General features: G+C 69.4%; 57 protein-coding genes and 1 other RNA gene (1 of these 58 only partly in view). 32 read left to right on the top strand and 26 right to left on the bottom strand.

The genetic code is table 11. The annotated features are described in order from the left end of the window. Positions 1-822 carry the 5' portion of an adenylosuccinate synthase gene (locus Q7T09_RS16775; RefSeq protein ID WP_304701261.1) on the bottom strand. It extends 465 nt beyond the left edge of the window, so the window shows 822 of its 1287 coding nt (coding positions 1-822); the start codon lies at positions 820-822; its stop codon lies beyond the left edge, outside the window. Between the two features lie 217 nt (positions 823-1039). Between Q7T09_RS16775 and Q7T09_RS16770 the strand changes: the two genes are divergently transcribed. The 3 genes from Q7T09_RS16770 to Q7T09_RS16760 all read left to right on the top strand — a co-directional run bounded on the left by Q7T09_RS16770 (position 1040) and on the right by Q7T09_RS16760 (position 4581). Next, a complete protein-coding gene (locus tag Q7T09_RS16770) occupies positions 1040-1459 on the top strand; it encodes a VOC family protein (protein ID WP_304701259.1) in 420 nt (139 codons plus the stop codon). Continuing rightward, a complete protein-coding gene (locus tag Q7T09_RS16765; RefSeq protein ID WP_304701257.1) occupies positions 1456-2433 on the top strand; it encodes a threonine/serine dehydratase in 978 nt (325 codons plus the stop codon). Before Q7T09_RS16770 ends, Q7T09_RS16765 begins: the two co-directional genes overlap by 4 nt. 135 nt (positions 2434-2568) lie before the next feature. Next, positions 2569-4581 carry an ATP-binding protein gene (locus Q7T09_RS16760; protein ID WP_304701255.1) on the top strand — a complete coding sequence of 671 codons (2013 nt, stop codon included), beginning with the start codon at positions 2569-2571 and terminating at the stop codon, positions 4579-4581. A 2-nt stretch (positions 4582-4583) separates the two neighbouring features. On the opposite strand, the gene Q7T09_RS16755 is transcribed toward Q7T09_RS16760, so the two are convergent. Genes Q7T09_RS16755 through Q7T09_RS16745 form a run of 3 tightly spaced genes read right to left on the bottom strand, consistent with a single transcriptional unit; the run spans position 4584 to position 10269 of the window. Beyond that, complete coding sequence (locus Q7T09_RS16755; RefSeq protein ID WP_304701253.1) at positions 4584-7724, bottom strand: efflux RND transporter permease subunit; 3141 nt, start codon at positions 7722-7724, stop codon at positions 4584-4586. Continuing rightward, positions 7721-8836: an efflux RND transporter periplasmic adaptor subunit gene (locus Q7T09_RS16750; RefSeq protein ID WP_304701251.1), complete on the bottom strand. Its 1116-nt coding sequence runs from the start codon at positions 8834-8836 to the stop codon at positions 7721-7723. Before Q7T09_RS16750 ends, Q7T09_RS16755 begins: the two co-directional genes overlap by 4 nt. 2 nt (positions 8837-8838) lie before the next feature. Then, on the bottom strand, positions 8839-10269 hold the full coding sequence (locus Q7T09_RS16745; RefSeq protein ID WP_304701249.1) for a TolC family protein: 1431 nt from the start codon (positions 10267-10269) through the stop codon (positions 8839-8841). A gap of 291 nt (positions 10270-10560) precedes the next feature. On the opposite strand from Q7T09_RS16745, the gene Q7T09_RS16740 reads away from it, so the two are divergent. Continuing rightward, on the top strand, positions 10561-12216 hold the full coding sequence (locus Q7T09_RS16740; protein ID WP_304701247.1) for a M28 family metallopeptidase: 1656 nt from the start codon (positions 10561-10563) through the stop codon (positions 12214-12216). 12 nt (positions 12217-12228) lie between these two features. Further along, complete coding sequence (locus Q7T09_RS16735) at positions 12229-13032, top strand: DUF72 domain-containing protein (RefSeq protein WP_304701245.1); 804 nt, start codon at positions 12229-12231, stop codon at positions 13030-13032. Positions 13033-13122: 90 nt separating this feature from the next. On the opposite strand, the gene Q7T09_RS16730 is transcribed toward Q7T09_RS16735, so the two are convergent. After that, a complete protein-coding gene (locus Q7T09_RS16730; protein WP_304701244.1) occupies positions 13123-13431 on the bottom strand; it encodes an energy transducer TonB in 309 nt (102 codons plus the stop codon). A gap of 238 nt (positions 13432-13669) precedes the next feature. Here Q7T09_RS16730 and Q7T09_RS16725 point away from each other — a divergent pair, with 238 nt between their 5' ends. The 7 genes from Q7T09_RS16725 to Q7T09_RS16695 all read left to right on the top strand — a co-directional run bounded on the left by Q7T09_RS16725 (position 13670) and on the right by Q7T09_RS16695 (position 20297). After that, the gene (locus tag Q7T09_RS16725) at positions 13670-15622 is read left to right on the top strand and encodes a methyl-accepting chemotaxis protein (RefSeq protein WP_304701242.1); all 1953 of its coding nucleotides are present in this window, start codon (positions 13670-13672) and stop codon (positions 15620-15622) included. A 119-nt stretch (positions 15623-15741) separates the two neighbouring features. Then, on the top strand, positions 15742-16653 hold the full coding sequence (locus Q7T09_RS16720; protein WP_304701240.1) for an SDR family oxidoreductase: 912 nt from the start codon (positions 15742-15744) through the stop codon (positions 16651-16653). A 98-nt stretch (positions 16654-16751) separates the two neighbouring features. Beyond that, on the top strand, positions 16752-17120 hold the full coding sequence (locus Q7T09_RS16715) for a hypothetical protein (RefSeq protein WP_304701239.1): 369 nt from the start codon (positions 16752-16754) through the stop codon (positions 17118-17120). A 26-nt stretch (positions 17121-17146) separates the two neighbouring features. Then, a complete protein-coding gene (locus tag Q7T09_RS16710; RefSeq protein ID WP_304701238.1) occupies positions 17147-17560 on the top strand; it encodes a hypothetical protein in 414 nt (137 codons plus the stop codon). Between the two features lie 79 nt (positions 17561-17639). Further along, on the top strand, positions 17640-18263 hold the full coding sequence (locus Q7T09_RS16705; protein WP_304701237.1) for a TetR/AcrR family transcriptional regulator: 624 nt from the start codon (positions 17640-17642) through the stop codon (positions 18261-18263). Positions 18264-18267: 4 nt separating this feature from the next. Beyond that, positions 18268-19314, top strand: coding sequence for an alpha/beta hydrolase (locus tag Q7T09_RS16700; RefSeq protein ID WP_304701235.1), 1047 nt, complete (start codon positions 18268-18270; stop codon positions 19312-19314). Continuing rightward, a complete protein-coding gene (locus Q7T09_RS16695; protein WP_304701233.1) occupies positions 19314-20297 on the top strand; it encodes an NADPH:quinone oxidoreductase family protein in 984 nt (327 codons plus the stop codon). The genes Q7T09_RS16700 and Q7T09_RS16695 overlap by 1 nt, the downstream gene beginning before the upstream one ends. Here the strand turns inward: Q7T09_RS16695 and Q7T09_RS16690 are convergent. Beyond that, positions 20294-21526 (bottom strand): hypothetical protein, encoded by a 1233-nt coding sequence (locus tag Q7T09_RS16690; protein WP_304701232.1) that lies wholly within the window; start codon positions 21524-21526, stop codon positions 20294-20296. The genes Q7T09_RS16695 and Q7T09_RS16690 overlap by 4 nt on opposite strands. Before the next feature lie 117 nt (positions 21527-21643). Between Q7T09_RS16690 and map the strand changes: the two genes are divergently transcribed. After that, entirely contained in the window at positions 21644-22390 is a 747-nt protein-coding gene (gene map / locus Q7T09_RS16685; protein ID WP_304701231.1) for a type I methionyl aminopeptidase, read from the top strand. A gap of 27 nt (positions 22391-22417) precedes the next feature. Here the strand turns inward: map and Q7T09_RS16680 are convergent, their stop codons facing one another. Further along, positions 22418-23095: a hypothetical protein gene (locus Q7T09_RS16680; RefSeq protein WP_304701230.1), complete on the bottom strand. Its 678-nt coding sequence runs from the start codon at positions 23093-23095 to the stop codon at positions 22418-22420. Positions 23096-23191: 96 nt separating this feature from the next. Here Q7T09_RS16680 and rpmH point away from each other — a divergent pair, with 96 nt between their 5' ends. From rpmH to Q7T09_RS16650, 6 genes are all read left to right on the top strand, one after another. After that, entirely contained in the window at positions 23192-23326 is a 135-nt protein-coding gene (rpmH, locus tag Q7T09_RS16675) for a 50S ribosomal protein L34 (protein ID WP_215343146.1), read from the top strand. A 23-nt stretch (positions 23327-23349) separates the two neighbouring features. Next, a complete protein-coding gene (gene rnpA / locus Q7T09_RS16670; RefSeq protein ID WP_304701228.1) occupies positions 23350-23742 on the top strand; it encodes a ribonuclease P protein component in 393 nt (130 codons plus the stop codon). 11 nt (positions 23743-23753) lie between these two features. Further along, the gene (gene yidC, locus Q7T09_RS16665; protein WP_304701227.1) at positions 23754-25550 is read left to right on the top strand and encodes a membrane protein insertase YidC; all 1797 of its coding nucleotides are present in this window, start codon (positions 23754-23756) and stop codon (positions 25548-25550) included. Next, entirely contained in the window at positions 25547-26224 is a 678-nt protein-coding gene (yihA, locus tag Q7T09_RS16660) for a ribosome biogenesis GTP-binding protein YihA/YsxC (protein WP_304701226.1), read from the top strand. The genes yidC and yihA overlap by 4 nt, the downstream gene beginning before the upstream one ends. A 62-nt stretch (positions 26225-26286) precedes the next feature. Continuing rightward, positions 26287-27429, top strand: coding sequence for an acyl-CoA dehydrogenase family protein (locus Q7T09_RS16655; protein WP_304701225.1), 1143 nt, complete (start codon positions 26287-26289; stop codon positions 27427-27429). A gap of 78 nt (positions 27430-27507) precedes the next feature. After that, a complete protein-coding gene (locus Q7T09_RS16650; RefSeq protein WP_304701224.1) occupies positions 27508-28263 on the top strand; it encodes a Crp/Fnr family transcriptional regulator in 756 nt (251 codons plus the stop codon). Positions 28264-28273: 10 nt separating this feature from the next. Here Q7T09_RS16650 and Q7T09_RS16645 read toward each other — a convergent pair whose 3' ends face one another. Next, on the bottom strand, positions 28274-29545 hold the full coding sequence (locus tag Q7T09_RS16645; RefSeq protein WP_304701222.1) for an amidohydrolase family protein: 1272 nt from the start codon (positions 29543-29545) through the stop codon (positions 28274-28276). Positions 29546-29678: 133 nt separating this feature from the next. Here Q7T09_RS16645 and argB point away from each other — a divergent pair, with 133 nt between their 5' ends. From argB to dapE, 4 genes are read left to right on the top strand one after another with little or no spacing between them, the layout of a single operon-like run. Then, positions 29679-30593, top strand: coding sequence for an acetylglutamate kinase (gene argB, locus Q7T09_RS16640; RefSeq protein ID WP_304701220.1), 915 nt, complete (start codon positions 29679-29681; stop codon positions 30591-30593). Continuing rightward, complete coding sequence (locus tag Q7T09_RS16635) at positions 30590-31252, top strand: pyrimidine 5'-nucleotidase (RefSeq protein WP_304701219.1); 663 nt, start codon at positions 30590-30592, stop codon at positions 31250-31252. Before argB ends, Q7T09_RS16635 begins: the two co-directional genes overlap by 4 nt. After that, positions 31252-32082 carry a 2,3,4,5-tetrahydropyridine-2,6-dicarboxylate N-succinyltransferase gene (gene dapD, locus Q7T09_RS16630; RefSeq protein WP_304701218.1) on the top strand — a complete coding sequence of 277 codons (831 nt, stop codon included), beginning with the start codon at positions 31252-31254 and terminating at the stop codon, positions 32080-32082. Before Q7T09_RS16635 ends, dapD begins: the two co-directional genes overlap by 1 nt. 3 nt (positions 32083-32085) lie before the next feature. Then, positions 32086-33231, top strand: a complete 1146-nt coding sequence (gene dapE / locus Q7T09_RS16625) for a succinyl-diaminopimelate desuccinylase (RefSeq protein WP_304701217.1) — start codon at positions 32086-32088, stop codon at positions 33229-33231. 129 nt (positions 33232-33360) lie between these two features. Here dapE and truA read toward each other — a convergent pair whose 3' ends face one another. Together truA and fmt are read right to left on the bottom strand one after the other, a co-directional pair. Continuing rightward, entirely contained in the window at positions 33361-34098 is a 738-nt protein-coding gene (gene truA, locus Q7T09_RS16620) for a tRNA pseudouridine(38-40) synthase TruA (RefSeq protein ID WP_304701216.1), read from the bottom strand. Further along, positions 34098-35024 (bottom strand): methionyl-tRNA formyltransferase, encoded by a 927-nt coding sequence (gene fmt / locus Q7T09_RS16615; protein ID WP_304701215.1) that lies wholly within the window; start codon positions 35022-35024, stop codon positions 34098-34100. The genes truA and fmt overlap by 1 nt, the downstream gene beginning before the upstream one ends. 86 nt (positions 35025-35110) lie before the next feature. On the opposite strand from fmt, the gene Q7T09_RS16610 reads away from it, so the two are divergent. Further along, complete coding sequence (locus tag Q7T09_RS16610) at positions 35111-35446, top strand: hypothetical protein (protein ID WP_304701213.1); 336 nt, start codon at positions 35111-35113, stop codon at positions 35444-35446. A gap of 8 nt (positions 35447-35454) precedes the next feature. On the opposite strand, the gene Q7T09_RS16605 is transcribed toward Q7T09_RS16610, so the two are convergent. The 4 genes from Q7T09_RS16605 to mtnN all read right to left on the bottom strand — a co-directional run bounded on the left by Q7T09_RS16605 (position 35455) and on the right by mtnN (position 39139). Next, positions 35455-36336: a hypothetical protein gene (locus Q7T09_RS16605; RefSeq protein WP_304701211.1), complete on the bottom strand. Its 882-nt coding sequence runs from the start codon at positions 36334-36336 to the stop codon at positions 35455-35457. Positions 36337-36600: 264 nt separating this feature from the next. Further along, entirely contained in the window at positions 36601-37110 is a 510-nt protein-coding gene (gene def / locus Q7T09_RS16600) for a peptide deformylase (RefSeq protein WP_304701209.1), read from the bottom strand. Between the two features lie 15 nt (positions 37111-37125). Next, positions 37126-38394, bottom strand: a complete 1269-nt coding sequence (rmuC, locus tag Q7T09_RS16595) for a DNA recombination protein RmuC (protein WP_304701207.1) — start codon at positions 38392-38394, stop codon at positions 37126-37128. 10 nt (positions 38395-38404) lie between these two features. After that, entirely contained in the window at positions 38405-39139 is a 735-nt protein-coding gene (mtnN, locus tag Q7T09_RS16590) for a 5'-methylthioadenosine/S-adenosylhomocysteine nucleosidase (RefSeq protein WP_304701206.1), read from the bottom strand. 57 nt (positions 39140-39196) lie between these two features. Between mtnN and Q7T09_RS16585 the strand changes: the two genes are divergently transcribed. Next, positions 39197-39727: a GNAT family N-acetyltransferase gene (locus tag Q7T09_RS16585; protein ID WP_304701204.1), complete on the top strand. Its 531-nt coding sequence runs from the start codon at positions 39197-39199 to the stop codon at positions 39725-39727. Here the strand turns inward: Q7T09_RS16585 and Q7T09_RS16580 are convergent. Beyond that, positions 39717-40019, bottom strand: coding sequence for a DUF6506 family protein (locus tag Q7T09_RS16580; RefSeq protein ID WP_304701202.1), 303 nt, complete (start codon positions 40017-40019; stop codon positions 39717-39719). The genes Q7T09_RS16585 and Q7T09_RS16580 overlap by 11 nt on opposite strands. A gap of 89 nt (positions 40020-40108) precedes the next feature. Between Q7T09_RS16580 and Q7T09_RS16575 the strand changes: the two genes are divergently transcribed. Continuing rightward, positions 40109-40987 carry a LysR family transcriptional regulator gene (locus Q7T09_RS16575; protein WP_304701201.1) on the top strand — a complete coding sequence of 293 codons (879 nt, stop codon included), beginning with the start codon at positions 40109-40111 and terminating at the stop codon, positions 40985-40987. Here Q7T09_RS16575 and recR read toward each other — a convergent pair. From recR to ffs, 4 genes are all read right to left on the bottom strand, one after another. Continuing rightward, a complete protein-coding gene (recR, locus tag Q7T09_RS16570; RefSeq protein ID WP_304701200.1) occupies positions 40984-41586 on the bottom strand; it encodes a recombination mediator RecR in 603 nt (200 codons plus the stop codon). The two genes, Q7T09_RS16575 and recR, sit on opposite strands and share 4 nt — an antisense overlap. Position 41587: 1 nt before the next feature. Next, the gene (locus Q7T09_RS16565; RefSeq protein WP_304701198.1) at positions 41588-41914 is read right to left on the bottom strand and encodes a YbaB/EbfC family nucleoid-associated protein; all 327 of its coding nucleotides are present in this window, start codon (positions 41912-41914) and stop codon (positions 41588-41590) included. A gap of 15 nt (positions 41915-41929) precedes the next feature. Then, positions 41930-43729: a DNA polymerase III subunit gamma/tau gene (locus Q7T09_RS16560; protein ID WP_304701196.1), complete on the bottom strand. Its 1800-nt coding sequence runs from the start codon at positions 43727-43729 to the stop codon at positions 41930-41932. A gap of 39 nt (positions 43730-43768) precedes the next feature. Beyond that, positions 43769-43867: signal recognition particle sRNA small type (gene ffs, locus Q7T09_RS16555), an RNA gene on the bottom strand. A gap of 60 nt (positions 43868-43927) precedes the next feature. On the opposite strand from ffs, the gene nudC reads away from it, so the two are divergent. The 4 genes from nudC (at position 43928) to Q7T09_RS16535 (ending at position 46402) form a co-directional block, all read left to right on the top strand. Then, entirely contained in the window at positions 43928-44851 is a 924-nt protein-coding gene (gene nudC, locus Q7T09_RS16550; RefSeq protein ID WP_304701194.1) for an NAD(+) diphosphatase, read from the top strand. Positions 44852-45081: 230 nt separating this feature from the next. Then, the gene (locus tag Q7T09_RS16545) at positions 45082-45699 is read left to right on the top strand and encodes a glutathione S-transferase family protein (RefSeq protein WP_304701192.1); all 618 of its coding nucleotides are present in this window, start codon (positions 45082-45084) and stop codon (positions 45697-45699) included. Positions 45700-45734: 35 nt separating this feature from the next. Continuing rightward, the gene (locus tag Q7T09_RS16540) at positions 45735-46031 is read left to right on the top strand and encodes a type II toxin-antitoxin system HigB family toxin (RefSeq protein WP_304701190.1); all 297 of its coding nucleotides are present in this window, start codon (positions 45735-45737) and stop codon (positions 46029-46031) included. Continuing rightward, positions 46031-46402, top strand: a complete 372-nt coding sequence (locus tag Q7T09_RS16535; RefSeq protein WP_304701188.1) for a type II toxin-antitoxin system HigA family antitoxin — start codon at positions 46031-46033, stop codon at positions 46400-46402. Before Q7T09_RS16540 ends, Q7T09_RS16535 begins: the two co-directional genes overlap by 1 nt. A gap of 5 nt (positions 46403-46407) precedes the next feature. Here the strand turns inward: Q7T09_RS16535 and Q7T09_RS16530 are convergent, their stop codons facing one another. Genes Q7T09_RS16530 through Q7T09_RS16520 form a run of 3 tightly spaced genes read right to left on the bottom strand, consistent with a single transcriptional unit; the run spans position 46408 to position 48301 of the window. Next, the gene (locus tag Q7T09_RS16530; RefSeq protein WP_304701186.1) at positions 46408-46713 is read right to left on the bottom strand and encodes a hypothetical protein; all 306 of its coding nucleotides are present in this window, start codon (positions 46711-46713) and stop codon (positions 46408-46410) included. Continuing rightward, a complete protein-coding gene (locus Q7T09_RS16525; protein WP_304701184.1) occupies positions 46713-47558 on the bottom strand; it encodes a prephenate dehydratase in 846 nt (281 codons plus the stop codon). Before Q7T09_RS16525 ends, Q7T09_RS16530 begins: the two co-directional genes overlap by 1 nt. Next, positions 47555-48301: a 3-deoxy-manno-octulosonate cytidylyltransferase gene (locus Q7T09_RS16520; protein ID WP_304701182.1), complete on the bottom strand. Its 747-nt coding sequence runs from the start codon at positions 48299-48301 to the stop codon at positions 47555-47557. Before Q7T09_RS16520 ends, Q7T09_RS16525 begins: the two co-directional genes overlap by 4 nt. Before the next feature lie 221 nt (positions 48302-48522). On the opposite strand from Q7T09_RS16520, the gene Q7T09_RS16515 reads away from it, so the two are divergent. Next, complete coding sequence (locus Q7T09_RS16515; RefSeq protein WP_304701180.1) at positions 48523-49173, top strand: cytochrome c family protein; 651 nt, start codon at positions 48523-48525, stop codon at positions 49171-49173. 112 nt (positions 49174-49285) lie between these two features. On the opposite strand, the gene Q7T09_RS16510 is transcribed toward Q7T09_RS16515, so the two are convergent. Both Q7T09_RS16510 and Q7T09_RS16505 read right to left on the bottom strand, forming a co-directional pair. Next, positions 49286-50119 carry a C40 family peptidase gene (locus Q7T09_RS16510; protein WP_304701178.1) on the bottom strand — a complete coding sequence of 278 codons (834 nt, stop codon included), beginning with the start codon at positions 50117-50119 and terminating at the stop codon, positions 49286-49288. After that, positions 50116-51501, bottom strand: coding sequence for a M17 family metallopeptidase (locus tag Q7T09_RS16505; RefSeq protein WP_304701177.1), 1386 nt, complete (start codon positions 51499-51501; stop codon positions 50116-50118). Before Q7T09_RS16505 ends, Q7T09_RS16510 begins: the two co-directional genes overlap by 4 nt. A gap of 102 nt (positions 51502-51603) precedes the next feature. On the opposite strand from Q7T09_RS16505, the gene Q7T09_RS16500 reads away from it, so the two are divergent. Next, the gene (locus Q7T09_RS16500) at positions 51604-52419 is read left to right on the top strand and encodes a tetratricopeptide repeat protein (RefSeq protein WP_304701176.1); all 816 of its coding nucleotides are present in this window, start codon (positions 51604-51606) and stop codon (positions 52417-52419) included. Between the two features lie 3 nt (positions 52420-52422). Here the strand turns inward: Q7T09_RS16500 and Q7T09_RS16495 are convergent, their stop codons facing one another. Both Q7T09_RS16495 and Q7T09_RS16490 read right to left on the bottom strand, forming a co-directional pair. After that, complete coding sequence (locus tag Q7T09_RS16495) at positions 52423-53529, bottom strand: acyltransferase (protein WP_304701174.1); 1107 nt, start codon at positions 53527-53529, stop codon at positions 52423-52425. Between the two features lie 110 nt (positions 53530-53639). Beyond that, on the bottom strand, positions 53640-54297 hold a 658-nt coding region (locus tag Q7T09_RS16490; protein WP_304701172.1), incomplete at its 5' end, for a type II secretion system F family protein.

Raw genomic sequence — 54297 nt, 5'->3', positions numbered from 1 at the left:
CCCCTCCCCGACCCGGGTCGTATAGGCCTTCACGATCCCCAGGACATAGCCGGGCCCCTTGGGCCCGAGACCCGATCCCGCGGCGGCCTGGCCGGCGACGGTGTTGGAGGAGGTGACATAGGGATAGGTGCCGTGATCGACATCGAGGAGCGCGCCCTGGGCGCCCTCGAACAGCACCCGCTTACCCGACTTCACGATCTGGTCCAGCAACCGCCAGGCCGGCTGAGCGAAGGGAAGGATCTTCGGGGCGATCTCCTCCAGGGCCGCGAGCAGTTCCGCGCCGTCATATTCCGGCAGGCCAAGGCCCCGGCGCAGGGGCGTATGGTGCGCCAGGAGGCGGTCGATCTTGGCTTCGAGAGCATCGCGGTCGGCCAGGTCACCGACGCGGATGGCGCGGCGGCCGACCTTGTCTTCATAGGCCGGGCCAATGCCTCGGCCCGTGGTGCCGATCTTGTTGACGGCCGCGGCCTCCCGGGCCTGGTCCAGATCGCGGTGGAGGGGTAGGATCAGGGAGGCGTTGTCGGCCAGGACCAGCAGGTCCGGGGTGATCTGCACGCCCTGGCCGCCGAGCTTGGCGATCTCCTCCAGCAGGTGCCAGGGGTCCACCACCACGCCGTTGCCGATCACCGACAGCTTGCCCTGGACCACGCCCGAGGGCAGCAGGGAGAGCTTGTAGACCTGGTTGCCCACCACCAGGGTGTGGCCGGCGTTGTGGCCCCCCTGGAAACGCACGACGACGTCGGCGCGATTGGACAGCCAGTCCACCAGCTTGCCCTTGCCCTCGTCGCCCCACTGGGCTCCGATAACTGTCACATTGCCCATGGAATACGATCTCCCAGCCCGCCGAGGGGATCCAACCACGCCCTTCGACAGGCAACTCGGCGGGTGGACTTGACCGATTTTAGGAACCGCGATCGGGCCTCTGGGGCACCGGGGTCGTGTTCGTCGGGTGTAGAGCATCCAGGCGCCCCCGCCGTCAAGGCGCGCCTGCGGAAATCGGCGCTTCGCCAGGCCGCGCCCTTGGGTCTATGAGGCGAACATGACCCTGCCCCGCTTCCACCTCGCCTTCCCCGTCCGCGATCTCGAAGAGGCACGCGCCTTTTACGGCGGCCTGCTCGGCTGTCCAGAAGGCCGCTCCAGCCCCGACTGGATCGACTTCGACTTCTACGGCCACCAGATCGTCGCTCACCTTTCGCCGGGCGAGGTGGGGCACAGGTCCACCAGCGCCGTGGACGGCGAGGACGTTCCCGTGCGCCACTTCGGCGCCATCCTCACCTTGCCCCAGTGGGAGGAGATGGCCGACAAGCTGAAGGCCGCCGACACCCGTTTCGTCATCGAGCCGCAGATCCGCTTCAAGGGGCAACCTGGCGAACAGGCGACCCTGTTCTTCCTCGATCCCTCCGGCAATGCGCTGGAGTTCAAGGCCTTCGCCGACGACGCCATGGTGTTCGCCAAATGACCGTGACCCTGGCCGACATCCAGGCCGCCGCCGCGCGCATCCACGGCCATGCGGTGGAGACGCCGCTGATCGAAAGCCCGGCGTTGAACGACCGCCTGGGCCGCCGGGTGCTGATAAAGCCCGAGACCCTGCAGCGGGTCGGCGCCTTCAAGTTCCGGGGGGCCTACAATAGGCTGGCCCAGCTGGACGCCGCGCAACGGAAGGCCGGGGTTGTCGCCTTCTCCTCGGGCAACCACGCCCAGGGGGTGGCTCTGGCGGCCAGGCTGCTGGGCGTTCCCGCCCTGATCGTGATGCCCGCCGACGCACCTTCGGTGAAGGTCGAGGCCACGCGCGGCTATGGCGCCGAAGTCCGCCTCTATGACCGGCTGACCGAGGACCGCGTGGCGATCGCCGCCGAGATCGCCACGCAGCGCGGCGCCTTGGTCGTTCCGGCCTTCGATGATCTGGACATCATCGCAGGCCAGGGCACGGTCGGGCTGGAGCTGGTGAACCAGGCCAAGGCCCTCGGGGTCGGCTTCGACGTGGTGGTGTCGCCGGTGGGTGGCGGCGGCCTGATGGCGGGGATCTCCACGGCGGTGAAGGCGCTTTCGCCTAGCACGGCCCTGGTGGGCGTGGAGCCGAAGGGTTTCGACGACACCCTGCGCTCCCTGCAGGCGGGCGCGCGACAGACCCTGAGGCCCACCACCCGCTCGCTCTGCGACGCCCTGGAGTCTCCGGCGCCCGGAGAGCTGACCTTTCCGATCCTGCAGCAGAATGTCGCCGACATCGCCGTGGTCAGCGACGCCGAGGTCGCCGCAGCCATGCGCTACGCCTTCTCCAGCCTGAAGCTGGTGGTGGAGCCCGGCGGCGCGGTGGGCCTGGCCGCCCTGCTGAGCGGCAAGATCAAGGCCTGGGGCGACGGAATCACCGGCCTGGTGCTGTCGGGAGGCAATGTGGACCCGGCGCTGTTCGCCGACATCCTGGCCGACGGCTGAACCTCCGGGCCTGCCCCCAAGACGATGCGGCGGTTTGCCTCGCAGCGTAAAGCTGCGCCTTAACCCGGCGTTGAGAGCCCATGGCCAAGGTCGCCGTTCAGCGCGCACATCAGATGCGCTCGGACGGGGACCTTCGTGGCCGAACGCGATTCAAGAGGCTCAGGCGGAGCGGGATGGTCCCTGGCCAGCCGCCTGAACGACCTCCCGGCCACGTGGAAACTCACCTTAGCCTTCGCCGTGGTCCTGTCGGCCATCGCCACCATGGGGGTGGTTCTGGGGATCAACCTGCGCGTGGTCCAGCAGGCGGACGCCGCCGACAATCATGCGCACCGGGTGGCGGTCATAGCCAGCAGCGCGCGTTTCGCCCTGGCCCGCCAGGAAGCCTCCCTTCGCGGCTACATCATTTCCGGCGACCCCTTCTACGCCCGGCGGATCGCCGAAGTGCACCGACCGCACTTCCAAGCCCGAATGGCTGACCTGGACCGGCTGGCCGCTGGGGACCCTGCGCTGGAGGCGTGGATAGACGAGGCGCAGTCGGCCCACGACCTCTGGACCGACCGAGCGGTCGATCGCGCGATGGCGCTGGCCCACGTGCCGGCCACCAGGGCCATCGCCGCCCGGATGGTGGGTCCGGAAAGCCCGGCCGATGACCTCATCGCGCCCGCCGAGCAGGCCCTGGAAGCCATCCAGGCGCAGAGCCGGAGGGCGGTCGAGGCAAGCGCTGCCCGCAAGGCCGAAGCCATGCGGGCGATGGGCTCGGCCCTGGCGCTGGGCGTGCTGTTCGCCGCCTTGAGCGCGGCGGTGATGGGGCTGGCGCTTCGCCGCAGCATGGCCAATCCCATCGTGCGGCTGACCTCGGTGATGAACCGCCTGGCGGGGGGCGATCATTCGGTCGCAATTCCCGCCATAGAACGCCGCGACGAGGTCGGTCTGATGGCCAAGGCCGTCGTCACCTTCCGGGACGCCGCCTTGCAGAAGGAGATCCTGGAGGCCGAGGCCGAGGTGCGTCGGGAGGAGACTCAGGCCCTGGCCCTGCAGGCCCAGGCCGCCAGTCACGCCAAGTCGGAATTCCTGGCGACCATGGCCCACGAACTCCGCACACCGCTGAACGGCGTGCTTGGGCTCGTGGACATCATGGGCCGGACCAAGCTCACCTCAGCGCAGAGGGAACACCTGGCCACCATTGGCGCCTCGGGCCGGGCCCTGGTCAGCGTCGTCAACGACGTGCTCGATATTTCCCGGATCGAGGCTGGCAGTCTTGAGATCCTGCCCGAACCCTTCGACATGGATCGCCTGACCGACGACTTGGCGGCGATCTATGGAGCGCTGGCCGCCGACAAGGGCCTGGCCTTCACCCTGACCCTGGATCCCGCCGCCCGGGGATGGCGGTTCGGGGACGCCGCGCGCCTGCGCCAGATCGCCGGCAATCTGCTCTCCAACGCGCTGAAGTTCACCGTGGCCGGCGAGGTGCGTGTTTCCTTCGCCCTTCACGGCCAGGATATCATCCTGCAGGTCACAGACACAGGGATCGGCGTCGCCCCGCACCAGCAGGCGGCCATGTTCGACCGCTTCGTCCAGGCCGACGGCTCCTCGACCCGGCGCTTCGGCGGCGCGGGCCTGGGCCTGGCGATCTGCAGGGAGCTGTCGGAGCTTATGGGTGGAACCATAGGGTTCATCACCGAGCTGGGCGTGGGCTCCACATTCACCCTTCAGGTCCCCATGCCCGCCTGCGCCGCACCGGCCGAGCCGCAGGCCGCCGCGCCGATGGACGACAAGCTGCGCATCCTCGTGGTGGACGACAACGCCACCAACCGGCTGGTGCTCTGCGCCCTGCTGGAACAGCTGGGCCTGGCGGCCGAGTGCGTCGTCAATGGGGTCGAGGCCGTGGCCGCCTGGGAAGCCAAGGCCTGGGACGCCATACTGATGGACATCCACATGCCCGAGATGGACGGGGTGACCGCCACCGCGAGCATCCGCAGGCGCGAGGTCGAGCTGGGGCGTGACAAGACCCCGATCATCGCGGTCACCGCCAGCGTGCAACCCGAGCAGACCCGCGGATACCTCTCAGCAGGCATGGACGACTGCGTGCCCAAGCCCGTCGAAACCCGGGTCCTGGTCACCGCGCTGCAGGGCGTCCTGGCCGCCTAGACCTAGAGCCGATCCTCAGGCGCGGCGACCGCCGGCGCCTCGCGCGGCGTGATGAACCTGGCCAGGCGCGGGCGCAGCCACATCTCGAAGTCGTCCACCAGTTCGTAAACCACCGGCACCAGCACCAGGGACAGCAGGGTCGAGGTGATCAGGCCGCCGATCACCGCTACGGCCATGGGCTGACGGAACTCCGCGCCCTTCTCCAGGGCGAAGGCGGTGGGCAGCATGCCGGCCGCCATGGCCATGGTGGTCATGACGATGGGCCGGGCCCGCTCGCGGCAGGCCTCAAGGATGGCGTCGCGCTGGGGCATGCCCTCGCGCTCCCGCTCGATGGCGTACTCCACCAGCAGGATGGAGTTCTTCGCCGCCAGGCCCATCAGCATCAGGAAACCGATCAGCGAGGGGATCGAGAGCGAGAGGTTGAAGATCAACAGGCCGAGGAAGGCGCCAGCGAAGGACAGCGGCAAGGCCGTGAGGATCACCGCCGGCTTGAAGAAGCTGCGGAACAGCAGCACCAGCACGCCGTAGATCATCGCCACCCCAGCGAAGAGGGCCAGGCCGAAGGAGCCGAACAGCTCTTGCTGCGCCTCCAGCTGCCCGGTCTCGGCCGGGGTCACGCCCGCGGGCAGGTTCTTCATGATCGGCAGGGCCTGGACACGCTTGTAGGCGTCCCCCAGCTCCGCCCCGTTCAGCTCGGCCTGGATGGTCAGCTGGCGCTTGCGGTTCAGGCGGTCAATCTTGGCGGGACCGGCCTGGAAGCTGACATCGGCCACGGCGTCCAGGGTCGTGGTGCCGCCCGAGACGGTGGGCACACGCAGGGACTTGATCCGCTCCAGGTCGGCCCGCGCATCGGCGGGCATGCGGATGCGGATGGGAATGCGGCGTTCGCCGGCGGTCAGCTTGGCGACATTGGCGTCGATGTCGCCGACCGTGGCCACACGAGCCACCTGGGCGATAGTGTCCACCGAAACGCCAAGGCGCGCGGCCTCGTCACCCCGCGGGCGCACGATCAACTCGGGCCCGACCGGCGGCGCCGAGGCGTGTGGGTCGGCGATGATGTCGATGGTCCGCATCTGCTTTTCAAGCTCTGCGGAAGCCGCGGTCAGGGCGGCCGGATCGTTGGAGGCGAGGATCGCCTGCAGGCCCGCCGATCCCTGGAAGTCCATGAAGGTGATGCGGGCGTCGGGCACCTCGCGCAGGGCCTGGCGGGTCTGGGCCTTCAGCTCGTCGCCGCTGATGCTCCGCTGCTCATCCAGCAGGACGGTGACGGTGCCGTTGCGCAGGTCGCTGCCGCCGCCTGATCCGCCGAAGCCGGGGCCCCCGCCGCTGGCGGTGGAGCCCACCTGGGCGAAGACGGCGCGGACGCCGGGGCGGCCTTCGAACACCCGGCTGACGCGCAGGGCGACATCCTCCATGGCCTCGACGGTGGCGCCGGGCGGACCCTGCAGGTCGACATAGATGTAGTCGGGGTCGCCCGCCGGCTGGAAGCCCTGCGGCAGCATGGGAACCAGGAACAGCGAGCCCACGAACACCACGCCCCCCAGGATGCAGGCGACGATCCGGTGGTCTAGGGACCATTCCAGGGCGTTGCGGTAGAAACCCTCGAAGGGCTTGCGCTCCACCGGGTGGCTGGTTGGCTTCAGCAGGTAGGCCGCCATCAGCGGCGTCAGCAGGCGGGCCACCACCAGGGAGAACAGCACCGCCACGCAGACCGTGAGCCCGAACTCCCGGAAGAACTGGCCGGCCATGCCCTTCATGAAGCTGACCGGCATGAACACCACGACGATGGCCATGGTGGTGGCCACCACCGCCAGGCCGATGGCGTCGGCGCCCTGCAGGGCGGCCTGGAAGGGCCGCATGCCCTGGGCCACCCGTTTCTCGATGTTCTCGATCTCGACGATGGCGTCATCGACGAGAATCCCCACCACCAGGGTCAGGGCCAGCAGGGTGACGACGTTCAGGGAGAACCCGAACAGGTTCATGAAGAAGAAGGTGGGGATCAGCGAGACCGGCATGGCGAAGGCGGTGATCATGGTCGAGCGCCAGTCGCGCAGGAACACGAACACCACGATGGCCGCCAGCAGCATGCCCTCCAGCAGCACGTGCTGGGTGGCGCGGAAGCTGGCGCGAGTCTCGTCCACCGACGAGAAGATGCGGGTGAAGGTCACCCCCTCGTGAGTCTGCTCCAGCTTGGCGATCGCCTTGATCACGGCGTCGTCGACTCCGACGTCGCTGGAGTCCCGGGTCTTCATCACCTGGAAGCCCACCACCGGCGCGCCGTTCAGCCGCGCAAAGCCGCGCACCTCGCTGGAGCCGTCGCCGATCTGGGCCACGTCGGTGAGCCTCACATAGCGCCCGCCGCCGGTCGGGATGGTCATGGCGCGCAGGGCGTCGAGGGTGTTGACCGCGCCGAGCACCCGCAGGGTCTGCTCGCGACCGCCCACAGCGACCCGGCCGCCGGGGGCGTCGATGTCGAAGGCGCGCAGGGCGTTGTTGATCTGCGGCGCGGTCAGGCCCCGGGCCGCCATGCGGTCGGGGTCGATGAGGATGTTGATCTCCCGGTTCACGCCGCCGACGCGGGAGATCTGGGAGACCCCCTTCTCGGTCTGCAGTTCGCGGGCGATGGTGTCGTCGATGAACCAGGACAGCTCGGCGTCCGACATGGCCGGGGCGGCCACGGCGTAGGTCAGGATCGGCTGGCTATCCAACTCCACCCGCGTGACCGTCGGCTCATCGATCTCGCGCGGCAGGACCGCGCGGGTCTGGTCCATGCGCGAGCGGACCTCGTCGGTCTTCTTCTGCAGGTCCTCGCCAAGCTCGAACTCCACATTGGTGGTGGAGACCCCCAGGGTCACCGTGGAATAGATGTTCTTGACGTTGGAGATGCCGGCGATGGCGTCCTCCACCGGCCTGGTGATCTGGGTCTCGATCTCGCCCGGCGCCGCGCCCGACTGGGTCACGGTGATGTTGACCATCGGGAACTGGACGTTGGGGAACTGCTTCACCGGCAGCCCGCCGTAGGAAATCATCCCCGCCAGGATCAGGGCGATGAACAGCACCACCACCGGCACGGGGTTGCGGATCGCCCAGGACGAGATCTGGAAGTTGCCTCCGTCGTCGTGAACTTGCGGCGACGGGGTCATTTCTTGGCGCTCGCGGGCTTGGGCGTGGGCACGGGACCTTCGGTCGGTCGGACCATGTCACCGTCCAGCAGGAAGGCGGCGGCGTTCAGCACCACGCGGGAGCCGGCCGGCGGCCCCTTGACCAGGGAGACCAGGCCCGAGCCTCGCGACCCGGTCTGCACCGTGACGCGCTTCACGCGGTTGTCCGCGCCCACCACCATCACGCTGGCGCCGTCGGCGTCGTAGCGCACGGCGGTCTCCGGCACAGCCAGGCTCTGGCCCACGGCGTCGGCGAACAAGGCCCGACCGTAGCCGCCCGACCGGATGTCAGAGCGAACCGGCAGGCGGATACGCACCGTGCCGAGCTTGGACTGGGCGTTCACCTGCGGCGAGACCAGACGCACCACACCCTCGGCGCTGGTCCCGGTGGAGAGCACGACGCTGGCGCGCTGTCCGGGACGCACGCGGGACAGATCTTCTTCGGAAAGTTCGGCCAGCAGTTCGATCTCGCCGCCCTGGGCGATCCGGAACCACGGGGTCGCGCCCCCGGCCGAGAGTTCGCCCGGACGGACGTTCCGCTCCAGCACCAGGCCGGAGACCGGGGCGGTGACCGCGAGCTTGCCGGCGCGGGTGCGGGCGTCCTTATAGGCGGCGGCCTGGGCGTTGGCGGTGGCGCGGGTGGCGCGGGCCTGGAAGCGCCGCTGGTCAAGCTGTTCCTGAGAGAGCACGCCCTGGCCGTCGAGGCCCTTCACGCGCGCGGCCTGGGCCTCGGCCTGCTCGGCCTGGATGGCGCTCTGGGCGGCCAGCGCCCCCTGCTGTTCCACCTGGGACGCGATCAGGGCGCCGTCGAGTTGAACCAGGGTCTGGCCGGCGCGGACGTACTGCCCGGCGTCCACCAGAACCCTGGCCACCCGGTAGCCGGTGATCTCGGGCAGGACGGCCGCTTCCTCGCGCGGCGTCAGGACCCCCGAGGCGGTGAGCGAGCCGATGATCTGCCGCGGCTCGACCTTCACCACGCGGACGGCGCGCGCGCGCTGGGTGTCGCTCTCCTTGACCGCGGGCTTCTTGCCGCAACCGGCAAGGGCGAAGGTCGCGACCAGGGCGAGGGTGAGGGCGGTGGCGGATCTCGTCACGTCTAGCGTGCCTCTTGCTGGGCGAGCACGGGGGTGGCGGGCCAGCCGCCTCCGAGCGCCTTGTAGGTCTGGACGGCGCGGCGCAGGGCTTGAACCTGCGCGCTGGTCAGCGCCGATCGGGTGCTGCGCCAGGACTGTTCAGCCCCAAGCGCGGCGGTCAGGTCGTCAATGCCGGCCGCGTAACGGACGCGGCTGGCCTCATAGGCTCGCGCCGCTCGGACCTCGCCGTCGGCCAGCAGGCCGACGCGGCGGCGATCGGCGTCCAGGCGAGTGAGCGCGCTGTCGGCCTCGCCATAGGCGGTCTGCACCGCCTTCTCATAGGCGATGACCGCCTGCTCGGTCCGGGCGTCCTGGGCCTTCAGCTCCTGCAGCAGCCGGGGGATGGACAGGATGGGCTGGGTGACCCCGGCTCCGATCGACCAGTTGCGGGTGCTGGACTCAAAGCCCGGCTGTTCGCTGCGCGAGAGGCCGATGCCAGGGGTCAGGGTGAAGGTGGGGAAGAAGGCGAGCTTGGCGTAGGTCAGCCGGCCGGCGGCCGAGCGCACGGCGGCCTCGGCCTGGCGCACATCGGGACGCCGGGCCAGCAGCTGGCCGGGGACGGCGGCCGGAACCGGCGGGATCTGGCCGACGCTGGCGGGGGTCGGGATGCTGGCCAGGGGATCGACGCCGCGGCCGACCAGCACCAGCAGGGTGCGCCGCGTGGCCTTCAACTCGGCTTCAAGACTGGCGGCGGCGCCCTCGGCCTGGGCCAGGTCGCCGGCCACGCGGTCCGCCTCGGACGAAGAGCCCAGGCCCCGTTCGGCCCGGACATTGGCGACCTGCTGCAGGCCCCGCTGGATACGGGCCGTCTCGCGCGCATCCTCCAGCTGGATGGCCTGGCCGCGGGCCAGGAAATAGGTGTCGGCGATATTGGCCGCGAGGCTGGCCCGCGCACCCTCGTAGCTCGCCTGGGCCTGGCTGGTGTCCCCGCGCGCCGCCTTGGCCACCGCGAAGATCCGGCCGAACAGATCGACCTCCCAGCTCACATTGAAGGTGGCGCTGGAAGCGCTGCTTTCGCCCTCGCTGGAGAAGCCCGGAATATTGACCGCCGTGCCCGCGGTCTGGGTGGTGTTCGTCTCTCGGGTCGTGGCCGACGCATTGCCCTGGGGCAGGAAGCCCAGCAGGCCGCTGGACGCGGTGGCGCGGGCTTCCCGCAGGCGGGCCGCGGCCGTCCGCGCGTCCGGCGCCCGGGCCAAGGCGTCGTCGATCAAGGTGGTCAGCACCGGGTCGTTGAACTGGACCCACCACTGGTCGAGCGCCGCGGCGTCGAGCGCCGACGACCCGGCCTGCGGCGCCTCGAAAGCGGTCGGCAGGGCGATATCGGCCTTGCGTGCGGACGCGCACGCGGCGAGCGTCAGACAGGCCAGTCCGGCTACGAATGTGGCGGGGCGCATGATCTCTGTCGTTGTCAGACCGCGAATCGCCGCCGAGTGTATCGGCTTTGGGGAGGCGCGACGCGGTTAGCTGAAGCTCCCTTGATCATAGCAACCGGTCGCCAAAATTGCAGTGGCGTTACAAACAGCCGCCCACATGGTGAATGGGACGCATCTGCCACACTTATTTTCGAATAATCGTTCAAGGTCGAACGACCTCGTCGCCCAAGCGGTTTTGGGCGCGTCGCTCTAGCGTCTGCGCACCGGCCTCGCTAGGGTCCCGGGCAAATTGGTCCTTGCCCGAGTGCATTCATGAAACAATTCCTCCTGGCCGGCGCGTCCGCGTGGGCTGTTTTGGCCCTTGGCCTTCCCGCCACGGCCGGCGTCAGCGCCGCGAAGCTCGCCGACCACATCCAGATCATGGCCTCCGACGATTTCGAGGGTCGGGGTCCCGCAACCGCCGGCGAGGTCAAGACCGTCAAGTACCTGACCGAGCAGTTCCAGGCCGTCGGCCTGCAACCGGGCGGTGATCTCCAGAAGGACGGCAAGCGGGCCTGGACCCAGGACGTGCCGCTGGCCCAGTTCGACAACAAGGATCCCATCAAGGTCAGCGTCACGGTCGGCGGCCAGGTCCAGACCTGGACCCAGGGTGATCAGGTCGCCATCCGCGCGCCGCAGACCGGCGTCGCCCAGGTCTCGGTCAAGGACGCTCCGGTCGTCTTCGTCGGCTACGGCGTCAAGGCGCCCGAGCGCAATTGGGACGACTTCAAGGGCTATGACCTGAAAGGCAAGATCGCGCTCGTCCTGGTCAACGATCCCGACTTCGAGACCGGCGAGGGCGACTTCGGCGGCAAGGCCATGACCTATTACGGCCGTTGGACCTATAAGTACGAGGAGGCCGCGCGCCAGGGCGCCGTGGGCTTCATCGTCATCCACGAGACCGCGCCGGCCTCCTATGGCTGGAACACGGTCAAGAACTCCAACACCAACACCGTCTTCGACATCATCCGCCAGGATCCGACCAAGGATCACGCTCCCATCGAGGCCTGGATTCAGCGCGACCCCACCGTCGCCCTCTTCAAGTCGGCCGGCCTTGATTTCGAAGCCCTGAAGAAGCTCGCCCAGACCCGCGACTTCAAGCCGGTCGCCCTGACCGGCGTGACCTTCTCCACCGACATTTCGGTGGACGCCAAGAAGATCGTCTCCAAGAACGTCGTGGGCCTGCTGCCCGGGACCAAGCATCCCGAGGACAAGGTGGTCTACACCGCCCACTGGGATCACCTGGGGGTCGGCCTGGCCGACGCCAAGGGCGACCGGATCTACAACGGCGCCCTGGACAACGCTTCGGGGACGGCGATGCTGATCGAGATCGGCCGCGCCGCCGCCGCCCAGCCGCGCACCGAGCGCTCCATGCTGTTCCTGGCGGTCACCGCGGAGGAAAAGGGCCTGCTGGGATCGGAGTACTACGCCGCCAATCCGCTCTATCCCCTGGGCACGACGGTGGCCAACATCAATATGGACGGCGCCTCGATCTACGGTCCGTCCAAGGACTTCGGCACTTCGGGGGACGCGCCCCTGACCCTGCAGGACGATCTGATCGAGGTCGCCAAGGGCTACAACATGACCTACAGCCCGGACCCGCGTCCGGGCGCGGGCAGCTTCTTCCGTTCCGACCATTTCTCCTTCGCCAAGCGTGGTGTGCCGGCCATCTCCTTTGGCGGCGGCCAGGACCTGGTGAACGGCGGCAAGGCCCGCGGCGAGGCGCTGCAAAAGGCCTACACCACCGAAAAGTACCATCAGCCAGCGGACGAATACTCCCCTGACTGGGACCTCTCCGGCGCGGCCCGCAACGCCGACATGCTGCTGGTGCTGGGGACCCAGATCGCCAATTCCCGCAAGTGGCCGGAATGGAAGGCCGGGTCTGAGTTCAAGGCCGAGCGGGACAAGACCGCCGCGGCGCGCAAGTAGGGGACAGGGCGCATGGCGCAGGCGGGCTACATCCGGGCCGGCATCGGGGGTTTCACCTTCGAGCCCTGGCGCGGGGTCTTCTATCCCGAAGGCCTCAAGCAGGCCGATGAGCTCGCTTATGCCAGCCGCCACCTGACCTCCATCGAGATCAACTCCACCTACTATTCGTCCCAGAAACCCGAGACCTTCGCCAAGTGGAAGGCCGCGACGCCCGAGGGCTTCGTCTTTTCCCTGAAGGCCTCGCGGTTCTGCACCAACCGCAAGATCCTGGCCCAGGCAGGCGAGTCCATCGCCAAGTTCCTGGGTCAGGGGATCGTCGAGCTGGGCGATCGGCTGGGGCCGATCCTGTGGCAGTTCATGCCCACCAAGACGTTCGATGCCGCCGATTTCGAGGCCTTCCTCGACCTGCTGCTCAAGACCTATGGGGGCCTGAAGCTTCGGCACGTGGTGGAGGTCCGCAATTCCAGCTTCGTGGACCTGGCCTTCGTGAAGATGTGCCGCCACCGCAACGTGGCCATCTGCGTCTCGGAGAACGACCGCTATCCGATGATCCCCGACGTGACGGCGGACTTCGTCTATGCGCGCCTGATCGACGGCTCCGACGATATCCCCACCGGCTACGACCCCGAGGGCCTGGACAAGTGGGCCCGGCGGTTCACGCAGTACGCGCAAGGCCGCTGCCCCGACGATCTGACCCCCATCGACCGCACCGCGCCTGCCGAACAACCGGTCGACGTGTTCAGCTACTTCATCCACGAAGGCAAGGTGCGCGCGCCGGCCGCCGCGATGGAGTTGATCTCGCGGGTGAACAGGTAAGAAGCGGCCTGGCTCCGCAATACAAAACGCCCCCGGCCGGAAGGCCGAGGGCGTGAATTTGCAAGAATAAGAATTCTTGGGGCTGCGGGTTTAGCCGCCGCCCGGGAAGCGCATCGGAACCTTGACGGTGCCGGTCTTCGAACCCATCGGCAGCGCTTCGGCGACGCAGAGCGCGGCCTTGTCGAAGCCCTTGTTCGGCTTGCTGTCCTCGAGCACCTTGCAGCCCGAGAGCTTGCCGGCGTCAGCGGTGCATTCCAGCATGACAATCGCCGCGTCCCGCGTGTTAGCGTTCTTCGTCAGGCAACGGCCCATGCTGTCCTCGAAGCTCCCAGCAGACGCCGAACCGGCGACGGCGAGAGCCAGGGCGCAACCGCCCAAGATCTTGAAGATATTTTTCATGCCCCACTCCTTTCTAGATTTGGACAGTTTGAGGATGAACCAGTCGGGTTAAGAGAGTCTGATGCGGCGCGTCATATTCATGGTTAAGAAATGATGAATACCTAAGGGGCGATTTTGGAGTCTCTATAGTTTGGAGATCGCCAGAAATCGCATTTGTCCCCACTTCGGTGACGTTTGGTTAGCAACCTGAAGGCATGGTGACCGAGTCGCTAACCGTGTTTTACGGGGGGAATATACAGTGAAGCGCTTCAGGCTCGTGGATACGCCGCTGATCATCAAGATCGGCTTCGCGCCCGCTTTCGCACTGGTCATGCTGGCCTGCCTGGCCACCGGAGCCATCATCCTGCAACGCGCCCAATCGGCCGAGCTGCGGCAGGTGGTGCAGGTGGACATGCCCAACAGCCTACGAATGCAGAAGGTCTCGGAACGGATCACCGCTGTTCACGGCCAGCTCTACTTCCTGCTGACCCACCAGGCCGCCTCCATCGAGGTCGAGAAGATCGAGGGCGAGTCCCAGGCCATGCTCGCCGAGGTCGACTCCATCACCAAGGAGGTTGAGACCGCCCGCAAGACGGCCCCCGCCGATCAGAAGAAGTCTTATGATGACCTGATCAAGGCCTTGAAGAACACCCGCGACGCGCTCGACGTGATCTGCGCCATGATCGGAGCCGACTTCGGCACCGCGGCCGGCTTCGCGGCGCCCTTCGAGGAGGAATACGCCAAGATGAGCGCCACCCTCCACAAGATCGTGGAGGCCGGGCAAAAGGTCACCGACACCAACGCGGCCGCCAGCGCCGCGCGGGCCAAGACCGCTCAGACCGCCACCCTGGTGGGCGCGCTCGCCACCCTGCTGATCGCCGGCGCCCTGGCCATGAGCCTGACCTTGACCCTGCGCCGCGACGTCAAGAAGATCGCCGGCGCCACTGAGGCCCTCTCGCGCGGTGACAACGCCATCAACCTGGACGCCCTGGCCCGTAAGGACGAGCTGGGCGCCATCGTCTCCTCCCTGACGGTCTTCCGCGACAACCAGCTGCATCTCGAGAAGCTGCGCCAGGAGCACGAGGTGGCCGAGGCCTCCTCGGAAAGCGCCCGCCGCCAGAACGCCGAGGCCGCCGCGGCCATCGCCGAGGAACAGGCCAACGTGGTCACCAACCTGGCCCGCGCCCTGGATGCGCTCGCCTCCGGCGACCTGACCTATCGCGTCGACACTGAGTTCCCCGGCGACTACCGCAAGCTGCGCGACGACTTCAACGCCGCCGTGGCCAAGCTGGAAGAGGCCATGACCGCCATCGCCAGCGCGACGGCCTCCATCCAGTCCGGCGCCGGCGAGATCAGCCACTCGGCCGACGACCTGTCGCGCCGCACCGAGCACCAGGCCGCGACCCTGGAAGAGACTGCCGCGGCCCTCGACGAGATCACCGCCACCGTCAACAAGACCTCCGAAGGCGCCACTCACGGCCGCGAGGCCACCGCCTCGGCCAAGACCGACGCCGAACAGTCCGGCGAGATCGTGCGCAAGGCCGTCCTGGCCATGAACAACATCCAGGAAGGCTCCAACAAGATCAGCCAGATCATCGGCGTGGTCGACGAGATCGCCTTCCAGACCAACCTGCTGGCCCTGAACGCGGGCGTTGAAGCCGCCCGCGCCGGGGAGTCCGGCAAGGGCTTCGCCGTGGTCGCCTCCGAGGTTCGGGCCCTGGCCCAGCGCTCCGCGGAAGCCGCCAAGGAGATCAAGGCGCTCATCTCGGCCTCGACCCAACAGGTCGCCGAGGGCGTGGGCCTGGTCGACGAGACCGGCAAGGCGCTGGAACGCATCGTTCGCCAGGTCGGCGAGATCTCCAACGTGGTGGGCGAGATCGCCGCCTCCGCCAAGGAAGAGGCGCTTGGCCTCGGCCAGGTGAACACCGCCGTCAACCAGATGGACCAGGTGACCCAGCAGAACGCGGCCATGGTGGAAGAGTCCACCGCCGCCAGCCGCGTCCTCGCCGACGAGGCCGAGGAACTGGCCCGCCTGGTGGGCCGCTTCCGGGTCAGCGGCGCGCCTCAGGCCGCTCGCGTCCAGGCCGCTCCGGCGCGCCACGCCCCGGCCCACCGGCCTCAGGTCACGCAACACCACGCTCCGGTCAGCCGCGGAAACACCGCCCTGGCCCACCAACCCCAGGCCGACGACGACACCTGGGAAGAGTTCTAAGCTTCTAAGTTCCAAAGGGGCGTCTGAAGGGGGACCGCTGCGAGGCGGTCCCCCTTTTCATTTGACCGACCCGGCGTCAGCGGCGCGCACTTGCTCCAACGATAAGGAGGCGCGCCGCCATGGCCGAACTGACCCAAGACGACCTGATGTTCCGGCCCGGCCTGATGAAGGGCGAACGCATCCTGATCACCGGCGGCGGGACGGGGCTGGGCAAGGTGATGGCCGAGGCCTGCCTGATCCTCGGCGCGGAGGTCTATATCTGCGGCCGCCGCGGCGGCGTCGTGGAGGCCACCGCCAAGGACTTGATGGACGCCCACGGCGGCAAGGTGGTCGGCATCGCCTGCGACATCCGCGTCCCCGAGGCCATCACCGAGATGATGGACACCATCTGGTCCGACGGCGGCGCGCTGACCGGCCTGGTCAACAACGCCGCGGGCAACTTCATCAGCCGGACCCAGGACCTCTCACCCCGCGGCTTCGACGCCATCGCCAATATCGTGTTCCGGGGCTCGTTCTTCGTCACCCTCGACGCCGGCAAGCGCTGGATCGAGGAAGGCAGGAAGGCCTCGGTGGTCTCCATCCTCACCACCTGGATCTGGAACGGCGGCCCCTTCACCGTGCCCTCGGCCATGTCCAAGGCCGGCCTGGCCACCATGAGCCAGTCCCTGGCCGTCGAGTGGGGACCCTATGGCATCCGCTTCAACAACATCGCGCCAGGCCCCTTCCCCACCGAGGGGATGAGCGCCCGGCTCAACCCAGGCCAGCAGCGCAACGACGGCGAGGCCAGCCGCACCGGCAACCCCATGGGCCGGGTCGGCGAGATGCGCGAACTGGCCAACCTGGCGGTCTATCTGCTGCATCCGCTGTCAGCCTATGTGAACGGCCAGACCATCGCCATCGACGGCGCCGCCTGGCAGGCCTCGGGCGGCAACTTCTCGAGCCTGCGCGCCTGGACCGACGACCAGTGGACTGAAGCCAGGGAGTCCATCCAGGCGACCAACGCCAAGGACCGCGCCGCGCGGACGGTGTGAAGTGCTCGCAGTTCCTTCCTCTCCGGGGGAGGAACTGCGAGTCGCTCTCGCCCCCTTATGGTTAACCAGGTCTTAAGGAGGATGGGCGAGGATGGCTCATGCGCCGCCTCCTCGCCCTCTTCGCCTTGACCCTCTCCCTGGCCAGTCCAGCCGGCGCGCAGCAGGCCCCCGGCCCGACCGCCGCGCCGGTCCTGCGAGGATTGCTCTCGGCCGACACGGCCGACGCGTCAGACGCCACAAGCCCCGTGGCCGCGACGGCAGCCGCGGCCCTGGCCCAGAGCTTCATCCCGCTCCGCACCCTCTCCGACACGCCGGTGGCGGGCCAGGCGGGGCAGTGCCGGCTGTCCTGCGCCCAGTCCTATTACTTCTGCCTGTCCGGCGACGGCGGGGACGACTGCCCGGCCACCTGGGGCCAGTGTCGGGCCGCCTGTGACGCACCCGGCGTTGCGGGTCTCGCCGGGGGCTGACATCCTGGGCGCCTACGGAGAGCCCCATGAAAACCCTGATCGCCGCCGCCGCCCTGCTGGCCCTCGCCGCCTGCGGCCCCAAGCCCGCCGCCGAGACCAAGACGGCCGCCGCCGCGCCGATCTCCTGCGCGGGCCTGCCCGACTACGCGCCGGTCTATCCGGGAGCCAAGATCACCCTCTGCACCCAGGGCGACTCCACGCCAGGCAAGATCGGCGGCGCCGTTGGCTTCACCAGCCGCGATGCGCCGGACGCCGTCATGGCGCGCTACAGAGACATCGCCGCCGCCGCCGGCCTGAAGACCGGCATGGACCTCGACCAAGGCGGTTCCAAGGTGTTCTCGGCCACGGACGGTGACCGCACGATGCGTATCCAGGCCTTGCCCGAGGCTGACGGCGGCGCCACCGCCATCCTCACCTGGGGCGCGGCCAAGCCCTCCTGATCGCCCCAAGCCGTCGAGGTTGGCGCTGCGGCTTTCGAGTGTCTAGTATGACGCCCGTCAGGTTTTGAATCAGGAAGAGATGTCCCAGGTCGCTTATCTCCCGGTCGGCAAGCGCGAGCAGACCAAGGTCCAGAACCGCCAGGCCATTCTGGACGCCGCCCGCGAAGTGTTCGGGGAGTTGGGCTACGAGGCCTGCACCGTGCGCGACATCATCCGCCGCACCGGCCTCGCGGCGGGCACCTTTTACAACTACTACCGCTCCAAGGACGAGGTCTATGTCGCCCTCTCCGACGAGGGCGCCCGGCGCTTCACCCCTCTGCTGAAGGCTCAGAGGGCCCAGTCGGCCGACTGGGAGAGCTTCGTCCGCGCCGCCATCGAGGCCTATTTCAGCTTCCTGGCCGACGAGCATCAGAGCTGGCTCGCGCGCCGCCCGCCGGACGAGCCCTTCCCGCATGTGCACGGTGAGACCCCGGAAATGACCGCGGTGTTCAACGAGGTGCGTCAGGCCATCGTCGACGAGATCGCCCGCGGCGGAGCGCCCGGCGCTGATCCCGACTACCTGGCGGCCGCCTGCATCGCCATCGCCCGCGAGGTGGGCGAGAAGATGCTGCAGCGGCGTCCCGTCGACACCAAGGGCGCGGCCGACTTCGTGGTCGCCCTGATCCAGGGGGGCGTGAAGGGGTTGCCCAAGACCGGGGCCTAGGCCGATGCCCAGTATCTCCACCCAGCGTGTCATCGTCCGCGCCCTGCTGTCCCTCCCATCGTCGCTGCTGCGGCTGCTTTCGGGCGGCGGGGTGATCTATCGCGGTGGACGCACCCTCGATCCCCGACTGCAGTTCCTGGCCGCCGGCGCGGCGCGGGGGCCCGCCATGACCACCCTCAGCCCGGAGGAGGCCCGGCGGGCCAGCGCCCAGGGACTGGCGGCGCTGGGCGGCTCCCCCGAGCCCGGCGTCCGCACCGAGCCGCTGACCATCCCGACCGGCGCCGACGAGATTCCCGCGCGCCTCTACCGTCCCGAGGGGCAGGACCCGGCCGCGCCGCTGATGATCTTCGCCCACTTCGGCGGCGGGGTGATCGGCGACCTGGAGACCTGCGACGCCTTCTGCGGGATCCTGGCCCGGATCGCCCGCTGCCCGGTGTTGTCGGTGGCCTACCGCCTGGCGCCCGAGCACCGCTTCCCGGCGGGCCTGGAGGACGTGCTGGCCGCCTACCGCTGGGGCCGCGACAACGCCGCGCGCTTCGGCGCGCCGGCCGGTCGCGCGGCCATCGGCGGCGACTCCATGGGGGGCAACTTCGCCGCCGTCGTGGCCCAGGAGCTGAAGCGCAGCGGCGAGGCCCAGCCCGACCTGCAGCTGCTGATCTATCCCTGCACAGACGTGGCCAGCGAAACCGCCTCGATGACCACCTACGCCGACAGCTTCCCCCTCAGCCGCGCCACCATGGACTGGTTCATGGGTCACTATATGGGCCCCGAGGCCGACCCCGCCGACCCGCGCCTGTCGCCGGTGCGCGCGCCCGACCTTTCAGGCCTGGCCCCTGCGGTGGTGATCACCGCCGGCTTCGATCCTTTGGTGGACCAGGGGGAGGCCTACGCCAAGCGCCTCAAGGACGCGGGCGTGCCCATCGCCTACCGCTGCTATGACAGCCTGGCCCACGGGTTCACCGCCTTCACCGGCGCCGTGCCCTGCGCCGACGTCGCCTGCCGCGAGATCGCGGGCCTGGTCCGTGAAGGCCTGGAAGGACGAATTCACTGATGCGCGCCCTGGTCGTCGAGGACCTGGCCGCCGACTACGGCGGCTGTGTCCTGAAGGAGATCGAGACCCCGGAGCCCCGCCCGGGCGAGGTGCGGATCAAGGTCCGCGCCGCCGCCGTCAACTTCCCCGACCTGCTGCAGACCCGGGGTGAGTATCAGCACAAACCCGCCCTGCCCTTCATTCCAGGCATGGAGATCGCCGGCGAGGTCGAGGCCCTGGGCGAGGGCGTCACCCAGTTCCAGATCGGCGACGCCGTGGTGGGCGGCGCCCGCATCGGCGGCTTCTCGGAATATGCCGTGACGCCGGCCGCGATCCTGCGGCCCAAGCCCGCCAACCTCTCCTTCAGCCAGGCCGCCGGCTACGCCACGGCCTATCTCACCGCCTATGTCTCCCTGGTGCGCCGCGCCCAGGTGGAGGCCGGCGAGTGGGTGCTGGTGCACGGTGCGGCCGGAGGCGTCGGCCTCGCCGCCGTGGACCTGGCCAAGCACCTCGGCTGCAAGGTGATCGCGGCCTCGGCGTCGGACGAGAAGCTGGCCATCATTGAGAAGGAATATGCGCCGGACGCCACGGTGAACGTCACCGGCGGCTTCCGCGAGCGGGTCAGGGAGATCACCGGCGGCCGCGGCGCCGACGTCATCTATGACCCGGTGGGCGGCGACGTCTTCGATGAGAGCGTCCGCTGCGTCGCCTTCAACGGCCGCATCCTCTCCATCGGCTTCACCTCGGGCCGCCTGCCGGTGCTGCCGGTCAACATGGCCCTGATCAAGGGCTTCTCGGTGATGGGCGTACGGGCCGGCGAATACGGCCGCCAGTTCCCCGAGAAGGGCCGCGAGAATTCCGCCGCCATCTGGGCCCTGGCCAATGAGGGCAAGGTCCATCCTCGTGTGGACCACGAATACCCGCTCTCGGAATGGCGCGCCGCCTTCGAGAGCCTCGCCAACCGCAAGGTGGTGGGCAAGACGATCGTCCGGCCGGACCTCTAGGGAACCGGGAACCCCGTCAGGTCCCAGGTGGCCTTGGCGCTGTTTGGCAGCACCACCACGGCGTCGTGGGCGAAGATGTAGTCGCGAAGCGCCGCCTGCTGGTCCGCGGGGACCTGGTTGGCGAACACCCGCGACCAGGGCTGGAGGGCCCGCAAGTCCAGGATCATCGGCTGCTTGGGCGGGCCATCGGGGAACAGCGCCTTCATCCACGGCCCTTCCTCGGTGACGTCGGCCTCGTAGCCGCCGGTGGGGACTACGACGATCCCATAGGCCTCCTTGCCGTTGGCGATCGCGAACTCGTGGGCGAAGTTGGCGATGGTGAAGGCGCCGCCGGGGCTGCGGCCGCGATAGCCGTGCCAGCTGCCGAACTTGAACATCACCTTGGGCGGGGACTTGGCGCTGGCCACCTGGCGGTAGCGGCCCATGAAGGCCCGCTTGAAGAGCGCCTCGCGCTCGGTGTTGTTGTAGAGCCCCACCCGTTCTCCGGCGTTGGCGCGGCGGTTGTAGGAATAGATTCGCGCCGAGGTGACCAGGCCGGTGAGCAACACCTCGGCCCGCGAGCCCGGCTTGGCGCCATAGACCGCCTTCAGCGCCTCCAGGCGGCCCAGGGTGGTGGCGTCATCGTGGATGAAGGCGCCCTGGTTGGCGCGGGTCTCCTTGAGACGGGCCTCGTCCAGCAGCGCCTGGGTGGTCGCCTTGGCCGCCGCATTGGGGGCCAGCGCCAGCAGCTCTTCCAGATAGGGCGCGACCCCTTGCGCCTGCTCCAGACCCCAGACGGTAGGATCCCTCGGCCTGGCGCTCCTGGACGCCTGGGCCAGGAAGCCGAGGTCCTGGTCCGAGGCGAAGCCGATGTGGGTGGGATAGCGCTTGGCCAGCGCGGCGATCTGACTGAGGTCGCCGCGATAGCTGTTCACCGCTTCGATCGCCAGCGGGTCCTGCTCCACCGCCAGGTAGCGATAGCCGAGGTCAGCCCGCAGGCGGCTGTATAGAGCGCCGGCGAAGATCGGGGTCTCGTGGTCGTGGTGGCTCTCGCCGAGGAAGAGGAACTGGCTGTCCTTCAGCTGCCCGAACAGGGCGTCCGCCCCCGGCCCGGCCAGCTTGCCGTCCGCATAGGTGAAGGGCCGAGTGTTGGCCGCCAGCAGCGCCCTGGTGTCCACCGGCGCGGGCGTCTGGGCCACCGCGCTGGTGGACAGGGTCAGGGCCGCCAGGGCCAGGAGCAGAGTTCGCATCGGTGTTCCCCCTCAGGACACCACGACCCTAGGAGCGGCGTCACAGGCGTCACAACTTAAAACGCGGCAATGTCGCAGGCCCTTGGGCCGGCGCGCGTTCGGCGCCATCTTCAGCCCATGACCATCGGCAGCGAAGACGAACTCGAGAAACTCCGCGTGGCGGGCGCCCTGGTGGCGCGCACGCTGGCGGCCATGGGCGCGGCCCTGGAGCCTGGCATCACCACTCGGGAGCTGGACCAGCTGGGCCGGGCCATGCTGGAGCACGAGGGCGCCCGTTCGGCCCCGGAGGTCACCTACGACTTTCCCGGCGCCACCTGCATCTCGGTGGGCCCCGACTGCGCCCACGGCATCCCCGGCGACACGGTGATCAAGGCCGGCGACCTGGTGAACATCGACGTCTCGGCCGAGATCGACGGCTTCTTCGGCGACACCGGCGCCAGCTTCGCCGTGCCGCCCACCGCGCCGAAGATCGAGCGCCTGTGCCGCGACGGCCGGCGCGCCATGTGGACGGGTATCCGCTCGGTGAAGCCCGGCGCCAAGCTCAACGAGATCGGCCGCTCCATCGAGGGCTTCGCGCGGAAGAACGGCTACAGCCTGGTGCGCAACCTGGCCTCCCACGGGGTCGGCCGCTCGCTGCACGACGAACCGGGCGACATCCCCACCTGGTTCGAACCGCAGGATCAGCGCCGCATCACCGAGGGCCTGGTCTTCACCATCGAGCCCTTCCTCTCCCTCGGCGCCGACTGGGTCGAGGAGCTGGACGACGGCTGGACCCTGCGCCCGCCCGGCCGCCAGCCCACGGTGCAGTATGAGCACACCCTGGTGGCCACTTCTCGCGGGCCGGTGATCCTGACCCTGGCCTGAGCACTAGTCTGAATTGCTGACCCGCCGTCAGGCCTCGCCGCAGACCAGGGCCAGGTCAGCGGTCAAGTCGACCCGCTGAGGCTCGCGCCCGTCGATATCGATACGCGCCACCCCGTCCGGCCCTGAGAACAGCACCAGGTCCGCCCGCGAGCCCCGGAACAGGGTCCCGGCGTGCGGCGCGAAGTCCGAGGCCACCGGCCCGGCCACCACGAAGCCCAGGGCCATAAGGGCGGCGGCGGCGCGATTAACGTCCTGCGCCCCCAACCATACCCGACGCAGGCGCACGCCCGGGTCGGGCGGGGTGTCTGGCGGATAGAGCGGGCCCGAGAAGGCGGGCAGGGCCCAGGGGGCCGGGTCAGTGGCGTATTCGATGGCCGAGATCTGGGTCAGCAGGCCCTGGCCGCGCCGGAACATCAGCATCGACCACGGCTGGTCCTGCGCGGGATCGGTGATCGCCTCCCGGCGATAGCTGCGGAACCCCCAGTCGCGCTCGGCCGCCACGCCTTCCAGGGTCGCGATCGGCCCCTGCAGGATCAGGGCGGGCGCACCGGCCTCCTGGGCGAAGACGTCCAGGAACGGGCCATTGGCGAAGCGCACGCCCCTGGAGACCACCTCGCCGCCCGGCCGATAGCCGTCCAGCACCGGCCGCGCCGACAGCCGCGAGACCGTCTCCACCAGGGCGTCGCGCCCGGGCGTACGGATCACCACGTGATCGACTCTAAACCTTTGACCGCTAACGGTTGACATCCCCAGCCCTACCCCTTATTCCCCGCCGCTCGATTTCGACCCGGAGCCAGTCCCGTGAAACGCACTTTCCAGCCCTCCCGTCTCGTGCGCGCACGCCGGCACGGCTGGCGTTCGCGTATGGCCACCAAAAACGGCCAGAAGGTGATCGCCCGTCGGCGCGCCAAGGGCCGTAAGCGCCTGACCGCCTAATACCAGGGTCCTGGGGTGTCCGCATGACGGACCCCGTCTTTCCCATCGAACATCTTAAGATCCGGCCCGATTTCCTGGCCGCGGCCAAGGCGCCTTCGTGCGCCCGTGGCGCCGTGGTGCTCCAGGCCCGCCATCGCGCCGATGATCGCCCCCTTGTCCGGGTGGGATTCACCGCGACCCGCAAGATCGGTGGGGCCGTGGTGCGCAACCGCGCCAAGCGCCGGCTGCGCGAGGCCGCTCGCGCCCTGGTTCCGACCCTAGGCAAGCCTGGTTTCGACTATGTCTTCATCGCTCGCGGCGGCGCGCCGACCCGCCCCTGGGCGCGTTTGCTTGACGATGTGAAAAGCGCGCTGATAAGCCTCGGCGCCGATAGCGACACCCGCGCGCCCGATCGCGCTTCTCCCCCTTCCGTCTGAGCGCGCGCCCCATGCAAGACAACTCGAACCGCAACACGATTATCTTCGTGGTCTCGGCGATGGCGCTGCTGCTGGCCTACCAGTTCCTGGTCATGGGTCCGCGCACCAAGGCCCGCGAGGCGGAACTGGCCCTCAACCCGCCGGCCGCCAGCGCCCAGGTCCAGGCACAGAACCTCACCAAGGCGCCGCCCACCGCCGCCGAGACCCTGGTTTCCCGCCAGACCGCCGCCGCCGCCAGTCCTCGGGTGAGAATCGAGACGCCGGCCCTGTCGGGTTCGGTTTCCCTGCGCGGCGCCCGTCTCGACGATCTCTATCTCAAGCAGTACCGCGAGACCGTGGCCAAGAACGCGCCCCCGGTGGAGCTGCTGCGGCCTGAGGGGGCCAAGCACGCCCAGTTCGCCGAGTTCGGCTGGGCCGGCGCCAATGTACCGGGCCTGCCCACCGCCGCCACCATCTGGACCCAGACGGCGGGCTCGACCCTGGCGCCGGGCGCGCCCGTCACCCTGCAGACCACCAACGGCGCGGGCCTGACCTTCACCCGGCAGATCTCGGTGGACGACCGCTTCATGTTCACCATCTCCGACACCGTGGCCAACACCGGGGCGGGCGCCGTGACCCTGGCCCCCTACGGCTCGGTGCAGCGCCAGGGCGTGCCCAGCGACATCGGCACAAACTCCATCGTCCACGAGGGCGCGGTCGGCTGGCTGGGCGAGGAGCTGCGGCTGATCAAGTTCAAGAAGTGGGCGAAGGACGGCGGCTCCACCATCGCCACCACCGGCGGCTGGGCCGGCATCACCGACAAGTACTGGCTGGCCGCGCTGATCCCGGCGCAGAACGAGGCCGTCCAGAGCCAGTTCCGCGTCACCAAGGCCGGCGGCGTCGACATCTTCGAGGCCAACTATGTGGGCTCGGCCCGCACGATCAATCCGGGTCGCCAGATCACCGAGACCCAGCGCTTCTTCGGCGGCGCCAAAACGGTGCCGGTCCTGAAGGCCTATGAGACCACCCTCGGCGTCCCCCGCTTCGACCAGGCCGTGGACTGGGGCATGTTCTGGTTCTTCACCCGGCCGCTGTTCCAGTTCCTGGAATTCATCAACAGCCACGTCGGCAACTTCGGCATCGCCATCCTGCTGCTCACCGTGGCGGTGAAGGTCGTGTTCTTCCCGCTGGCCAACAAGAGCTACGAGTCGATCACCAAGATGAAGAAGGTGCAGCCCGAGATCGAGGCGCTGCGCGCGAAATACAAGGACGACGCCACCAAGCAGCAGACCGAGCTGATGGCCCTCTATCAGAAGGAGAAGATCAACCCGGTCACCGGCTGTCTTCCCATGCTGCTGCAGATCCCGGTCTTCTACGCCCTGTACAAGGTGCTGACCGTGACCATCGAGATGCGGCACGCGCCCTTCTTCGGCTGGATTCAGGACCTCTCGGCCCGCGACCCCTCCACCATCTGGAACCTGTTCGGGCTGATCCCGTGGAATCCGGCCGGCCTGCCCATGGTCGGCGGACTGCTGGACACCACCCTGCACATCGGGGCCCTGGCCCTGGCCTATGGCGTGACCATGTGGCTGACCACCTCGATGAACCCGCCGGTCGGCGACCCCATCCAGCAGAAGATCTTCCAGTTCATGCCGATCATCTTCACGTTCATCATGGCCCCCTTCGCCGTGGGCCTGCTGATCTACTGGACCTGGTCGAACGTGCTGACGATCATCCAGCAGTACATCATCATGCGGCGCTTCAAGGTCGATAACCCCATCGACGACCTGATCGCCAGGTTCTCCCGCAAACCCAAGGCCCAAGAGTGAACACCGGCGGGACCTTCGACGAGGCGGAGATCGAGGCCGCGCGCATCCTCTTCGCGCGCCAGGCCACCTTCCTGATGGGAGCTGTCTCGGTGGACGGCCTGCCACCCGCCGACATGCCCGAGGTGGCCTTCGCCGGCCGCTCCAACGTCGGCAAGTCCTCCCTGATCAACGCCCTGGTGGGCCACAAGAAGCTGGCCCGTGCCTCCAACGAGCCCGGCCGCACCCGCGAGGTGAACTTCTTCGTCCTCGACGACGCCATCCGCCTGGTGGACCTGCCCGGCTACGGCTGGGCCCGCGCCTCCAAGATCACGACGAAGAAGTTCCAGAACCTCGGCCGCGACTATCTGCGCGGCCGGGTCAACTTGAAGCGCGCCTACCTCCTGATCGACGCCCGTCATGGGCTGAAGGAGGTGGACACCGAGCCCATGGACGCCTTCGACAAGGCCGCGGTCTCCTACCAGATCATTCTGACCAAGGCCGACAAGATGAAGCCCGCCGAGGTCGAGGCCCTGGTGGCCAAGACCCAGGCCGCCATCATCAAGCGGCCCGCCGCCTTCCCCCGCGTCCTGGCCACCTCCTCGGAAAAGGGGACCGGCATCCCCGAGCTGCGCGCCGAGATCGCCGCGACCTGCGAGATCCTGCCCCGCACCGAGCCCCCCGCCGAAGCCGAGTAGCTGGCCTGACGCCGCGTGAGGGCGTTAGATCGCTGGGAGCCCCGCAAAGAGGACCCCAGGACATGCTTGAGACCGCCGCCCGCGCCATCTATGACGAAGACCTCGAACTCTTCCGCGACCAGGTCCGCAAGTTCTTCACCGTCCATCTGACGCCCCACCTGGACCGCTGGGAGGAGGAGGGCGTCGTCGACCGGGCCTTCTGGCGGGCCTGCGGCGAGGCGGGGCTGCTTTGTCCCCAGGTTCCCGCCGCGTACGGCGGCCTGGCCCTCGACTACCGCTACAACGCCGTGATCGGTGAGGAGCTGTCCTATGCCGGCTCCTCGGCCGGCATCACCCTGCAGTCCGACATCGTCGTCGACTACATCATCAACTACGGCTCGGAGGAGCAGAAGAAGCGCTGGCTGCCGGGCATGGTCTCGGGCGAGGTCATCACCGCCATCGCCATGACCGAACCCGGCGCGGGCTCGGATCTCCAGGGCGTGCGCACCACCGCGATCCGCGACGGCAATCACTACGTCGTCTCCGGCTCCAAGACCTACATCACCAACGGCCAGAACGCCGACCTGGTGGTGGTGGTGGCCAAGACCGATCCCACCGCCGGCTCCAAGGGCATCTCGCTGGTCCTGGTGGAGACCGACCGCGCCGGCTTCAAGCGCGGGCGCAACCTCGACAAGATCGGCCAGAACTCCGCCGACACCTCCGAGCTGTTCTTCGAGGATGTCCGCATCCCCATCACCAACTGCGTGGGCGAGGAGGGCCGCGGCTTCGCCTACCTCATGAACCAGCTGCCCCAGGAGCGGTTGCAGATCGCCATCGCCGGTCAGGCCGGCGCCCAGCGCGCCTTCGACGAGGCGGTGAAGTTCACCAAGGAACGCAAGGCCTTCAAGCAGACGGTCTTCGACTTCCAGAACACCCGCTTCACCCTGGGCGCCCTGAAGGCCAAGCTGCAGGCCGGCTGGGCCCACCTGGACTGGTGCATGGCCCGCCACCTGAAGGGTGAGCTCACCGCGGCCGAGGCCTCGGCCGCCAAGCTCTTCCACACCGAGCTGCAATGGGAGGTCTGCGACGCGGCCCTGCAACTACACGGCGGGGCCGGCTACATGAACGAGTACCCGATCGCCCGGCTCTGGCGCGACGCCCGGGTGCAGCGGATCTATGGCGGCACCTCGGAGATCATGAAGGAGGTCGTCGCCCGCTCCATCTGACTCGGTCGGATATCGGACAAGCGGAGCCGTTCGGCCGATTGTGCGTTCTTTCCAGGTCGGTACCTGGGGAATTGTCGCATGAACAAGGTCATCACCGCGCCGGACTGCACGGACGAGTCAGGCCCGCACCCGCGCCTGTCCAACCGCCTGCTGGCCGCGCTGTCCCTGCGGGACTTCGCCGTCCTGGAGCCGCACCTGGAGCTCGTCGCCCTGCCCCGCGGACGAGTGCTGTTCGAGCCCGGCGACGAGGTGGCCACCACCTATTTCCCGTGCCGCCAGACCATGGCCTCGCTGCTGATCGTCACCCGTGACGGCCGGGAGGTGGAGGCCGCCACCATCGGCCGGGAGGGCGCCGTCGGCGGCATCGTCAGCGAGGGCCACAAGCCCGCCTTCGGCCGCGCCGTGGTGCAGGTGGCGGGCTCGGCCTACGCCATCTCCACCAGCCACCTGGCGGCCGCCAAGCGGGGCTCGGCCCGCTTCGGCGACCTCTTCTCCCGCTACGCCGACGCCCTGCTCGCCCAGATGATGCAGTCGGTGGCCTGCAACGCCCTGCACACGGTGGAGGAGCGCTGCTGCCGCTGGCTGCTGGCCATCCACGACCGAGCCGGCGACAAGATCATCCACCTGACCCAGGAATCCCTGGCCGAGATGCTGGGGGTCCAGCGCACCACGGTCTCGGCGGTCACCGCGCAGCTGGCCGCCCGCGGCCTGCTCAAGACCCACCGCGGCCGGGTGGAGATCCTCGACCGCGCCGGCCTCAAGAAGGCCTCCTGCGAATGCTACGAGGCCGTCGAGCGCCACTTCGCCAGGGTCCTGCCCGAGGTGGAGCTCTAAAACCCCCCGATCAGTTAGGCGCCTTCACCACATCCCCACCCTTCATCACGAAGGCCGGGTGCTCCAGGACGGTCACGTCCTTCAGCGGATCACCTGTCACCCCGATGAGGTCGCCATAGGCGCCGACCTTCACCTGGCCGACGTCCTTCTCCTGGCCCAGCGCCTGGGCGGCGGTGACCGTGGCCGACTGGATGGCCTGCAGCGGGGTCGCGCCATAGCGCACCATCACCGCGAACTGCTTGGCGTTGTCGCCGTGCGGATAGATGCCGGAGTCGGTGGCGTAGACCATCTTCACCCCGGCCTTGAGCGCCTTGGCGTAGTTCTGGCGCTGGATCTCGCCGACGTCGCGGTCCTTGCGCAGGTTGTCCTCCAGCACCCCGTTCTTCTTGCCCTCGGCCTGGGTGTAGTCGGTGTTGTAGATGTCCATGCCGAAATAGGCGCCCTTCTGCAGGGCCAGCCTGATCCCCTCGTCGTCCACCAGGCTGACATGCTCGATGGTGTCGACGCCGCCGAGGATCGCGGCCTTGATGCCTGGGGCCCCATGGGCGTGGGCGGCGACCTTCAGCCCGGCCATGTGCGCCTCGTCGACGATGGCCTTGATCTCCTCCAGGCTCAGCTGCTGGGCGCCGGGCTCGGAACCTCGGGAGAAGACCCCGCCGGTGGCGCAGATCTTGATCACCTGGGCGCCGTACTTCTTCAGCTTGCGCACCATGCGGCGGCCCTCGTCGGGGCTATCGATCACCGCCGGCGCCACCTGCGCCATGGAGGGCGGGAAGAAGGTGGAGTCGCAGTGGCCGCCGGTGGCGCCGATGGCGTAGGCGGCCGTCACGATCCGCGGCCCCGGAACCACCCCGTCCTCGATCGCCTCGCGCAGGCCCACGTCGTCATAGAAGTCGGCGCCGACGTTGCGGATCGTCGTGAAGCCGGCCGCCAGGGTGTCCTTGGCGTTCTTGGTGCCGACCACCGCCCAGTAGGCGTCGGACTTCTCCAGATAGTTGTAGCCCCCGAACAGCGGCGAAGAGGTGATGTGAGTGTGCATGTCGATCAGGCCGGGCAGCAGAGTCACCCCGGGCAGGTTCACGCTCTCGGCCCCGGCCGGTGTCGCGTCCCCCTGCTTGCCGACGGCGGTGATGCGGCCGTCGGTGATGATCACCAGGGGCTTTTCGGTGACCTTGCCGGTGGCCACGTCCACCAGGCGTTCGGCGCTGACCGCCACGGTCTTGGCCTGGGCGCCGGTGGCGAAGAGGACGGCCGCGCAGGCGAACAGGGCGGAGACGCGCATGGGGGGATACCTTCGAGGGTGAGACGAAGGGTGACGCTAGCACGAAGCCGCGCCCCGTCGAGCCGCCGCGAAGGTGACAGGGGCGCCCTTGTCGGCTAATCGACCCCTCCGAGCCGACGGAGTGCGTAGCGACGTGACCGAGACCCCCGAAGAGCAAGGCTGGGCCACCGCCAAGACGCTGGCCGAGGCCCTGCCCTACATCCAGCGCTACGATCGCGAGACCGTGGTGATCAAGTACGGCGGTCACGCCATGGGCCAGGAGTCGGTGGCCCGCCTGTTCGCCGCCGACGCCGTGCTGCTGAAGCTGCTGGGCCTGCACCCCGTCGTGGTGCACGGCGGCGGCCCGCAGATCTCCCGCATGCTGGACAAGGCCGGGGTCAAGTCGACCTTCGTCGACGGCCTGCGGGTGACCGACGAGGCCACCATGGAGGTCGCCGAGATGGTGCTGTCGGGCGCCATCAACAAGGAGATCGCCAACTGGATCACGCTCGCCGGCGCCGAGGCCGACGTGCGCGGCGTGGGCCTGTCGGGCAAGGACGCCAGACTGATCACCGTCAAGAAGGTGGAGCGCACCAAGAAGGACCCCGGCAGCCAGATCGAACAGGCCGTCGACCTGGGATTCGTGGGCGAGCCGACCCGCATCGACCCCCAGCTGATCCAGGGCCTGATCTCCGCCGACCACGACTACATCCCGGTGATCGCCCCCATCGGCGTCTCCGAGGAGGGCCAGACCTTCAACATCAACGCCGACACCGTGGCCGGCGCCCTGGCCGGGGCGCTCAAGGCCAAGCGCATGCTGCTGCTCACCGATGTCAGCGGCGTCCTCGGCGCCGACGGTGAGCTGATCCGCGAGATGAGCGTCACTGAGGCTAAGAGGGCGATCGCCACCGGCGTCGCCTCGGGCGGCATGATCCCCAAGCTGGAGACCGCCATCGCCGCGGTGGAGTCCGGGGTCGAGGCCGTGGTCATCCTGGATGGCCGGCGGCCCCACGCCATGCTGGTGGAGCTGTTCACCGAGCACGGCTCGGGCACCCTCATCACCCGATGAGCCCCGACCTCGCCCACATCGACACCTGGCTGTTTGATCTCGACAACACCCTCTACCCGGAGGAGTCGGGCTTCATGGGCCAGGTCGAGGGGCGGATGACCGACTTCGTGGCCAAGGTCACCGGCCTGCCCCGGGACGAGGCCTACGTCCTGCAGAAGAAATACCTGGCCGAACACGGCCTGACCCTGCACGGCCTGATGCTGAACCACGGGGTGGACCCGGCCGACTTCCACGCCCTGTTCCACGACCTGTCCCTCGACCTGCTGGCCCACGACGCCGACCTGCTGGCGGCGCTTGAGCGCCTGCCCGGACGCCGGCTGATCTTCACCAACGCCGACGACCGGCACGCCGAGCGGGTCCTGGCCCATCTGGGCCTGGATCACCTGTTCGACGACGTCTTCCACATCCACTCCTTCGGCTTCACCCCCAAGCCCGATCCCCTGGGCTTCCAGAGGATGATCGACGTCCATGGCCTGGATCCGGCCGCCACCAGCTTCTTCGAGGACTCCGAGCGCAACCTGAAGCCCGCCTTCGACCTGGGCATGACCACCGTCCTGGTGGGCCCGCGCGCCCTGACCTCCACCGCCCCCTTCGTCCAACACCGCACCGCCAAGCTCGCGCCCTTCCTCGGGGCCGCGCGTCTGAAGGAACCCACCTGATGTCCCAAGACCTGAAGTCCGTGATCGAAGCCGCCTGGGAGGCCCGCGACGGGGTCAATACCGCCACCACGGGCGAGGTCCGCGAGGCGGTCGAGGAAACCCTCAACCAGCTCGACGCCGGAACCCTGCGCGTCGCCACCCGCGGCGACGACGGCGCCTGGACCACCCACCAGTGGGCCAAGCAGGCGATCCTGCTATCCTTCCGCCTCAGCGCCAACCAGCTGATCGACGCCGGCGCGCCGCATCCCTACTGGGACAAGATCCCGCTGAAGTTCACCGGCTGGGACGCCGCCCGCTTCGAGGCCGCCGGTTTCCGGGCGGTCCCCGGCTGCATCGTCCGCCGCGGCGCCTATATCGGCCGCAACGTCATCATGACCCCCTCCTTCGTCAACATCGGCGCCTATGTCGACGAGGGGACCATGGTGGACACCTGGGCCACGGTCGGCTCCTGCGCCCAGATCGGCAAGAACGTCCACCTGTCGGGCGGCGCCGGCATCGGCGGGGTCCTGGAGCCCCTGCAGGCCAATCCCACCATCATCGAGGACGACTGCTTCATCGGCGCCCGCTCCGAGGTCGCCGAGGGCGTCATCGTCCGCAAGGGCAGCGTGCTGTCCATGGGCACCTTCATCACCTCGACCACCCGGATCGTCGACCGCAAGACCGGCGAGGTCTTCCAGGGCGAGGTGCCCCCCTATTCGGTGATCATGCCGGGCTCCATGCCCAGCCCCTTCGGCGAGGGCCTGCCGTCGATCAACTGCGCGGTGATCGTCAAGACCGTGGACGAGCGCACCCGCTCCAAGACCTCGATCAACGAACTGCTGCGGGACTAGGCCATGCTCGATCCCGTCGCCCTGACCCAGGACCTGATCCGCCGCCCCTCCGTGACCCCGGCCGACGCCGGCGCCATGGACATCGTCCAGCAAACCCTGGAGGGCCTGGGCTTTTCCTGCCGCCGGATGAAGTTCGGCGAGATCGAGAACCTCTACGCCCGCTACGGGACCGCCCGGCCCAACCTCTGCTTCGCCGGCCACACCGACGTGGTGCCGGTGGGCGACGCCGGCGCCTGGAGCTCCGAGGCCTTCGCCGCGGCGATCGTCGAGGGCGTCCTGATCGGCCGCGGCGCGGTGGACATGAAGAGCGCCGTGGCCGCCTTCGCCGCCGCCGCCGCCCGGGCCATCGACGCGGGCCAGGTCTCAGGCTCCCTCTCCTTCCTGATCACCGGGGATGAGGAAGGGATCGCCACCCACGGCACGAAGCTCGTCGTTCAAACCCTGCAGGCCGAAGGCGAGATCATCGACCACTGCGTGGTGGGCGAGCCCACCAGTTCCGAGACCTTTGGGGACATGATCAAGATCGGCCGCCGCGGCTCGATCAATGTCGACATCGTGGTGGAGGGCGTCCAGGGCCACGTGGCCTATCCGCACCGGGCGGCTAATCCCATTCCCGTCCTCATCGCCCTGCTGGCCCGCCTGCAGGAGCACGAGCTGGACACCGGTTTCCTGGGCTTCCAGCCCTCGAACCTGGAGGTCACCACCGTCGATGTCGGCAACGCCGCCACCAATGTGATCCCGGCCGCCGCGCGGGGGCGGCTCAACATCCGCTTCAACCCCAACCACACCGGCCAGGCCCTGGCCGACTGGATCGCGCAGGAGGCCCGCGAGGCCCTGGCCGGCTTCCAGGGCAATATCGTGGTGACGCCGTCCATCAGCGGCGAGGCCTTCCTCACCGAGCCTGGCCCCTTCACCGACCTGGTGGCCGCCGCCGTGGCCGACGTCACCGGCAAGGGCCCGGAGCTCTCCACCACCGGCGGCACCTCCGACGCCCGCTTCATCCGCGCCCTGTGCCCGGTCGTGGAGCTGGGTTTGGTGGGCAAGACCATGCACTCGGTGGACGAACGCGCGCCCGTCGCCGAGATCCGCCAGCTGCAGGCGGTCTATGAGCGGCTGATCGCCCGCTACTTCGAGGCCTTCAAGGATTAGTTTCCTCCCTCCCCTTCATGGGGAGGGGCAGGCCGCGATAGCGGCCGGGGTGGGGAAGTCTGGCCCGTATTCCCCACCCGTCCGAAGCTGCGCTTCGTCCACCCTCCCCATGAAGGGGAGGGAGAAACCTCAGTACTTCACCGCCACCAGATACAGCCCGTCGGCCGGCGCCACCGGCCCGCAGGCTGTGCGGTCGCGGGCTTCCAAGGCCTGCTTCACGTCCTCCGCTGTCCAGCGTCCGATCCCCACCTCGGCCAGCGTCCCGGTCATGGAGCGGACCTGCCGGTGCAGGAAGGAGCGGGAGGCGAACTCCAGCACCACCTCGCAGCCTTCCCGGCGGACCGTGGCCAGGTCCATGGTCTTCATCGGCGACTTGGCCTGGCAGGCCAGGTCCCGAAAGGTGGTGAAGTCGTGGTGGCCCACCAGGGACTGGGCGGCGGTGTGCATCGCCTGGGCGTCCAGGGGCTTCCTCACGTGCCACACCCGGCCCCGGTCCAGGGCCGGCGGGCTCTCGCGGTTGAGGATGCGGTAGAGATAGCGCCGCTCGGTGGCCGAGAACCGCGCGTGCCAGTCGGCCGGCGCCACCGTCACCTCCAGCACCGAGATCGGCTCGGGCACGAGGTGGGCGTTGATGGCGTTGCGCACCACCTCCGGCCGCCAGGCCTTCTCCAGGTCGATGTGGATCACCTGGGCGAGCGCATGGACACCGGTGTCGGTGCGGCCCGCGGCGTTGACCCGCACATCCTCGCCGCAGAAGGCGTGCGCGGCCCGCTCGATCGAGCCCTGCACCGTCGGCAGGCCGGCCTGGGCCTGGAAACCCTTATAGGGCCGGCCGTCATACTCGATGGTCATGCGGTAGCGGGGCATCAGAGGGCTATCGTCCCCGCCGCCACCGGGAAGCCGCGCAGGAAGACCTCGGCGTCCTGCGGCCCCCGGCCCTCCCGCTGCACCCGCAGCAGGCGCACCGCGCCATCGCCGCAGGCCACCAGCAGTCTTTCATCGAGGACTTGTCCGGGGGCTCCAGAACCGTCCTCCACCTGGGACAGCAGGGCCTTCACCCGCACCGGACCCCTGTCCGAGGCCAGCTCGAACCAGGCGCCCGGGAAGGGCGAGAGGCCGCGGATCTTGCGGTCGATCTCGGCGGCGGGCTTGGTCCAGCGCAGCCGCGCCTCCTTGGGCCGGATCTTCTTGGCGTAGGTCAGGCCGGCGTCGGCCTGGGGCGTCGCCTTGGCCTGGCCGGCCTTCACCGCGGCCATGGTGCGCACCAGCAGATCGGCCCCCACCGCCGCCAGCCGGTCGTGCAGGCTGCCTGCCGTCTCCAGGGCGTCAATGCGCACGGTCTCCGAGGCCAGGACCGGACCCTCGTCCAAGCCCTCCGTCATCTGCATGACCTCGACGCCGGTGAGCTTGTCCCCGGCCATGATCGCCCGCTGGATGGGCGCCGCGCCGCGCCAGCGGGGCAGCAGGGAAGCGTGCAGGTTGAAGGCGCCGAGCCGGGGCGCCTCCAGCACCTCGCGCGGCAGGATCTGGCCGAACGCCACCACCACCGCGGCGTCCAGCTTCAGGTCGGCGAAGGCGGCGATCTCAGCGGGGTCGCGCATGGACACAGGCGTGCGCACCGGAATGCCGTGCGCTAGGGCGTAGGCATGGGCCGGCGAGGGCTTCAGGTCCTGGCCGCGCCCCCGCGGGGCCGGCGGCTGGGAGTAGACCGCCGCGATCTCGTGACCAGCCTCCACGAGGGCCGCCAGACAGGCGACGGCGAAGTCGGGGGTTCCTAGGAAAGCCAAGCGCATGGCGCGGGTTTAACGGCGTGCGAGGCGATAGGGAACCGGCCTCAAGCGTGACCGTTACCCGCACGCCTCATTCGGAGAAAAGTTCCATGCGCCACGCCATCGTCATCTCGTTCGCCGTCGCGGCCCTCGCGCTCACCGCCTGCTCCAAGGCCGAACAGGCGGAAACCGGCGAACACGCCAAGGCCGCGGCCGCCAAGATCGGCGAGGCCACCAAGGAGGTCGCCGGCAGTCCCGAGATGAAGGACCTCGGGACTGACGTGAAGGAAGGCGCGGCCGAGGCTGGCGCCGTGGCCAAGGAGGCGCTGGCCACCGCCGGGGCGGAACTCAAGGAAGGCGCGGCCAAGGCCGGAGACAAGGCCCAGGACGCCGCCGCCACCGCCGACGCCAAGATCGACAAGGCCGCGGCCGACGCCAAGAAATAGGCGGCCTGTTAGCCGGCCAGCCTGTCGGTCCGCCGCTCGGCCACCATCTCGGCGGCCCGGATCAGGCCCAGATAGGTGATCCCATAGAAGATCCGCACGGTCTCCCCCAGGGCCGGGGTCAGGACCCAGGTCGCATCGACACCGGCCCTGGTCATCCAGCCCGCGGCCTCGATGTCCCGCAGGACGCTCAACACGTGGCTGCGGGAGACTTCGTAACGCCGGGCCAGGGCGGCCACCGAAACCTCCACCTCCCCCTGCGGCGGATAGGGGCCGCCGCGGTCGGCGCGCATCATCAGATCAAACAGGATCAGCAGTCCGGCCGAGCGAAGGGAGAGCGCATTGAAGGGGGCGATGTCGTGATTGGGCGCGCCGGCGGCCTGCATGGACTGTTCGCCCATCACCGCCATGAAGGCGCCGAAGGTCTCCGCGTCGTCGAGATCGTCCAGCAGGGTCCGGACGCCGGGTTCCAGCAGCGCCACCGACTCCAGTTCGATCCGCATCCGCTCGCGGAACGCCTTGGCCATGACGGAGGTGGGCTTGTAGAGCCTGGGCAGGCCATTGGGCGCCTCGCCGCGCGTCACGTAACCGATGAGCTGAAGCCTGAGCAGGACGGCCGTGGCGGTGCCGGCGCTGAGGATGCCGCTCTTCCCTGACAGCTCCCGCAGGCGGCGGTGGGTCAGGCCCCCGCTGGCGTCCAGGTAGAGCGCCACCACCCCCAGCAGGAAGCGGCTGACGTCCTTGACGTTGCGGTGCAGGATGGGCGCGGCGTCATAATAGGCCACGGCCCCCCGCACGGAGCGGCGCATGGCTTCATCCAGCTCAGGCTTGGCCAGCATCGCCCCCAGGGCGTTGTAGGGAAAGGCCCGGCCTTGGAGCGCGTCGTCGGTCATGATCCCCGCGGGGTGCTCACTCAAAATGGGTTATGCGGCGGGCGCCGTACCAGAAAACGCCATCCCCCCATGTTAGGCTCCCTGCTATCGGAATGCGCAGGTCCGGTGCGCTTACCGGTCCGCGTTGGCGACCGAACAAACCGCGGCTCTGGAAAGGGTTATCGGGTTTGTCGGGACCGGGCCCCGGGGGGGGTCTGGTCGGGGCGACAGGTCTAATCAGACTCTGTTCGTCCCCTCCCGCGCGGGCGGGCCCCTCACGAGGGCCTAGGCGGCCCGGACCTGTTTCTTCACCTTGGCCACCGCCCGATCGCGCTTCAGGCGCGAGAGGTAGTCGATGAACAGCACGCCCTTCAGGTGGTCCATCTCGTGCTGGATGCAGACGGCGTAGAGGCCCTCGGCGTCCTCGACGACCTCCTGCCCCTGATAGTTCAGGTACTTCAGCTTCACCCGGGCCGGCCGCTCCACCTCGTCATAGATGTCGGGCACCGACAGGCAGCCCTCCTCGTAGGGGGCGGTGTCCTCCGAGGCCCAGAGGATCTCCGGGTTCACGAAATACTGCGGCTGCGGCGGCTCCTCGGGGCGGGCCAGGTCCATGACGATCACCTGCTTGGGCACGCCGATCTGGATCGCCGCCAGGCCGATGCCGGGCGCCGCGTACATGGTCTCCAGCATGTCGTCCATCAGGGCGCGCAGCGCATCGTCCACCACCTCGACCGGGGTGGAGACCTGCTTCAGCACGGGGTCGGGAACGACGAGGATGTCACGTATGGCCATGGGTTTTCAGGTAGGTCAGCGGCCCTTTAGCGTCAAGGCGGCGACGGGCGGCGGCGCATCCTCCTCCTGCGGCTCGTGGGCGAGCTTGGTCAGGGGCCGGATCCCGGTCTCCACGGGCCCCAGTTCGGGCATCTCGCGGCCCTCGTGATCCACCTTCAGGTCCTCGAAGCGGCGGGCCTGGGTCATCACCTGGGTCTCCAGGGAGCCGACGAAGGAGTTGTAGCGCCCGACGGCGGCCTCCAGGGCCTTGCCCACCGAGGCCGCGTGGCCGCCCATCACCGACAGGCGCTTGTAGAGCTCGCGCCCCAGCTTGGAGATCTCCTGGGCGTTAGCCGCCTGCTCCTCCACCCGCCAGCCATAGACCACGGCCTTGCATAGCGCGAACAGCGTGGTGGGGGTCACCACCAGCACCCGCTTGTCCATGGCCTCGGTCATCAGCTCGGGCGCCCGCTCCAGGGCCGCGGCCAGGAAGCTGTCGCCGGGGATGAACATGGCCACGAAGTCCGGCGAGCCCTGGTTGAACTGGTCCCAGTAGGTCTTGCCCGACAGGCCGACCATGTGGGCCCGCACGCTCTGGGTATGGCGCACGTAACAGGCCTCGCGGATCGCCTCGTCGGTGGCGTCCTGGGCGTCGAGGAAGGCGTTCAGCGAGCACTTGGCGTCGATGACGAACACCGCCCCGCCCGGCAGGCGCACGGTGACGTCGGGCCGCCGGCGGCCCTCCTCGGTGTCGGTGGAGGTCTGCTCGTCGAAATCGTAGCGGTTGTGCAGGCCCGCGGCCTCCAGGACGTTGCGCAGGGTCTGCTCGCCCCAGCGGCCCTGGACGCCGGCCCCCCGCCGCAGGGCGGCCGACAGCTTGCGGGCCTCCTCCTGGGTGGCGGTGGAGGCCAGCAGCAGCTGGCTGATCTGGGCCTTCAGCCCCCCGGTCTCCTCGGCGCGGGTCTTCTCCACCGCGACGACCTGTTCCTGGAACTTGGCCAGGCTCTCGGCCACCGGCTTGAGCTGGGCCTCCAGGCGCGCCTGGGCGAGCTGCTCGCGATTGTGGAAGGTCTCGTCGGCCCGCTTGAGCACCTGTTCGGCGATGGCGCTGGCGGCCTCGGCCTGGATGATGGCGGCGTTGCGCCCGCCCTGCTCCTCGATCAGCTTCAGCCGCGAGGCCGAATCCTGCAGGTCCCAGGCGCGCGCCTCGGCCCGATTGGCGCGGCCGCGCTCCATCAGGGCCCAGGTGAAGCCGATAGCCGCGGCCACGAGGGCGACGATGAGCAGGATCAGGAGCGAGTTCATGCTCCGTTCTTTAGCCGGAGTCGGCGAGGATCGCCAGGAGGGCCGGCACGCAGAGGGCCGAGTTGTCGGCGGCCATCTGCGCCATCTCCAGATAGCTCATGTGGCTCTCGGCCCCGGCCAGGTCCGAGAGCGTGCGGATCACATAGAGCGGCCGGCCCCAGGCCAGGGCCACCTGGTCCACCGCGCCTGACTCCATGTCGATGGCGTCGGCGGCGAAGGTCGCGTGCAGCCTGTCGCGGGTCACCGCGCAGTTGAGGAAATAGTCGGCGGTCACCACGCCGCCCAGCGCGATGGTATGGCCAAGTTCGCCCGCCACCGCGTCCCGCAGCCGCGCCAGGTTGGCCGCCACCTGGGGCGCTACCGGTGTCAGGGCCGTCAGCCGCGGCGCCCCGATCGGCATCTCGCCGGAGCGCGTCGGGGTGAAGGCGCCCTCGAAGACATGGCCGTAGTCGTGGATGTCCAGCCGCTGCGCCAGCAGCACCGATCCGACCCCCAGCGCCGGGTTCAGCCCTCCGGCCACGCCGGCGAAGATCAGCACGTTGGCGTGGAACACCGCCAGCAGCAGGGTGGCCGCCGCCGCCGCATTGACCTTGCCCATCCCGGCCAGGGCGAGCGCGAAGGCCTGGCCCTGGTGCTCGCCGGTCCAGACCTGGGTCGGGCCGTAGGTCACCGGCGTCGAGGTCACCTTCAGCCGCGCCTGAAGCGCCGTTAGCTCCTCAGGCGTCGCGCAGAGAATTCCGTACATGTGCGCCTCGTTCGTCGACCTGCCGCCGTGCTACCAGATTCCCACAGGGAGGAAGCCATGATCACCACGGAGCGCACGATCCTACGGCCCTGGCGCGACGAGGACCTCGACGCCTTCGCCGACATGCTGGCCGACCCGGAGGTCCAGGCCGACGCCGGCGGCCCCGTGGACCGCGACGCCGCCGCGGCCAAGATGGCGCGCTACCGCGACGCCCATGACCGCCTGGGCTACAGCCGTTGGGTTGTGACCGACCACGCAGGCGGCTTCCTCGGCTATGTCGGGATCATGCCCATCGACGCCTGGCACCCCCGCGCCCCAAATGTGGAGATCGGCTGGCGCCTGGTCCGCCGCGCCTGGGGCGCCGGCCTCGCCACCGAGGCGGCCCGCGCCAGCCTGGCCGACGGCTTTTCCCGCTTCGGGTTTCCCGAGGTGCTCAGCTACACCGCCGCCGACAACCCCCGCTCCCAGGCGGTGATGCGCAAGCTGGAGCTGGAGCGCGACGCGACCCGCGACTTCACCGCCACTTACGACGGCCACAGCTGGTCGGGCCTGGTCTGGGTGGCGCGGCCGGACGGCTTCAGGCCTTGAACAGCGCGTACATGGCGTCGATCGACTCTGGTCCGTAGCCCACCGCGCCCACGGGGACCTGGCCTCCGATGGCCTTGATGACCTCGGCGGTCCAGACCGGTCCGAACCCGCCGCAGAGCTCTAGAAGCTGAACACCCTCGGCGACCAATGCGACGGCCACGGCCACGGCGTCTCCGGGCGAAGGAACCCCGACCGCGATCATCTTGAACCTATCGGTCGCCAGGACCGCCCGCTCACCGACCGGGGCGAAGCCCGCCCCCGTCACGATGAAACCGAACTTGCTGAGCGCCACGGCCACCTCCTCAAAGAAGCCGACCTTGCGCGGCGACGCTTAAGCCTGTCCAAGTCTGTTGAGGACAGTCTTGAGACCTTGGTGATCTGATGCTGGAACTGTGGCGCCTGGGCTACTTCGTGGCCGTCGCGGAAGAGGAGAACGTTGGTCGGGCGGCGGCGCGGCTCGGCGTCTCGCAATCGCCGCTGAGCCAGCGCATCCGCGAGCTTGAGGCTGGCCTGGGCCTCGCCCTCTTCCACCGTGAGCGCAAACGCCTGCGGCTGACGGCGGACGGCCGCCGATTCCTGGACCAAGCCCGAGCCCTGTTGGCTCATGCCGCCGCCGTCGAGCAGCAGGCGCGGGCGGCGGGCCGCGGCGAGAGCGGGAAACTCTCCATGGGCTTCGTGGAGGGCGCCGTTCACGCCGGCGTCCTGGGCCGGGCGCTGCGCCGGTTCCGCCTGGAGCGGCCCGGCGTCGGCGTCGAACTCTGGGCGATGCGCTCCGGAGACCAGATCCAGGCCCTGCGCGAGGGCGGCCTGGATGTCGGCCACATCTACACGCCGCCAGCCGAGTCCGCCGGCTTGCGGATCGTCCTGGTCGCCGAGGAGCCCTATCGCCTGGCCATCCCCGCCGGCCATCCCCTCGCCGCCGAGACCGATTTCGTGGAAGCACGCCTGGACGGCGAGGCGTTCATCGCCCTGTCCGAGCGCGGCAATCCTCCGGCCCGCGCCGAGTGGATCGCCGCCTGCCGCGCCACCGGCTTCACCCCCGATGTCCGTGTCGAGGCCATCGAACCGGCGACCATTCTGGGCCTCGTCGCGGCAGGCGTGGGTCTAGCCATGGTGCAGGAGAGCCTGGCCCATACCGCCCCCGCCGGCGTGGTGCTGCGCGATCTGCCGAGCTTCCCCTTACGCATGCGGGTCTTCGCGGCCAGGTCCGAGCTCGCGTGCGCCGCCGCCAAAGCCTATTTCGAGATCCTCAAGGCCTAGGCCGGCCGCCGCGCCCGCATCGCCTGGGCGATGGTCCCGTCGTCCAGCCAGTCCAGCTCCCCCCCCACCGGCACCCCGCGGGCCAGCATGGTCACGGAGACGTGGGCGTTGGAGAGCCGTTCGGCCAGGTAATGGGCCGTGGTCTGGCCGTCGACCGTGGCCGGCAGGGCCAGGATCACCTCGGCGACGCCCTCCTCCATGGCCCGGGTCACCAGGGAATTGACCCGCAGGGCCTCGGGCCCCACCCCGTCCAGGGCCGAGAGCAGGCCCCCCAGAACGTGATAGCGGCCGCGGAAGGCGCTGGCCCGCTCCATGGCCCACAGCGCGCCCACCTCCTCCACCACGCAGACCAGGGTCGGGTCGCGGGAACGGTCGGAACAGATGGCGCAGGGGTCTTGCGTATCCAGCGAGCCGCAGACCCCGCAGGTCTTCACCCGCTCGGCGGCGACGGCCAGGGCCTCGGCCAGAGGCTGTAGCAGCTGTTCCCGCCGCTTCAGCAGGGCCAGCGCCGCGCGCCGCGCCGACCTGGGCCCCAGCCCCGGCAGCTTGGACAGCAGCGCGATCAGGCGCTCGATTTCAGGTCCGGCGGAGGCGGCCAAGTCAGAACTTCGGCATGCCCGGCAGGCCCATGCCGGCGAGCGGGCCGGCGGCGTCGCGCATCAGCTGGGCCTGCTCGGCGTCCAGCTTGCGCTTGGCGTCGGCGTGGGCGGCCACCACCAGGTCGGAGATCACCTCCCCCTCGCCCGGCGCCAGCAGGCTCTCGTCCAGCTCCACCGAGGCCAGTTCGCCCGAGCCCTTGAGCACGACCTTGACCATGCCGCCTCCCGACGTGCCCTCGATGGAGAGCTGCGCCAGGCGCTCCTGCGCCTCGGCCAGCTTCTGCTGCATGGCCTGGGCCTGTTTCATCAGGCCGCCCAAATCCTTCATCGAACCCTCACTGGCTTAATCCTCGTCCTCTTCCGGCGGCGCGTCGGCCGGCGAGGCCTCCGGCGTCGGCAGGTTGCGGATGCTGACGATCTCGGCGCCCGGGAAGCTCTCCATCACCGACAGGATGAAGGGATCCTGCTCGATCTGGGCGCGGATCTCGCGCTCCTCCCGCTTCTGGCGCTCCCACTGGCTCTCGGCCCCGCCGCCGCCCTGGGCCGCGATCAGCCAGGGCTGGCCGGTCCATTCCCGTAGGCGGCCGATCAGGCGCTGGGCCAGGTTGGCCGGCGCGCCGGGGGCCGGCTCGAACTCGATGGCCCCGGGACGGAAGCTGACCGGGCGCACATAGCGCTCCACGTCCAGCCGCAGGGAGATGTCGCGCTTCTTCTCGATCAGGGCGATGACGTCGGCGAAGGACTGCAGCACCGGCGGCGCCTCGGCCGCCTGGGGCTCGGGGGCCAGGACGCGGGCCTGGGCCGTGACGCCGCCACCGCCGCCGCCACCGCCCTGGCTGGGTCCGCCGCCGCCGCCGCCGGAAGGCCCCGGCGCGCCGCCGACGGGATCGCCGGTCTGCAGCCGCCGCAGGGCCTCCTCGGGGCCGGGCAGGTCGGCCGCATAGGCCAGGCGGATCAGGGCCATGTCCACCGCCGCGGCCGGGTCGGGGCTGCGCCGCACCTCGTCATGGGCCCGCAGCAGCATCTGCCATATCCGGGAAAGCGTGCCGGCCGAGACCGAGGCCCCGATGGCCGCCAGCCGGCCGGCCTGTTCGCGGGGCATGATCAGGGCGTGGACCCCGATGGCCTTGGCGACGGAGGCCGCATGGGCGTGCTCCAGCAGGTCGATCATCACCTGGCCGGGATCGGCGCCGTAGCCGTAGAGGGTGCGGAAGGTCTCGATGGCGGGGCCGGGCTCGCCGCGCAGGGTCTGTTCGAAGAGCGTGATGGTCTGGGCCCGGTCGGCCAGGCCCAGCATGTCGCGGATCAGGGTGGCCGGAACGGTCTGGCCAGGCTCCCCCTGGACGATGGCCTGGTCCAGCATGGACTGGGCGTCGCGCACCGAGCCCTCGGCGGCCCGGGCGATCAGCAGCAGGCCCTCGGCGTCGACGCGCACCCCCTCGGCCTCGGTGATCATCTCCAGGTTCTTGACGATGACGTCGGGCTCCACCCGGCGCAGGTCGAACCTCTGGCAGCGCGAGAGGATGGTCACCGGCACCTTGCGGATCTCGGTGGTGGCGAAGATGAACTTCACGTGCGGCGGCGGCTCTTCCAGGGTCTTCAACAGGGCGTTGAAGGACGAGGTGGAGAGCATGTGCACTTCGTCGATGATGTAGACCTTGTAGCGCGCCTCGACGGGGGCGTAGCGCACCCCGTCCAGCAGCTCGCGCATGTCCTCGACCTTGGTGCGGCTGGCGGCGTCGAGCTCCAGCACGTCCATGTGCCGCCCCTCGATGATCGCCTTGCAGTGCCGGCCCTCGACGTGGAGATCGAGCGTCGGCTCGTGGACGGTGTCGGTCTCGTAGTTCAGGGCCCGGGCCAGCAGGCGGGCGGTGGTGGTCTTCCCCACCCCGCGCACCCCGGTCAGCATGAAGGCGTGGGCGATGCGGCCGGTGGCGAAGGCGTTCTTCAGCGTCCGCACCATGGCTTCCTGGCCATAGAGGTCGTCGAAGGTGCGGGGCCGGTATTTCCGGGCGATGACGGTGTAGGCGGCCGAGGCCTCCGCCGGCGCGGCCTTCACGGGCGCTGGCGTTCCGAACATGTCGGCGGTGTCGGGGTCCCGTTCGGGAAGTTCAGGATCGGGCGAGAGATCTTCGTCGGCCATGCGCCCCGCGCCTCGAGAGCGCACTGATTCTGAAAGCTAGGGTGGAGACCGAACGACGACCCGGAGCGAAACTCGTTGCGGCTGCTTCCTTCCGGACCTGACCGGGTTGGCGAGGCGTCCGCCCGTCGCCGATCTCCACCCCCTATATCGCGACCTTGAGGCTCGCGCGCAAGCTTGGGCGACGCTATGAGACGTTTCATGGCTCTTTCTTCCTTCCAGAACACCTTCGCCGGAAACCCCCTGAACCGCGCCAGCGAGCGCCGGAAGGACGAGGCCTGGCTGGCCGAACGGCTGAATTCCGACGAATCCCTGGGGCTCGCCATCTGGAACGGCAAGCCCCTGGTGGAGACCAGCAAGGACGGGGGCGTGCAGATCGCCTACCTGCCGGCCAAGATGACAGCCGAGATGGCCGGGGGCGCCGAGCGCCTGCTGTTCATGGGCCTGTGGAAGGAGACCGCGGTCTTCGCCATCGATATCGAGGGCGGCGCCGACCCCTGCGACGGGCCCCTGGCGGGCCTGGGCCGGTTCGAGGACCTGCGGGCGCTCGCCACCCGCCTGCCCCACACCGACGCCGCCATCCTGGCCACCGCCAAGCAGATGTTCGAGTGGCGCCGCCGCCACAAGCACTGCGCCAATTGCGGCGAACCCTCAATGGTGGCCGAGGGCGGCTGGAAGCGCGCCTGCCCGGCCTGCAACGCCGAGCACTTCCCCCGCACCGATCCGGTGGTGATCATGCTGGCCGTCCATGGCGAGCGCTGCATGCTGGGGCGGCAGGAGATCTGGCCCAAGGGCATGTTCTCGTCGCTGGCCGGCTTCCTGGAGCCCGGCGAGACCATCGAGGAGGCCTGCGCCCGCGAACTGCATGAGGAGGCCGGCCTGAAGACGTCCTCGGTGGTCTACCACTCCACCCAGCCCTGGCCCTATCCGTCCTCCCTGATGATCGGCCTGATCGCCCAGGTGGAGGACGACGACGCCACCCCCGACCAGACCGAGCTCTCCGAGGTCCGCTGGTTCACCAAGGATGAGGCGCGCACCCTGCTGGCCGGCAAGCTGCCCAACACCTTCGCGCCAGGCCCCATGGCCATAGCCCACCAGCTCATCAAGGCCTGGGCGGAGAGCTAGACCCAAGATGCTCCCCTCCTGGGGGAGCTGGCGCGAAGCGCCTGAGGGGGACTTTGACTCTCGTTTGACTGAGGGGAGTGTCGCCTACGGCGATCCCCCTCCGGCACGGACCTGCGGTCCGCGCCACCTCCCCCACATCGGCGCTGCGCGCCTGGGGGAGGATCTAAGACTGCTGCCACACTGCTGTCAGCAGACCTCGCCTAGGGTCTCTCCAACACGGAGAAACAGCCATGTCGGACCAACTCGTCTTCTACACCAACCCCATGTCGCGGGGCCGCATCATCCGCTGGATGCTGGAGGAGGTGGGCCAGCCCTATGAGACCGTGCTGATGGAGTTTCCCGCCCTGAAGGCGCCTGACTTCCTGGCGATCAATCCCATGGGCAAGGTGCCCACGATCAGGCATGGCGACACCGTAGTCACCGAGGCCGCCGCCATCTGCGCCTACCTGGCCGACGCCTTCCCGCAGGCGAACCTCGCCCCGCCGCACGGCAGCCGACTGCGCGGCGACTATTACCGCTGGCTGTTCTTCGCCGCCGGGCCCCTGGAGAGCGCGGTCACGGTCAAGAGCCTGGGCTTCGAGGTGCCCGCCGACCGGCACATCATGGCCGGCTGGGGCTGCATGGCCAACGTCATGGACACCCTGGAAAAGGCCGTCACCGGCGCCGACTACGTGGCCGGCGACCGTTTTACCGCCGCCGACCTCTATCTGGGCGCCCACCTGGGCTGGGGCCTGCAGATGGGTTCCATCGAGCCTCGGCCCGCCTTCGCGGCCTATGCCGAGCGCATGGCCGCCCGCCCCGCCGCTGTCCGCGCCCGCGAGATCGACGACGCCTTGATCAAGGCCTGATTGTTCCCGCTGCGGGAACATGCTAGGGTTTCATTGTGCAGATCATCGCCAAGCGGATTCTGATCCAGTTCTGGGAACGGCGCCCGCAGGCGGAACGGCCTCTGCGGGCCTGGTACGGCCTCGTCAATCAGGCGAGCTGGTCAGGTCCCTCGGACGTCAAGGCGATGTTCGGCGCGGCCGTGGATTTCGTGGCGGACAACCGTCTGGTCTTCGACATCGGCGGCAACAAGTTCAGGCTGGTCGTGCATGTGGCCTACGGCTACCGGCGGGTGCTCATCAAGTTCGTCGGAACCCACGCCGAACACGACCGGATCGACATGGAGACCGTGTGATGGATGTCCGAGCCCTGCATGACGAAGCCGACTACGACTGGGCGCTGTCGGAGATCGCGCGATATTTCGAGACGCCCCCGGAAAAGGGTAGCGCCCAGGCCGACCGGTTCGACGTGCTGGCCGATCTGATCGAGGCCTATGAGCGGCGGCGCTGGCCAATCGAGCCCGCCGAGCCCCTGGACGCCATCCGCTTCGCCATGGAGCTAAAGGGTTTGAGCCAGACCGATCTGGCCCAGCTCCTGGGGTCCCGCTCCCGCGCCTCCGAGGTGCTGAGCGGCCGGCGCGGACTGACCCCGGCCATGATGGCCAAGCTGCACCGCCAGTGGGGCGTGCCCGCCGACAGCCTCCTGCGGGCGCTGGACGCCGCCTAAGCGCGCTACCGCCGCAGCTGCAGGATGACCTCGACGTCCTCGGCGCGGCGGTTGCGGACCTCCATCCGGGCCTGGCCCAGCGCGTTGGACAGGTCCTTGACGAAGTCGGCGATGGGCCCGCCGTGCAGGCCGCGCACCCGGATCATGTAGGGCGGGGCCAGTTCGCTCATGCCGTTGGCCCAGATCATCGAGTCCACGAAGGACTCGATGCTGGCGCCATGCCCCGGCAGGGCGCGGATCTCGGCCTTCAGGGCCTCGCAGAAGGCCTTCACGGTGGGATATTCCGCCCCGTCCATCTCGATGGTGCGCATCAGACGTGGGCCCGGAAGGGATCGGCGGGATAGACCCCCAGGATCTCGAACCGCTCGGAGAAGAACTGCAGCTCCTCGAAGGCCAGGGCCAGGCTGCGGTCCTCGGGCCGGCCGTCCACCTCGGCGTAGAAGAAGGTCGCCGTGAAGGCGCCGTTCTCCATGTAGCTCTCCAGCTTGGTCATGTTCACCCCGTTGGTGGCGAACCCGCCCATGGCCTTGTAGAGGGCCGCGGGCATGTTGCGGACCCGGAAGACGAAGCTGGTGATGCAGGGGCTGGTGAAGGGCGGGGCCGGCGGATCGCGGTCGGCGGTCATCACCAGGAAGCGGGTGGTGTTGTTGTGGGTGTCCTCGACGTCGCGGGCCAGGATCTCCAGCCCGTAGAGCTCGGCGGCGAGCGCCGGGGCGATGGCCGCCTTGGTGGGGTCGGGCTTCTCGGACAGCAGCTTGGCCGACAGCGCGGTGTCCCCCACCGGCTCGGCGCGCAGCTTCAGGCGGCGCACCACCTGGCGGCATTGGGCGAGCGCGATGGGCATGGAGGAGACGCTCTTCAGGTCCTCCAGCTTCACCCCGGGATTGGCCATCAGCTGGAAGTGGATCGGCTTGAACCGCTCGCCGATGATCTTCAGGCCCGAGGAGGGCAGCAGGTGATGGACGTCGGCCACCCGGCCGGCGATGGAGTTCTCCACCGGGATCATGCCCAGCTGGCAGTCACCGGTCTTGATGGCCTCGAAGGCCTCCTCGAAGGTCGGGTGGGCCACCGGCTCCATGTCCGGGAAGGCCGCCAGGCAGGCCTCGTGGCTGTTGGCCCCCAGCTCGCCCTGGAAGGCGATCCGTCCCTTGGTCATGACTTGTCCCTAAGCTGGCGAGCAAAGGCCCGCGCCCGCTCCAGATCGGCGGGGTTGTCCACCGAGATCGGCGCGGAGTCGACCACCGTCGCCCAGATGGAGAGCCCCAGCTCCATGGCCCGCAGCTGCTCCAGCTTCTCGCGCCGCTCCAGGGGCGAGGGCGGGGCCCGGGTGAAGGCCTCCAGGGCCGCGCGGCGATAGGCGTAGATGCCGTGGTGATGCCAGACCGGCCCGTCGCCATAGAGGGTCGAGCGGGTGAAATAGAGCGCCCGGCCGGTTCTGCCGTCCGGCGCCATGGCCAGCACCCCCTTGACCATGTCGGGATTGGTGCGAACCTCCGGCGAGGACTCCCTCTCCACGATGGTGGCGATGTCGCAGGAGGGCTGGTCCTCCAGCAGCCGGGCGCAGGCGGCGATGTCGGCCGGCGCCACGAAGGGCATGTCGCCCTGCAGGTTGATCACCACGTCATGGGCGCCCTGCGGATCGAGCTGCGCCAGGGCCGCCACCAGGCGGTCGGAGCCCGAGGGCAGGTCGGGGTCGGTGAGCACCGCCCGTCCGCCGGCCGCCGTCACCGCCTCGACGATCTCCGAATCACCCGCCGCCACGGCCACGGGACCCAGGTTCGCGGCCTGGGCCTGGCGTAGAACCCGCACGATCATGGGTGTGCCCTCGATATCGGCGAGGGGCTTGTTGGGCAGGCGTGTGGCCGCAAGACGCGCGGGGATAAGGACGATCGGGTTCATGGAGTCCTGAGCGGAATGAGAAAAAGTGGGAACCGGTTTTTCGCCCGCATTCCGCTCCAACTCCAAAAGCCCCAGATCACGCACGTGATCTGGGGAACGACCAACTGGCCGGTTGCGCCAGCGCCGGTAGCGTGTAAGAGACGCGGGCGCAATAAGGGGCGGGGATTCCCGCGCTTCCGCCGGTCTTCGGGCCGGCTGATTAGAGGGCCGATTTCAAGACGATGAGCGACCTTACGTTCAACAAAGTCGCCGGCGCCGTGCTGGCGACGGGTCTGGCCATTGTCGGCCTTCGCGAACTTACCAACGGCATCTTCTCGACCGAAAAGGCCGAGAAGCCCGGTTACGCCATCGAGGTCGCGGCGGAAGCCGGCCCGGGCGGCCCGGCCGTCGAGGCCCCGATCGACTGGGGGACGGTGCTGCCGACCGCCGACGTCGCGGCGGGCGAGGCGGTCTTCGCCAAGTGCAAGTCCTGCCACACCATCGATCAGGGCGGGGCCAACGGCACCGGTCCGAACAACTGGGCGATTGTCGGCCGCAAGCCGGCCTCCCACGCGGGCTTCGCCTACTCGGCCGCCATGGTCGAATACGGCGCGAAGAACCCGGTCTGGGACTTCGAGCGCCTGTCGGAGTTCATCAAGAACCCGGCCAAGGACATTCCCGGCACCAAGATGGGCTTCGTCGGCCTGAAGAAGCCGGAAGATCGCATCAACCTGCTGGCCTACCTGCACACCAAGGGTGGCTCCATCCCCTTCCCGGCCCCGAACCCGGCCGCCGCGGCGCCCGCGGCTCCGGCCGAGGGCGCCGCGGCGGCGGCTGCGACTCCCGCCGCCACCGGCGAGGCTCCCGCGCCAGCCGCGCCAGCCGCCAAGTAAAACGCCGCCTCGCCCCCTTCGGGGGAGAGGTTGGATGAGAGGGCCCTCCGCGTCGCGGGGGGTCTTTTCGTATGGACTCAACTCCGCTCATCCCGGCGGTTGAATATCCGCGCTAAAGCCGCCGATAGCCCGTCGGCTGCCCCGTGCTGGTGGCCGCGATCCGCGACACCGCCTGCGCCAGCGGCTCGATGGCCACGGCCATGTGGTGGGCGTTGGCGTGGAGGATGTTGTCGGCGTCCAGCAGGATGCCCACGTGGCCGCGCCAGAACACCAGGTCGCCTCTCAAGAGGGCGTCGGCTTGCACGGCCTGTCCCATGAGCGCCTGCTGGTCGGTGTCCCGCGGACAGGCCCGGCCGCAGGCCAGCAGGGCCTGCTGCACCAGGCCCGAGCAGTCCAGCCCCAGGCTCTCGCGCCCGCCCCACAGATAGGGCGCGCCGACGAACCGCTGCGCCACCGCCACGAAGTCGGTCTCGAACACTCCGATCGGCGACAGGTGCTCCTCCACGAACCAGCCGGACCCGGCGGCCTTGGCGAACCGGCCCTCCCGGGCCTCCACCGAGACCAGGGCGCCCAGGGAATAGGGGCCCAGCGCCCGGCTCTTGATGCTGGGGTCCTTGAAGGCGTAGGTGCGGATGGCCGCCACCCGGTGGGTTGGGGCCGGCGCCAGGGGGGCGAGGTCGGCGCGGGCCACGAAGCCCACATAGCCGTCGCGGGCCGCCTGGCCCCAGCAGAAGCCGGCGCTCTCCTCCAGCACCTCAAAGGTCTCGCCGAACAGCAGCTGATCCACCTGCTCGGCCTCCCCGTCCGGCGCGGCGCGCAGGGGGGCGGCGGCGACCGCCGCCGTCATCGGCGTCGGATCGGCATAGGCGCCCGCCGCCACCAGCCCCTCGAGGGACCGCGCGGCCAGGTCGGGACGGGCCAGGGTGTTACGCGGGTCGACGCTCACGCAAACCGCGTCCGGATCATCTGGTAGAGCGCCCGGATACCTTGCGCCTCCGCCCCCGCCGTCCAGCCGGGCCGGTTGCGCGGGTTCCAGGCGAAGATGTCGAAGTGCGCCCAGGCGCCGGCCGGCGCGAACCGCTGCAGGAAGAGGGCGGCGGTCACCGAGCCCGCCTGGGCCCAGCCGTCGGGATCGTTCTTGATGTCGGCCACGTCGCTGTCCAGGGCCTCGACATAGCCCTTCCACAGCGGCATCCGCCACATGGGGTCGGAGACCTCTCTCATCGCCGCCTCGATCTGGCCGGCCAGCTCCTCGTCGTCGGTATAGAAGGGCGGCAGCTGCGGCCCCAGCGCGGCGCGCGCCGCCCCGGTCAGGGTGGCGAGATCCAGGGTCAGGGCCGGCTCCAGCTCGCAGGCGCGCGTCAGGGCGTCGGCCAGGATCAGGCGGCCCTCGGCGTCGGTGTTGCCCACCTCGATGGTCAGGCCCTTGCGGCTGTCCAGCACGTCGCCGGGCCGCATGGCGTCGCCGCTGATGGCGTTCTCCACCGCCGGGACCAGGATCGACAGCCGCACCGGCAGCTGGGCGGCCATGATCATCCGGCCCAGGGCCAGGACGTGGGCGGCGCCCCCCATGTCCTTCTTCATCTGCCGCATGCCGGCCGAAGGCTTGATGTCCAGGCCGCCGGTGTCGAACACCACGCCCTTGCCCACCAGGCAGACCAGGGGCTTGCCGGCCTCGCCCCAGCTCATCTCGATCATGCGGGGCGCGCGGGCCTCGACGGCGGCGCGGCCCACGGCGTGGACGGCGGGATAGTTGGCCTCCAGCAGGCCCTCCCCGGTCACCACGGTGATGGCGGCGCCGTACTGCTCGGCGATCTCGCGGGCGATGGTCTCCAGCTGCAGGGGCCCCAGGTCGTTGGCCGGCGTATTGACCATGTCGCGGGCCAGCGCGCAGGCGTGGGCGATGGAATTGACCTCGGCCACGTCGGCGCCCTGCGCCACCAGGCGGGGCCGGTCATGGGTCTTCTTCTGCTTGTAGCGGTCGAATTTGTAGCTGCCCAAGGCGAAGGCCAGCGCGATCTGGTCGGCGCTGATCCCAGCCGGGGTCGTGGCCATGGCGTAGTCCCCGGTGGGCAGCTTGGCCGGCAGGCCGCGGAACACCATCGGATCGGCGGGGCTGGACCCCAGGCCAAACAGCACCGCCTCGATCGTCCCCTCGGCGCCTGGCAGCACCAGGACCTGGCCGGCCTTGGCCTTGAACTCGGAGAGCTCGGCATAGGCCTTGGCGAAGGCGCCCTGCCCCGCCAGGAACCCCTCCAGCTCGCCATCATGCAGGGCGTGCACCGGGACGGTGGCGCGCTCGGAGGTCGCAAGGATCACTTCGGTCATGGATCGGCCCTGACGCGGGCGCGAGGGCCCGCCTTTATGCTTAACGCTTCCTTTAAGCGGCTGGGGGATGGTGTCGAGGATCATCCCGGAGCCTGTCTGTCCATGTGTCGCATGTCGGCGCTCGCCGCAACCGCCCTGGCCCTCGGCCTCGCCGCCGCCCTGCCGGCCGCCGCGGCCAAGCCGCCGGAGGTCAAGGCCGCCCCCGCGCCCGCCGCCCCCGCCGTGCAGCGCGCCACCGCCGAGGAGCGCAGCCTGGCCGCCCGCCTCGATCCCCTGGCCCGCGCCGCCTTCTGGGGCCGGGAGACCGACATCGATCCCCGCGACGCCGAGGCCGGCGTCAACCTCGCCCAGGCCCTGCGCGCCATGGGCAAGTACGAGGACGCCGCCCAGGCCGCCCAGCGGGTGCTGGTCATCGATCCCAAGAATCTCGAGGCCCTGCTGGAGGTCGCCCGCGCCAAGGTGGGCTCCGGCCAGGGCTTTTACGGCATCGAGCCGGCCCGCCAGGCCCAGGTCCTGGCCCCCCGCGACTGGCGCCCCGCCTCCCTGCTCGGCGTGGCCTACGAGCAGGCCGGCCGCCCGGAGGAGGCGCTGGAGGCGCACCGCCAGGCCGCGGCCCTGGCCCCGGAGAATCCCGCCGTCCTGTGCAACCTGGCCCTGTTCTACGCCAGCCACGGGGACGCCCCCCAGGCCGAGACCCTGCTGCGCACCGCCGCGGCCAAGCCCGGCGCCCCCATGGCGGTGCGTCAGAACCTGGCCCTGGTGCTGGGCCTGCAGGGCCGCTTCGACGAGGCCGAGAAACTGGTGCGCCAGGACCTGCCGCCGGAGGCGGTGGCCAACAACATGGCCTTCCTGCGCGCCGTGGCGCCCAACCCCGCCGGACCGCCCCGCTCCTGGGACTCCGTCCGCACCGCCCAATAGGCTCTAGGTCGGTTCCGCCGCGGCCCGCGCGCCGGGAAGCCGGAAGCCGGACACTTCCCAGGCCCGCATGGCGTTGCGCGCCGGGCGCTCCACCAGGTGGTGCAGCACCATGGCCGCCGGGATCACGCCTGCGAACATGGCCGCCCAGACCGGCCAGGGCAGCTGGCCTTCGGCCAGGCCGAGGCCCGCGCGGGCGACGCGGGTGAAGACCAGCTCCCAGGGGATGCAGATCATGTAGACCGAGAAGCTGACCTCGCCGAGATAGACCCCCAGCGGCGAGCTCATGATCTTCGAGCCCGTGCTGGCCATGCTGGCCAGAGCCAGGATCAGGCCGCCGAACATCAGCACCATCAGGAAGTCCGGCAGCTCGAAGGCCGCCCCGCCGGCGATGGCGATCAGCAGGCCCGCGGCCAGGCCCTTGGCGGCGGCCTGGGAGGTCACCGTCCTGTTGCGCCACAGCAGGTAGACGGCGCAGCCGAAGGCGAAGCAGGGCACGATCCGCAGCGCGCCCCAGGCCGTCGTGGCCTCGGTGAGGGGATGGCCCGCGATCAGCGGGAAGATCAGATTCAGCGCCGCCACCAGCAGGCCGGCCAGCAGGGTCGCGAGCCAGGGCCGCGCGCGCAGGGGCCAGAAGGCCAGGGCGAAGACCGGGAAGGTGACATAGGCGAACCACTCGGCCGAGATCGACCAGGAGGGGTGGTTCCAGCCGCCGTCCTGCCCCAGGCCCCAGGCCTGCAGCAGCAGGATCTGGGCCGGCAGCGAGCTCCAGACCACCACATTGTCCCCGGCCGAGAAGCCAGCCGCCGTGGCCGCCGCGATCAGGGCCGCCAGGCCCGCGAGCGTCGCCAGGTGAACCGGATAGATCCGCGCCAGCCGCGCCCACAGGAAGCTCCCATAGGAGAACCGCTTCTCCCCGAAGCTCTGCAGATAGACGTGGCAGAGGATGAAGCCCGAGAGGACGAAGAACAGCTCCACCCCCAGATAGCCCTTCTCCACCGCGTTGGGCCGGTCGCCGGCCACGAGCAGGGGCCAGTAGTGGTAGAGCACCACCCAGGCCGCGGCGAAGATGCGCAGGGTCGTCAGCGGTTTGAGGTTCTCGGGACGCGGCATGGCCCGATCCTGGCGCCAAACGCCTCAAGGACGGGTAAACGCCTGACCTAGAGCGTGACAGCCTGAAGTGGATACCGGTTCAGGCGCCCGTCACGCTCCAAACATAGGCTCTAGTTCTGGGCGACCATGTCCTGGACCTTGATCACCGCCGGACCCAGGATGACGATGAACAGCACCGGCAGGAAGAACAGGATCATCGGCACGGTCAGCTTGGCCGGCAGCTGGGCGGCCTTCTTCTCGGCGAAGGCCAGCCGCATGTCGCGGTTCTCCTTGGCCATCACCCGCAGGGCCGCGCCCAGCGGGGTGCCGTAGCGCTCGGCCTGGATCATGGCGGTTGCGACCGCCTTGATGCCCGGATGGTTGGTCCGCCTGGCGAGGCCCTCATAGGCCTGGCGGCGCTCGGGCAGATAGCTGAGCTCGGCGCTGACCAGGGTCAGTTCCTCGGCCAGTTCGATCGAGGAGCCGCCGACTTCCTGGCTGACCTTCTGGATCGCCGCCTCGATCGACATGCCGCTCTCGACGCAGATCAGCAGCAGGTCGAGCGAGTCGGGGAAGGCCGCGACGATCGACTCACGGCGCTTCTGGGCGATGTTGCTGATGTAGACGTTGGGCGCGTAGTAGCCGACCAGCAGGGCGGCGACGCAGATCGTGAACCGGCTCATCGGCGGCAGGCCGAAGTCGTTGACCACGAACAGGTAGAAGGCGGCCAGCATGGCGAAGACGAACGGCATCACGAAGCGGAAGAAGTAGAAGGCGCTGATCGGGCGG

The sequence above is a fragment of the Phenylobacterium sp. genome (genome assembly GCF_030645195.1).
Lineage (GTDB): Bacteria > Pseudomonadota > Alphaproteobacteria > Caulobacterales > Caulobacteraceae > Phenylobacterium.
Note: the sequence above shows the minus strand (reverse complement) of the source record. Positions and strands in the feature narration are given on the sequence as shown.

What these genes read in the sequence shown, in the direction of transcription:
- Q7T09_RS16770 (WP_304701259.1), top strand. Translation starts at nt 1,040, where the DNA reads ATGACCCTGCCCCGCTTCCACCTCGCCTTCCCCGTCCGCGATCTCGAA.
- Q7T09_RS16765 (WP_304701257.1), top strand. Translation starts at nt 1,456, where the DNA reads ATGACCGTGACCCTGGCCGACATCCAGGCCGCCGCCGCGCGCATCCAC.
- Q7T09_RS16755 (WP_304701253.1), bottom strand. Translation starts at nt 7,724, where the DNA reads ATGACCCCGTCGCCGCAAGTTCACGACGACGGAGGCAACTTCCAGATC.
- Q7T09_RS16745 (WP_304701249.1), bottom strand. Translation starts at nt 10,269, where the DNA reads ATGCGCCCCGCCACATTCGTAGCCGGACTGGCCTGTCTGACGCTCGCC.
- Q7T09_RS16740 (WP_304701247.1), top strand. Translation starts at nt 10,561, where the DNA reads ATGAAACAATTCCTCCTGGCCGGCGCGTCCGCGTGGGCTGTTTTGGCC.
- Q7T09_RS16735 (WP_304701245.1), top strand. Translation starts at nt 12,229, where the DNA reads ATGGCGCAGGCGGGCTACATCCGGGCCGGCATCGGGGGTTTCACCTTC.
- Q7T09_RS16730 (WP_304701244.1), bottom strand. Translation starts at nt 13,431, where the DNA reads ATGAAAAATATCTTCAAGATCTTGGGCGGTTGCGCCCTGGCTCTCGCC.
- Q7T09_RS16720 (WP_304701240.1), top strand. Translation starts at nt 15,742, where the DNA reads ATGGCCGAACTGACCCAAGACGACCTGATGTTCCGGCCCGGCCTGATG.
- Q7T09_RS16715 (WP_304701239.1), top strand. Translation starts at nt 16,752, where the DNA reads ATGCGCCGCCTCCTCGCCCTCTTCGCCTTGACCCTCTCCCTGGCCAGT.
- Q7T09_RS16710 (WP_304701238.1), top strand. Translation starts at nt 17,147, where the DNA reads ATGAAAACCCTGATCGCCGCCGCCGCCCTGCTGGCCCTCGCCGCCTGC.
- Q7T09_RS16705 (WP_304701237.1), top strand. Translation starts at nt 17,640, where the DNA reads ATGTCCCAGGTCGCTTATCTCCCGGTCGGCAAGCGCGAGCAGACCAAG.
- Q7T09_RS16700 (WP_304701235.1), top strand. Translation starts at nt 18,268, where the DNA reads ATGCCCAGTATCTCCACCCAGCGTGTCATCGTCCGCGCCCTGCTGTCC.
- Q7T09_RS16695 (WP_304701233.1), top strand. Translation starts at nt 19,314, where the DNA reads ATGCGCGCCCTGGTCGTCGAGGACCTGGCCGCCGACTACGGCGGCTGT.
- Q7T09_RS16690 (WP_304701232.1), bottom strand. Translation starts at nt 21,526, where the DNA reads ATGCGAACTCTGCTCCTGGCCCTGGCGGCCCTGACCCTGTCCACCAGC.
- map (WP_304701231.1), top strand. Translation starts at nt 21,644, where the DNA reads ATGACCATCGGCAGCGAAGACGAACTCGAGAAACTCCGCGTGGCGGGC.
- rnpA (WP_304701228.1), top strand. Translation starts at nt 23,350, where the DNA reads ATGACGGACCCCGTCTTTCCCATCGAACATCTTAAGATCCGGCCCGAT.
- yidC (WP_304701227.1), top strand. Translation starts at nt 23,754, where the DNA reads ATGCAAGACAACTCGAACCGCAACACGATTATCTTCGTGGTCTCGGCG.
- Q7T09_RS16655 (WP_304701225.1), top strand. Translation starts at nt 26,287, where the DNA reads ATGCTTGAGACCGCCGCCCGCGCCATCTATGACGAAGACCTCGAACTC.
- Q7T09_RS16650 (WP_304701224.1), top strand. Translation starts at nt 27,508, where the DNA reads ATGAACAAGGTCATCACCGCGCCGGACTGCACGGACGAGTCAGGCCCG.
- Q7T09_RS16645 (WP_304701222.1), bottom strand. Translation starts at nt 29,545, where the DNA reads ATGCGCGTCTCCGCCCTGTTCGCCTGCGCGGCCGTCCTCTTCGCCACC.
- Q7T09_RS16635 (WP_304701219.1), top strand. Translation starts at nt 30,590, where the DNA reads ATGAGCCCCGACCTCGCCCACATCGACACCTGGCTGTTTGATCTCGAC.
- dapD (WP_304701218.1), top strand. Translation starts at nt 31,252, where the DNA reads ATGTCCCAAGACCTGAAGTCCGTGATCGAAGCCGCCTGGGAGGCCCGC.
- dapE (WP_304701217.1), top strand. Translation starts at nt 32,086, where the DNA reads ATGCTCGATCCCGTCGCCCTGACCCAGGACCTGATCCGCCGCCCCTCC.
- truA (WP_304701216.1), bottom strand. Translation starts at nt 34,098, where the DNA reads ATGCCCCGCTACCGCATGACCATCGAGTATGACGGCCGGCCCTATAAG.
- fmt (WP_304701215.1), bottom strand. Translation starts at nt 35,024, where the DNA reads ATGCGCTTGGCTTTCCTAGGAACCCCCGACTTCGCCGTCGCCTGTCTG.
- Q7T09_RS16610 (WP_304701213.1), top strand. Translation starts at nt 35,111, where the DNA reads ATGCGCCACGCCATCGTCATCTCGTTCGCCGTCGCGGCCCTCGCGCTC.
- Q7T09_RS16605 (WP_304701211.1), bottom strand. Translation starts at nt 36,336, where the DNA reads ATGACCGACGACGCGCTCCAAGGCCGGGCCTTTCCCTACAACGCCCTG.
- def (WP_304701209.1), bottom strand. Translation starts at nt 37,110, where the DNA reads ATGGCCATACGTGACATCCTCGTCGTTCCCGACCCCGTGCTGAAGCAG.
- rmuC (WP_304701207.1), bottom strand. Translation starts at nt 38,394, where the DNA reads ATGAACTCGCTCCTGATCCTGCTCATCGTCGCCCTCGTGGCCGCGGCT.
- mtnN (WP_304701206.1), bottom strand. Translation starts at nt 39,139, where the DNA reads ATGTACGGAATTCTCTGCGCGACGCCTGAGGAGCTAACGGCGCTTCAG.
- Q7T09_RS16585 (WP_304701204.1), top strand. Translation starts at nt 39,197, where the DNA reads ATGATCACCACGGAGCGCACGATCCTACGGCCCTGGCGCGACGAGGAC.
- Q7T09_RS16575 (WP_304701201.1), top strand. Translation starts at nt 40,109, where the DNA reads ATGCTGGAACTGTGGCGCCTGGGCTACTTCGTGGCCGTCGCGGAAGAG.
- Q7T09_RS16565 (WP_304701198.1), bottom strand. Translation starts at nt 41,914, where the DNA reads ATGAAGGATTTGGGCGGCCTGATGAAACAGGCCCAGGCCATGCAGCAG.
- Q7T09_RS16560 (WP_304701196.1), bottom strand. Translation starts at nt 43,729, where the DNA reads ATGGCCGACGAAGATCTCTCGCCCGATCCTGAACTTCCCGAACGGGAC.
- nudC (WP_304701194.1), top strand. Translation starts at nt 43,928, where the DNA reads ATGGCTCTTTCTTCCTTCCAGAACACCTTCGCCGGAAACCCCCTGAAC.
- Q7T09_RS16545 (WP_304701192.1), top strand. Translation starts at nt 45,082, where the DNA reads ATGTCGGACCAACTCGTCTTCTACACCAACCCCATGTCGCGGGGCCGC.
- Q7T09_RS16535 (WP_304701188.1), top strand. Translation starts at nt 46,031, where the DNA reads ATGGATGTCCGAGCCCTGCATGACGAAGCCGACTACGACTGGGCGCTG.
- Q7T09_RS16530 (WP_304701186.1), bottom strand. Translation starts at nt 46,713, where the DNA reads ATGCGCACCATCGAGATGGACGGGGCGGAATATCCCACCGTGAAGGCC.
- Q7T09_RS16525 (WP_304701184.1), bottom strand. Translation starts at nt 47,558, where the DNA reads ATGACCAAGGGACGGATCGCCTTCCAGGGCGAGCTGGGGGCCAACAGC.
- Q7T09_RS16520 (WP_304701182.1), bottom strand. Translation starts at nt 48,301, where the DNA reads ATGAACCCGATCGTCCTTATCCCCGCGCGTCTTGCGGCCACACGCCTG.
- Q7T09_RS16515 (WP_304701180.1), top strand. Translation starts at nt 48,523, where the DNA reads ATGAGCGACCTTACGTTCAACAAAGTCGCCGGCGCCGTGCTGGCGACG.
- Q7T09_RS16505 (WP_304701177.1), bottom strand. Translation starts at nt 51,501, where the DNA reads ATGACCGAAGTGATCCTTGCGACCTCCGAGCGCGCCACCGTCCCGGTG.
- Q7T09_RS16500 (WP_304701176.1), top strand. Translation starts at nt 51,604, where the DNA reads ATGTGTCGCATGTCGGCGCTCGCCGCAACCGCCCTGGCCCTCGGCCTC.
- Q7T09_RS16495 (WP_304701174.1), bottom strand. Translation starts at nt 53,529, where the DNA reads ATGCCGCGTCCCGAGAACCTCAAACCGCTGACGACCCTGCGCATCTTC.